Below are 54,736 nucleotides of genomic sequence, written 5' to 3' on the forward strand. Positions count from 1 at the left end.
CAGCGCAGCTCCAGGTTGTAGTTCAGGCCGCCGCGGATCAGGTGAAGGTGAGAATCGTTGAGGCCGGGCACGGCGGTGTGGCCCTTGAGGTCAATGACCTTGGTGCCTTCGCAGTGATGCTGCATAACGTCGGCCAGGCTACCAACTTCAAGAAATTTACCGTCACGAATGGCAACGGCATCTGCGATGGGATTCGCGCGATCGACCGTATGAAACCGGCCGTTAGTCAAAATGACGTCTGCTTTACCGAGAGTAACCATTGAAACTCCTAATGAGGATCCGCAACGGCAGCGATAGCTGCGGACAAAGATATCTCCTGCTACACACGCAGGATAAATGAGTAGCGAGATTATGTTCAGGCGGCACGAAGAGCGTCTAGTTATACGAAAGGATACCTATACCTTCGTATAGTTATACCTATAGATAATAGTTTGAAGAATGAAAGGTTCCTACACTGCGCTCAGACCGTTACCGAACCAGAAGGGCAGCGGCAGAGCAACATAACGCTATTCGGATACTGGGGATGTATGTCTCTTAACGCTGATTATCCTTTTACAGAATTTATCAACACTCACCTCAATGGGCATAAACATGACTATTAGCAAACTTGAAGTACTGACGCCGCAGAACAGCCAGATTATTTTTATCGATCAGCAGCCACAGATGGCCTTTGGCGTGCAGTCAATTGACCGCCAGGTGCTGAAAAACAACGTCGTGGCGCTGGCCAAAGCGGCCAAAGTCTTCAATATCCCGACCGTCCTGACCACCGTTGAGACCGAAAGCTTTTCCGGCAACACCTTCCCGGAGCTGCTGGACGTGTTCCCGGGCCAGGACATCCTTGAGCGTACCTCAATGAACTCCTGGGATGACCAGAAAGTGCGTGACGCACTGGCCGCTAACGGCAAGAAAAAGGTGGTGGTTTCCGGCCTGTGGACGGAAGTCTGTAACAACAGCTTCGCCCTGTGCGCAATGCTGGAAGGCGACTACGAAATCTACATGGTGGCGGATGCGTCAGGCGGCACCACCAAAGAGGCCCATGACTACGCGATGCAGCGCATGATCCAGGCCGGCGTGATCCCGGTGACCTGGCAGCAGGTGATGCTGGAGTGGCAGCGTGACTGGGCACACAAAGAGACGTACAACGCGGTAATGGATATCGCGAAAGAGCATTCAGGCGCTTACGGTATTGGCGTTGATTATGCCTACACCATGGTGCACAAAGCGCCTTCCCGTCAGAAGAGCGAACACCAGACTCTGGCTCCGGTACCTGCACCGGTTCGCTAATTGCTAAGCTGGCTGGTCCGTTTCGCGGCTGGCCAGCCATTATAAAAAGGAGGGCCTATGAGTCCTTTATTAATATCTCTGGGAGCGGGCGTGTTTATTGGTCTTATTTATGCGCTGCTCAATGTACGATCTCCGGCTCCGCCGGCAGTGGCGCTTGTCGGTCTGCTGGGAATGATTTTTGGTAGTACGTTAGGTATAAAGCTGCTGCATCATGATGCCACTGCCTGGGTTCCAGCTCATGATCACAGGCTGCATGTTGTTGATAAACGTCCGGCACTCGATCTATCAAATACGCAGCAGGTGAGCTAATCATGCTGAAAACCTACGTTATTTCTTTGGTGATGGGCGTGCTGGTCGGTGTTATTTACGCCTTTATGGATGTCAACTCACCGGCTCCGCCAGTCATTGCGTTGCTGGGACTGTTTGGTATGCTGGTCGGCGAACAGATTATTCCGCTGTGTAAGCGACTGATTAATCGTCAGCCGGTAACTCTGGCTTGGTTTCGTCATGAGTGTGTGCCGAAAATTAGCGGTACGCCTCCGCCCTCTGCTGACAAACCCTCCTAAGGAAGCGCCTCAGGGAGTTGTAAAAAATATTTAAGGAAAACAGCATGCAGCTGTCGCAGCGCATTGTCATTGTTGATGATGAACGTTCTGTTCGCAGTGCCCTGACAAACCTGCTTCAGTCGGAAGGTTACTCGACGCAGTCATTTGAATCGGCAGAAGATCTTTTATGTAATGAAACAGCGCTTACGGACGCTGCGCTGTTCATTATTGATGTCCAGTTGAAAGGTATGTCTGGTTTTGATTTATTCAGAGAGCTTATCAAGAGACTGCAAAATCCCCCAGGCATTATTATCTCCGGTAACGGTGATGACAAAATGCTCTGGTACGCAATCAATTTAGGCGCCATTACTTTTATGCGAAAGCCAATTGATATTGATGCTTTATTCGATCATATCCGGCTGGAGTTTTCTATCCGGTCTTCGCGCCTATGAGTTCAATTTTATTGTCTTTACATAGCGCCGATGAAACAGACTTCGCTATCAGTGACGAAATTGTTTTCACGCCTCTGGCTCAGGAAGGCAGCGTAAATTGGTTTCTCTGTCGTCATGCCAGTTCTGGTGAAACATTTGTTTTGGCAACTGCAGCGAATGAGGAAGCGCTCTTTCAGGTAACACAACGGCTGAAAAATGAGTTTTCATTACGCAATACGTTATCTGAAAGCTGGGCGCTTAAGCCTTTAAGACAGGCTTTCTACCAGGGACGTTACTCTCTCATTTATTCCTCTTTTGTTTACAGAACGCTGGCCGACTCTTTATGCGTGCCGCCTGACACCATCAGGACCTTTTTCAACAGCGCAGCGATGCTATGTAACGCCCTCGGTAAGATGCATCAGCAAGGGCTGGTTCACGGCGACATTAAGCCCTCTAACTTTTTCTTTACCGACGAGGGCACCGTTCAGCTTGGTGGCTTCGGGCTAGCATCAATGGAGAGGGATCTCCTACAGCAAGCCCTGTTGCCAGTGTCAGGCGGAACGCTTGCCTATATGTCGCCAGAGCATACTTCACGGACAGCACACCGTGTCAGCCGGGTGAGTGATTTATACAGCCTGGGCATCGTTCTTTATGAATTACTGACGGGCAAGCTTCCTTACGGCAATGCCGAGGGCGGATTGGCAGAATGGGTTCACCACCACATTGCATCAGAAGCGCTGCCGCCGCATAGGCTGCGCAAAGACGTTCCGGTCGTGCTCTCTTCCATTATTCTGCGGCTACTGGCTAAGTCACCTGAATACCGATATCAAACGGTGGAGGGGTTACTGGCCGATCTCAAGCGCTGTGAGTCAAATCTGATGCCTGATGGGATTATTGAATCCTTTGCATTGGGTTTGCAGGATATGCAGCCTTCGACGTTATCCACTGATTCACTCTATTCCGATCACACTCAGGCAAGCGACATCCTGGCGGCATTTGATGAAGTCTGCAGCAGCGGAAAACATAGCCTGGTGGCAGTCTGCGGAGCGCCGGGTTCAGGCAAATCATCTGTGATTGCTTCGTCATTAAAAATACTGCGTAGCAAAAAAACATTGCTGACGATGGTGAAAGCAGACCAGCATTCTCCGATATTACCCTACGCAATTTTCACCTCTGCCTTCAAACAGCTGACCTTACATCTGCTGGGCCTTCCCGCTGAAGAGATGGCGCGCTGGAAAGCGCATATCTCACGCGTGCTGGGAGATTATGCCGGCCTTGCGGTGAACCTGATCCCCGATCTGGGCATACTGGTAAACCAGAAAGCAGCCTTCCAGACAGACGCCGGCTCGCTTGATGCACGAAAGCGCGTAAATCTTGTCGCATGCAGCCTGGCTAAGGCATTCACAACACCGGGAAGGCCACTGGTCATACTTATTGATGACGTTCACTGGGCTGATCAAGCGACCCTGCATTTGCTGCAGAATCTTCTGAACTCAAGCGATGATATCCCGTTGTTACTGGTGGTAACCTATCGGGACGACGCTTCGTTACCCTGTCCGGCCGTAGCCGCTAACCTTACCCGTATCCGGGCAGCCGCAAACCGCATTGTTGATATTACGCCAGAGCCGCTATCGATAAAAAATATTGCACACTGGCTGGCAGGGCTTTTTCACACCCGAAGTGCAGCAACCATAGAGCTTGCGCAAATCATTCATGAAAAAACGGCGGGTAACCCGCTTGCAGCGCGTGAGTTTTTCAGGCAAGCCGTGCAGGATAATCATATAACGCACAAAGCCCCGTCTAAATGGACGTTTGATTCTCAGGTGCTTAGAAACAGTCATTACACCGCTAATGTAGCTGCGGGGGTATTACAGCATCTGGAAACGCTTCCTCCGCCGCTTCGCAGCCTGCTGGGAAAATTAGCCTGCACAGGAAGCGCGGGTGATCTGAACATAATCAGTAATATTCTTTGTATACCTGTCGCAGAAATCAAAGCCATGCTGCTGCAAGCAGCGACAGCCAGACTCATTTCACTGACCGATACGGGTTACTCTTTTATGCATGCCAGCATGCATGAAGGCGCGCTTAATCTCATGACGGTTGAAGAGAAAGATAACTTTCATTACGCAGCCGCGCTGTATTACAGCTATGAATCCAACCGGGATATCACCAGCGCCACACTCTTCAGGGCTGCGCATCATTTAATCACTATTCAAAATACCGCACTGTTAGCCGCCGAGGCCGAGACGTTTGCACAGCTGATTTTTGACGCGAGTAAGCGGGCTAAAATTACCGGCGATTACGTTTCTGCGCTGCGTTTTTTACATACATCGCGCGCGCTCAACACCCTTTCAGGCACCAAAGATAGCGGCATGTTTATGCTTGAAGAGGCCGAATGCGAATTCTTAAACGGCAATTTAACCGCTGCGCTGGTGATAAGCTCAAAAATCCTCACGACACCCGGTGATGTGACGAATAAAGCGGAGGCTGCCAGCCTGATTGCAGAGATTCATATGCGCCAGTCGGACAGTCAGTTGGCGCTGGAAACAGCACTCGCCTGGCTGGCAGTTTTTGGCATACAGCTGAACCGTTATCCCGATAAGCAAGAGTGCGATGCAGCCAGGATATTGCTGAAAGAAGATGTGGGTAAAAACCCCTATACACGGTTCCGTTCACTGCCGCGGCTGACCTGTGAAAAGACAGAAGCTGTGATGAATCTGATGGCCAGTGCCAGCACTTTCGCTGCCTTCATCAGTCCGCGTCTTCAATTCATGATCCTGTGCAAACTGCTTCATCTGACCATGGCCCGCGGCATCAGCGGCGCTTCGACCCTTGCGCTCTCCTGGTATGGCGTTGTCTGTGGCGATCAATACGATGAATACAGCCGTGGATTCGCCAGTACACTGCTTGCGCGCGAGTTGGTCTATAAACACGACTTTGTCAGTTATAAAGCCCGAACGCTGCTGCCCCTTGACCAAGTCAGCGTATGGACGATGCCCCTGACTTACGCCATTGAGTGCGCTAAAGCGACGTTTGATGTTGCTGTTGAAGGGGGGGATCGGACATCCGCGTGCCTGGCGTTGCGTCATGTCGTTATGAATTATCTCGCACGCGGGGATCATTTGGATGGTGTACACACCTCCATCACGCGCGGGATAACTTATGTGCGTAAGGCGCAATACCCTGATGTGGAAGTGATTCTGGGCATGCAGCTTGACTACGTTATGTTCTTACGTAAGCCAAGAGGCGATACGTTTTCAGGCGACCATTTTATGACACCCGTTTTAAACTTGTTGAAGCCGGAAAATGCTATCGAACCCGTGTTGCTCATGCAGTTTTGGTCACGTCTTTACAAAGGGATGGCGCACTTTTTCGCTCATGAGTATGACTCGGCCAGTCAATGTTTTGCGAACGCAGCACCGTTGACTGAATTTATCCCGGGTCATGTGCATATGTTGGATTTCCATTTATACAGTGCGCTGGCTCTCTCCGTACCGCTTAAGCCCAACACTTTTGACGAAGAGATGCGTCAGCAGTTGATGCGCCATCTGGATAAGATCGTCACTTGGTCAAATGAGAATGAAAAAACATTTTCAGACAAGGAAGCGCTGCTGCGTGCCGAGCTGCTGAGGCTTGAGGAAAAGACAGCGCAGGCGATGGAGCAGTATGAAAAGGCCATTGAACTGTCGCGTAAAGAGCAATTTCATCACATCAATGGTCTGGCCTGCGAGCTGGCGGCTCGCTTTGCTTATGACAGAAACCTGGTGTTTGCTGGAGATGCCTACATTAAGGGTGCGCTGTCAGCATGGGAACGCTGGGGGGCTGGCGCGAAGGTGCGCCAGCTTGAAAGCTTATATCCTAATCTGGCTAATCCGAACCCACAGACGGCGCTCAACACAGTGACCTTTGAGCAAAGCGCGGTTATCAGCGATTTGCAGAGCATGGTAACGGCTATGCGTGCGCTGACAGAAGAGATCAATCTGGATCGCCTGATTCATATCCTTATGGTGATGCTGGTTGAAAGAGCCGGGGCGCAGCACTGCTTGCTTATCCGCCTGACTGACGGCGATGTACCAGAAATTCAGGCCAGGGCCACCACGACTGTTGACGGGATTCGGGTGAAAATCGTCAAAGAGCTGCCGGTCTCTACGGATCTTCCGCTTTCAATATTATCTGCAGTCATTCGCACCGGGCAGGAAATCCGCACGGGCAAACCGGAAGTGTTCAGCCCGTTCAGTCAGGACAACTATCTGGTCGCATCTGGTGCTGCGGTCATGTGCGTGCCGATGTTCAGGCAAGCACAAATGGTCGGGGTGCTTTATCTGGAGAATCGTTTGATGCCGGACGTATTTACCGCCGAACATTCAAGGATAGTGTCGATGCTGGGCGCGCAGGCCGCTGTTTCACTTGAGACTGCTCGTTTGTACGCCGAGCTGGTGGATGAAAACATCCAGCGTCGGAAAATTGAAAAACAGCTTCGCGCCAGCCAGACCTCGCTGATGCTCGGTGAAAAAATAAGTAATACCGGCACGTGGCATTGGCTTCTGGATCCAGACATACAGCTGATTTCAGATGAATATAAACGCATTATGGGCCTGCCCGCCGAACAGAGCAGCACGTCAATGGTTGAATTCCAGAGTCGTGTTCACCCAGATGATATTCACTGTCTTAAAGCGCTGATAGAAACGAGTGTTCGTGATGGTGTCAGCATGAAGGCTGAATTCCGCATCATTCGGGATGATGGTGAATGCCGGTACATTAAAGGCATTGGCGAGCCCGTCGAAAACTGGCCAGAAGTGGCGGAATATTTTGGCACGCTGACGGACATCACGGCGCAACGCCACTCTGAGGATGCTGTCAGGATTGCTCAGGCTGAACTTGCCCGCGTCGCGCGCGCCACGACTGTCGGGCAGCTAACATCCTCTATCGCACATGAGATCAATCAGCCGCTGATGTCTATCGTGGCCAATGCCGGTGCCAGCCTACGCTGGCTGAAACGTGAACCTTCGCAACTCGAGAATGCCAGTCAGAGTCTGGAAGAGATTATCAAGGAAGGTCGCCGGGCGGGGGAGATCATTCGTGGGTTGCAGGCGCTCACCCGTAATAACGTCTCTGAATTTGCCCCCGCCAGGCTTCATCTGCTAGCACGTGATATTTTAACCCTATCGCGTCTTGAACTTGAGCGTCGACACGTTGCGCTGGAGCTGGCTTTTAAAGCGGAACTGGATGAGATATTTTGCGAGAGCGTACAGATACAGCAGGTTCTCCTTAACCTGGTTATCAATGCTATTGAAGCAATGACTGATAATCAGGGCGCACGTATTCTGCGACTCGCTTCCTCCCATCCCGCTGATAACCTTATTAAGATTGAAGTCGCAGATAACGGTACAGGTCTGGCAGAAGAGGTTATCGGTAAAATTTTCGACTCTTTCTATACCACCAAAGCGGAAGGGATGGGAATGGGGCTCACCATCTGCAATGAAATTATCAAACGACACGGCGGGGTACTTTGTGCTGAAAACCGGCAGGACGGAGGAAGTCTGTTCTGGTTTACGCTTCCGTTGAATATAGCGTAAGCGCGTTAACGTAACCCTCCCGGCGTGTCCCGCGGGAGGTTTTTTTAATTAATTCTATTTAAATTAAATATTATCTGACTAAATTGACCACGTTATAATCAGTTAATACGCTTGGCTTGATGATATTTATCATTATTATTTGTGTCTGGATAAATAATGATAAATATCCTGTCAGCGTCGCGCTATCTATTTTAGACGTTCCTTTCAAATTATCTCAACAGCTTATGGGCTTATGAGTGATTCGATAGCGTGTTAACCGTTCTGCCAGAAATACGGTTTTGTTCGCCCGGACGGCTGCATTTTTTTAATGTGATTAAGTAAAGTGCGACAAAGAGCAGCACAACACAATTTTTGAGCATATTCATCTTATTCTCTCCATTGAATACGGCCGCAGGCTTAACGCTTTAGCTGCGGCCCTTTTCATCACTTAACCAGCTCTGCTGAGATATAAGCACCGTTTGTAAAGCGTGCGCTGGTGATCTTATATGAAGTGCCCGCTTGCTTGGCCTGAAGCGCAATTTTAGCTTCAGCACTATCAAGCGTCGAGGCGCTTGCAGTCACGCTCTGCGCAAAACCTGAGAAAGAGAACAAAGAAAAAGCAGCTAAAGCAACAATGTTTTTGACGATATTCATGGTCGGTTCCTTATTGAGATTTTCAGTTTATGAGACGATTTGTCTCGATGGAATGAATAGTAGGTCGATAAGGTTCCGGTTAAAATAGCTGTTTTGTGGTGAAGTAAATCAAAATATTTGAACCTTCATTGTCAGTAAAAATTTTATCGATAGACGGGTTTTGCTCAGACAGTCAACCGCCAGGTTGAATATTTAGGGTATGTCATACTTCACAGCCATTTATAAAGAACAAGGCCGCATAAAAGTTAAGTTCTCCTGTCAGCGGCTTTTTCAATTATCTCTTCGTATAACTATCTGTTTGTATACCTATCCCTTTGTATAACTTCCTTTTGCTTAAAGCAGACCTGATAATTTATCCACCTTAAGTTCGCTCAGTCATTGCGCTAAGCGCACTTTATATCGAGTTAACCGAACGGGAAATCGATGTGAACATGACTCATCCTGGCGAGAAGATGATTACGGTACGCAGTAAAATTGTGGATACCGTAGTCAGGGACCTGCTTCCATGGATTGAAGATAATTTGTCTGATGAAACGATACGGGTGAAAACGGTCACGCAACGAAGTGGCTATGGGCATTGGCATTTTCAGCGGGTATTCAGAGTGCAAATGGGGTGTAACCTTGCTGAGTACATCCGGCTGCGAAGAATTTCCAAGGCAGCCTTTTCAGTCGCCTTTACCAATAGAGATATTCTCGACATAGCCATTGAAAATGGCTTTACCAGTCAACAAAACTTTAGCCGAATTTTTAAAAAGTATCTTCTGATTGCACCGACGATATTCAGAAAAGAGTGTTCAGCCCAGGAAGTCGCGTTCAGGGAGATCACGCGAAATTTGCATGAGAATCATATTTGCCAGATATCGAAGCAAATGTTTTTTAATGAATTAAGAAAATAAAATTTTTAGGTAGAAATTAAAAGATCCGCTGGGGTAGTTGAGATTCGAAGCAAATATTTAGACTTAATGTTTATGCCGCACCAAGAGGAATTAATGGATATAAAATATTTGGCGCTTATGGCGTCCTGCATCATTTTGTCGGGGAATGTCTCTGCGGCCGAAATCTATAATAAAGATGGCAACAAGCTTGACTTATATGGTCTGGTATCGGGGTTGCATTATTTTAGTGATGACGCCAGTCAGGATGGCGATCAGTCCTACATGCGTATTGGATTTAAGGGCCAAACCCAGATTTCAGACCTGATCACCGGCTACGGCCAGTGGCAGAGCCAGTTCAACGCTAACCAGCCGGAGAGCGACAGCAACTCCATGTTCACCCGTCTGGGCTTTGCCGGTATTAAGGTAGGCAGCTACGGATCATTTGATTATGGCCGCAACACCGGCGTGCTTTATGACGCGCTAAGCCTGACAGATATGCAGCCGGAATTTGATGCCCTGACTTATAACACCGATCAGTTTATGTTTCGCCGCGGAAACAGCCTCGCCACTTACCGAAATAGCGATCTTTTCGGCTTAATCGATGGCCTGGACATCACACTGCAGTATCAGGGAAAAAATGACGGCGATGGTGAGCCTGGCGCTCGCGACGTGTTGCGTCAGAACGGTGACGGATATGGTATGTCGGTTTCTTACGCTTTTGGCGACGGGTTTAAGGCCGTGGGTGCTTTCACAAATTCCGATCGTACCCGTGAGCAGAATGGCAGCAGCGGCATTATGGGGCGCGGTGACAGGGCAGAAGCCTACTCTGCAGCGCTAAAATATGATACGAACAATGTCTATCTGGGCGTGATGTACACGCAGGCGTATAACGCCTCACGCTTTGGCTCTAGCGCAAATGCTGGCGTGTATGGCTACGCCAATCAGTCAGACATCTTTGAGGCCTTTGCGCAGTATACGTTTGACTCAGGATGGGTTCCCTTCATTGCTTATAACCAGGCGCGCGCTAAAGACCTGGGAATGGCCGGTAACGGTAGAACGTATGGCAATCAGGATCTCGTGAAGTTTATCGATTTTGGCGGCTCCTATCTGTTCAACAAAAACATGCTGGCGTACGTGGATTACAAGCTGAACCTGATTGATAAAAGTGATTTTTCCGAGGCGGCAGGCGTATCAACCGATGACATCCTGGCCGTTGGCCTTGTCTATCAGTTCTGATAACCCAGCCTGCATAACATGAATATGAAAACCCTGAGGGCAAACATGAACACGCCAGACCTTAAATTTGTCACGCTGACCTGCAGCTTGCGTACCGGCTCTGTTAACGCAATCATTGCCAATACTTTGCCGGAGCTGGCTCCAGAGGGCGTCTCTTTTACGCCGCTCGGTTCTCCTGGTGAATTTCCGCATTACAGTTCCGATACAGAAGCGGCGGGTTTTCCCGAGGAAGTGCTAGCCATGGCTGAAAGTATTATCCAGGCCGATGGGCTTATCATCATTACACCCGAATACAACCATTCGATACCAGGCGTGTTGAAGAATGCACTGGATTGGTTGTCACGCGTATCCCCTCAACCGATTGCAGGTAAACCGGTTTTGATTCAGTCAGCTTCACCCGGGAAGTTAGGCGGTGTCAGAGCGCAGATACATCTGCGGCAGATTCTGGGCTATTTCGATGCCCGCATAATGAATAAACCTGAGGCCATCATTGGTGATGTCAGCGAGAAAATCAGCGGTAATAGGCTGACAGATGAGAATACGCGGGCTTTTCTGGCACGTCAGTTAACGGCTTTTACCGAGTTTGCTGCAAAGTGAGTTGTCGCTGAATAAGGCGCAGAGAGCATTACAGTATTTTCTCTGCGCTTTTATTTACACGCAATTCACGGGTGCAGGCGCTGAATTTTACTTATTCCGGCCATGTTGCATGCCGGAAATGAACACGCGTTTATGTCAGTAATTAACATATTAATGAATCCCGAACGCCTTATATGACGACAGGCTTTTGTGATCTATCAATACCAATGAAATTTAATTGAGATCCCCGCATTGAGTGGTGCGTTATATATCAGTTAATAACCTGATTTTTGGCAACCGTATATAGCGCAACATTTAACTGCAATTAATGACAGGGAATTATGATGAATATAAAAATGAAAGTAGGCGCCTTGCTGCTGGCTGCTCAGATCTCGGCTGCTTATGCTGCAACGGCAGATAACACACCTGCACCTACTGCGGGTGTAGCACGTTTTCTAACTGTGCTGAACAGCAGCGGCGGTAAGCCTATTGAGCAACTCTCACCGAAAGCGGCACGCGACGTGCTGATTGGTGCCCAGAAAGGCGTTAAACTTCCCCCGGCTGTGGTAACTGAAAAAGTCATCAATGTCTTGGGCAAACCCTTAACGCTTACCGTAGTGAAACCTGAAAACACGTCGGGGACGCTGCCTGTGTTTATGTTTTTCCATGGCGGTGGCTGGGTTCTGGGTGATTACCAGACGCACGAGCGTTTAGTGCGCGATCTGGTCAATGAGTCTGGTGCGGCGGCGGTATTTGTAAATTATACGCCTTCTCCAGAAGCGCATTATCCTGTCGCCATTACGCAGGCGTATGAAGCGACTAAATGGGTTGCTGAGCACGGCGCTGAAATTGGTGTTGATGGTTCACGCCTGGCGTTGGTCGGAAACAGTGTCGGCGGTAACATGGTTGCGGCAGTAGCGCTGCAGGCAAAGCAATATCACACGCCAGCCATCCGTTATAGCGTTATGCTTTGGCCCGTTACTGATGCAAATTTTGACGATGCTTCATACCAGCAGTTTGCTGAAGGACATTTCCTTAGCCGCAATATGATGAAATGGTTCTGGGACAGCTACACCACTTCCGAAAAAGATCGTAATAACATCTTTGCCTCTCCGTTACGGGCAACCGCTGAGCAGTTGAAAGGCTTACCGCCAACCCTGATTCAGACAGCCGAACTGGATGTATTACGTGATGAAGGCGAAGCATTTGGACGTAAGCTTGATGCGGCGGGTGTCCCTGTTACCGTGACCCGCTATAACGGGATGATCCACGACTACGGCTTACTTAACGCGTTGAGTCAGGAACCCACGGTACGAACGGCACTACAGCAGGCGTCTTCAGAAATCCGTTTGCATTTGAAGTAAATAACCCTGCCAGCCTCAGGGCTGGCATGATGTTTTCACTCATGATGCCTATGAGTGAACATCGAACCTATCCCGTTCTATCGCCGGTTATCATTCACCGACCTCTCGTTTACACCATCATTGCCGTAAGTCTTTGCAACGGAACGCCAGTTAAGAGGGTTTTGCCTGACAACGGCTTCAGTTAGCGCCAGCTTCAGCAAACTTCTGTAAAGCTGCACCATCAAGGCGATAACGAACCCATTCATTTAAGGGCAGGGCATCAATGCTGAGATAGAAATCTTTAGCGGACTGATCCCAGTTCAGGACACTCCATTCAATACGACCACACTGACGTTTTATCGCCTGCTGTGCGATGAACTGAAGCAGGGCTTTACCTGCGCCTAAACCGCGGTAATTTGGAGAGAAATAGAGATCTTCCATGTATAAACCGCTGCGTCCCAGCCAGGCTGAATAGCTGGTTGATACCACAGCATATCCGGCAGTGATCCCGTCAATCTCACAAATGAAGGCTTCAGTATTACTATTGGAACCAAACAACGTATTCCTGATCTCCTCTGCGTTTGTTAGAGGTTGCTGCAGACCCTGCTCGTAAATGGATAATTCAACGATCATGTTGTAGATAATTTCTGCATCTTCGGGATACGCCTGTCGAATAGTCACGCCCATAAGTTATCGCTTTCTCAATAAGATTGAAGCTAACCAGCATAATCGTTATTGTTCGATGAAATAAGTGCAATAAAATCAACGAAAGGTGAATCTCATGCATCATGTGCTGAGGAGACTTGATTTAAACCTTCTGCCGGTTTTCGACGCCGTTTTCAGGCATAACTCAGTGAGGCTGGCCGCGATAGAGCTTTCTATGAGCACGTCCGCGCTAAGTCATGCACTTTCCAGACTGCGGGAATTTCTAAAAGATCCGCTGTTTTATCGGGACGGTCATAAAATGTGTCCCAGCGTCTATGCTTGCCAGTTAGCGCCCTACATTGCTGAAGCACTCATGGCGCTTAATAAGCATCTTTGTCCCGCTCAGCCCTTTAACCCACGAACCAGTGACGTCAGCTTTAAAATTGCCGTTACGGATTACACGGCCTTTTGCTTATTTCCCGGCCTAATGAAGGCGCTAAAAGACGAAGCGCCACACCTGAGTTTTGAGCTCTGCCATTTACCCCACAATCCGGCTCTCAATGAATTACTCGCCGGTGAGATTGATATGGCGCTTAGCTTCAGCGAGCCGGGCGGACTTAATCATCCCGATTTGGAGGAAACGGATTTATTCAGCGACGAGTTTATCGTCATCAGCACTGAGCAGCGTTCCAGCCTGGATTTGGCCGAGTATCTGTCTGCCGGGCATTTAGTCGTTACGCCCTGGAATGAAAAGCAGGGGCTGCTTGATTCACACCTTGAACGGTTGGGGTTAAAACGCAAAGTTGTCATTAAAACCCCGTCAATGCTTGGCGCTCCCTTCATTATTGCGGAAAGCGAACTGCTGATGGCAATTCCCTCTTATGTGGCGAGCAAAATTTCACAGACCGCCAAGGTCAGGATCTTCAAACTCCCTTTTGAGGCACCCAGATTCACAGTGAAAATATACTCACACAAACGAAGCGGTAAAAGAGAGCCGACGGAATGGATTAAATCAAAAATTGTTAGATCGGTAACGGAGAAAGAATATTGTTATACCTCCGTAGAATGTCGCGAAGGTTAACTATTTCGGAAAAAATCCAGGTATTCAACGCACCTTAATCATCAAATTTCGGCACCCGCCAGATCCGCGACGGGTGCGCACGCTTTCCCTGTACATTTGCTGCCTCAGTTAATCTGCGCGGCCAGATCTTATCAAATCCGTAAGCTAAAATGAGGTAGTGAGTTGACGTAAAAAGACTAAAAACGTAGCGCTAGATTGATGGGACAGGTATGACCGAATTTAAAGGCAATAAAAAAGCGTTACCTGTGCGTTATTGCAAATGCTGCATGAAACCGATGACCTGGCGTAAGAAATGGGAAAGGTGTTGGGATGACGTGCAATATTGCTCCGAGCGATGCCGACGGCAGAGAAAGCAGCAGGTTGTCAGCAACGTTGAATGAAAAACGTCATAGCAGGCAGCTTTAGGCGGAAAAGCACTCTGTAAGTCTGAATAGGGGGAAAGAATGAACAAAATAACCTTGTTACAAGGCGATATAACCAAAGTCTCTGCTGAAGCTATTGTGAATGCAGCTAACTCGTCGTTATTGGGCGGCGGCGGTGTTGATGGGGCAATACATCGTGCGGGGGGGCCAGCGATTTTGGCAGAGTGTCAGATAATAAGGAACCGCCAAGGCGGCTGTAAGGTAGGGGATGCTGTCATCACAAAAGCCGGTAACCTACCCGCTGATTATGTCATTCATACGGTAGGGCCACGCTGGCAAGATGGGCATCACGGCGAAGATGAACTGTTGAGAAGTGCCTACTTAAATTGTTTTAAAATTATCGATGAATATGACATTAAAACCGTCTCTTTCCCAAACATCAGCACCGGAATTTATCATTTTCCCAAAGAGCGGGCCGCTAATATTGCTCTGGATGTGATTACGCGTTGTTTGCGTGAAAATGCCAAAATAGAAAGGGTTAATTTAGTCTGTTTTGATGCAGATAATTACAACCTGTACTCAGCTCTAATGGCTGAATAGAGAGGGGGTTAGATTCACCGCCTGTTTTTAAAGCTTACTATCGATATAAATTAATATTCATTGAACGTGCTCACGCAAAAACACAATGGCCTCTTCGCTATGTCGTGAAAGCGGCCATCCTGCCCGGTGAATCAGCCAGAGGGTATCAACGACCCTGTATATCCATGGGAATGCCGAACAGTGGCAACATTTAACACCGCAAGCTCAGCTAATGCTTATTGCGCTGGCCCAAGGCAAACTACTGGGTGAGACGGTGCTAACGTTCTCGTTAGAAAAATTGCCAGAGCAATTGCTCGCGCTGAAATATCGCAGCTTTAGCGGCAAAGTTGTTATTGAAATTGATACTAATAAAGAGGCTTGAATGTCAGGGTTATTCTCTCCGTTTTCATTGAAAGATGTCACATTACGCAATCGAATTGCCGTTCCGCCGATGTGCCAGTACAGCGCCGAAGACGGCGTGGCTAATGACTGGCATCGCGTGCACTACACCAGCCTTGCGCGTGGTGGTGCGGGTTTAGTTATCGTCGAAGCTACGGCTGTTTCCCCAGAAGGGCGGATTACGCCAGCTTGCCTCGGCATCTGGAATGACGCGCAGGCCGCTGAACTGGCCCACATCGCACGTGAAATCAAAGCGGCAGGCGCGGTGCCTGGCATTCAGATTGGCCATGCAGGACGTAAAGCCAGTGCCAACAAACCGTGGGAAGGCGACGATCATATCGCGGCGGAAGATGGACGTGGTTGGGATACGATCGCTCCCTCGGCCGTTGCTTTTGGCAACAACCTGCCGCAGGTGCCTGCAGAGATGACGCTGGATGATATCGCCCGAGTGCGTAATGACTTTGTGCTGGCTGCAAAGCGCGCGCGCGATGCTGGTTTTGAATGGCTGGAGCTGCATTTTGCACATGGTTATCTGGCACAGAGCTTCTTCTCTGTTCACGCTAATAAGCGTACCGATCAATATGGCGGTGATGCTGCGGGCCGCAGTCGTTTTCTGAATGAAACGTTTAATGCCGTGCGTGACATTTGGCCCGAAAATCTGCCCTTAACCGCGCGTTTTGGTGTGCTGGAATTTGATGGCCGTGACGAAGAAACGTTAGAGGAGTCTATTGCGCTGACTAAACAATTACGTTCAGCCGGCTTGGATTTGCTCAGCGTGAGTATTGGATTCTCAACACCGGATGCAAACATTCCGTGGGGACCCGCATTCCTCGCCCCGATCTCGGCGCGTGTGAGAAAAGAAGCTCAGATCCCGGTTGCTTCTGCCTGGGGTATTGATTCGCCGGTTATCGCCAATCAAACGATTGAAAAAGGTGAACTGGACTTGGTGATGGTAGGCAGAGCGCACCTTGCTAATCCAAATTGGGCCTACAATGCCGCACTCGCGTTGAAAAAAGAGAAAGCATCGTGGGTATTACCCGCGCCTTATGCACACTGGTTGGATCGCTATCGCGTGAGTGAATAAGATGTCGGGTATCGTCAGCTTTATTATGGCGATACCCGATCATTCTAATGGCTTAATAATACTTAACTCACTGTTTATAGCTTATTTTTTACAGGCTAAAACCCGCCGACTCTCCGCTCTTTAGTCCTAAACGGCACAAACAATGATCATTGATACTCATATCTAAACTACCTTTTATCTCATGCGTACAGCGACGGAGGTGATGAACACCTTTTTAGATTCGCTGCCTATCTCTTTGAACACTTGATGTTTTAGCCCCACTTCTCGCGCCCCTGTCTCATACGCAAAGCCAAGCATCCGTATAGATTTTTCTTCGTTCAACTGAGGAGTTCGCACTATGTCATTCGTAACGACCCAAGACGGTGTAAATATCTTTTTTAAAGACTGGGGCCCCAAGAATGCAAAACCCATTGTCTTTCATCATGGATGGCCGTTAAGCGCAGACGATTGGGATACACAGATGTTATTTTTTCTGGAAAAAGGCTTCCGCGTTATTGCTATTGATCGTCGCGGGCATGGCCGCTCGGATCAAGTGAGTGATGGACATGATATGGATCATTACGCCGCTGACGCTTCAGCCGTTGTTGAACATCTGGATTTAAAAGACACGGTTCACATCGGTCACTCGACCGGAGGCGGAGAAGTTGCACGCTACGTAGCGCAGTATGGCCAGCCACAAGGTCGGGTTGCGAAAGCGGTTTTAATCAGTGCGGTTCCTCCCTTAATGGTCAAGACAGAGAACAATCCCGGCGGTACGCCGATCGGCGTTTTTGATGGCTTTCGCAGTGCGCTCGCGGCTAACCGCGCTCAGTTCTTTCTCGATGTTGCGTCTGGACCTTTTTACGGGTTTAACCGAAGTGGCGCAGAACTCTCGTTGGGAACGATTCAGAACTGGTGGCGCCAGGGTATGAACGGCAGTGCTAAAGCGCATTACGAAGGGATTAAGGCCTTTTCGGAAACCGATCAAACTGATGATCTCAAGGCCATTACCGTTCCGACGCTCATTCTGCAAGGTGATGACGATCAGGTCGTTCCTTATAAGAATGCCTCTGTTCTCCAGGATGAGTTGTTAACCAATGGCACGCTTAAAATTTATCCCGGCTATCCTCACGGCATGCACACTACCCATGCAGATGTGATTAACGCTGACTTACTTGCCTTCATCCAGTCTTAAAATCTCTCTCAACTGAGAGGCGTTTTATCCCTGCCTTTCAGTTGATTTTTCAGAGTTCTTCATCTTATTTCAGTTAAGCCGAGTGAAGATATAGGTCGAGATAGCAGCGTGACAGCTTAGCTAAAGCGCCTTAATCGCGGCTTCAATTTTCGCTTCCGTTGATTTAATCACAGCCGAGGGAATCGCATCACCCAAGGCAATGGCGGTGGCCACAAACGAGGCCGCCACGTCGCAAACTTCCTCAATGATTGTGTTCAGCGTTTTTTCGCTAATATCTGCAGCTTTTGCAGCCTTAATGAGCGCCTTACGACTGATTTGACTGCCGTAGCCCGCTACTGAAGAGTGATGTTGACCGCCCGGCCCCATTTGAAAGGTAAGGTCATAGGCGGGTGAAACTTGCCACTCTTCGGCCTGATTGAGCGTAAACGCGAAGTTTTTGGCGTTGTCATCTTGGTTGTTCATGATCACATTAAACACCATGCGACGCGCCTGGACTTCTCGCTCTGCCGCTGAACGGGTGATCATTCCCGTTGCCCGCAGGATGTCAGTGTAATTAAGACAGGGTTGCAGAAAGCAGCATTAAAAATGCAGCAGCATAAAAAGCCACCTGATAGGAACAGTTTCTGGCTATGCTGAGCCCTGACATGGATGAGCCATGTGGAGAAAAATGTATAGCGTGCTCAATGGCAGAGCTGGCGAAAGAGATGTGCGGCAGCGCGCGCCTGCGAAGGATACCGTGATTCCCCCACGCAGGCGGCGCAGTACAAACGACAGCGTCAGATCAGCGCCCGGCGCGGTTGATGGCAACCCTGACAGACGGCCTATCCAGGTCTTTAACCTAGTCCGTTCTGTAACGTTTCAACCACAAACTCCAAAAATGCGGGTTAATTTTTTTGCGCTGAATGCGCGTATTTGAACCAGGGAAGAGAGTGATGTTTCATCTGATTTTCAGCATACCGAGCTGGTATGTTATCGCACGTTTTGTTTTGCCATTAGCCATGCCGCTGGTGTTAAAAGTTATCTTATCCTTGCTGGTGTTGCTGGCTTCACAATATCTTTTGATAAGCCGATTTACTGCGGGCGGTATTTTTTCACCTGAAATGCCCCGAACGGTGATCATTCTGTTCAACTGGGCCTTCAGTGCGGTTTTATTTCTCGCTATGACGCAATTACTGATTGATGCGGTTACGGTGATGTCGCTGTTGTTCCGACATCCCCTGGAGATTGCGCCCGGTGTGCGTTACCTGGCAGCGCTATTTGCTATTGCGCTTGGCGCGATAAGCGTTCATCAGGCGATACGCGTTCCCCCGGTAAAAGATGTGACCATTGAAATCGAGAACCTTCCTGCTGAATTCGAAGGTTACCAGTTGCTTCAGCTGACCGATTTGCACATCACTAAGCTCTTTAATGCCACATGGACTGCGGCGCTGGTGAAAAGAGCGATGTCGCTTAACGCGAACCTAATCGTTGTTACAGGTGATGTGATTGATGGCACCCTGCAAAACCGCAGAGCAGATGTTGAGCCGCTGCGTGGGTTGAATGCGCCAGATGGTGTGTTTGCCATCACTGGGAATCACGAATATTTCTTTGAGCAGGAACGATGGACCGATCATCTGGCTTCACTGGGGTTGCATCCGTTGCTGAACAGCCACGCGATCATCAAACGGGATGGCGCAGAGCTGGTGATTGCCGGCCTGCCTGATGCTTCAGCATCTCGAAGAAATACGATCGGCCCGGACCTGACGAAAGCGCTAAGAGGTGCACCGGAAAATGCGCCGGTGATTCTGCTCGATCACCAACCACGTAATGCCCGGCAAAATGCGCTGCAGAAAGTCGATTTACAGCTCTCTGGCCATACACATGGTGGTTTGATTGTCGGATTTGATCGGCTGTTTGCTAAACCCAACGCGGGTTTTGTTTCGGGTTTGTACAATGTAGATGGCATGCAGCTCTACGTGAACAACGGAACTGCGCTGTGGCCAGGCGTGGCGGTGCGATTAGGGCGCCCATCAGAGTTGACCCGCATTACATTGCAGCGAAGAAAATAAGTGCCGAAAGCGGGGGGTCGATCACTGATTCAGGGATAGGGTTGACCCGCTTTCGCACCGCAGACCTCCTTTTGCATGTCATATCCCATCGCGCGCAGCGCAGCCTCAGTCAGATAAGTGGTCCAGTGCTGATCCTGATTACAACCAACGTAAATAAACTCCCTAATTAATACCCCTCAAACCATCAGGATTTGGGAAAACCGCCATAATTAGTAGGAATACACATTGGTGGAGACAATCATGGAGGCTTTACTAAAGGCAGATATCGACGAATTCAAAACGCATTTCTTGGGCGAGGTGGTTCTTCCTGACGATGCAAACTACGACGAAGTGCGCCAGATCTGGAATGCCATGATCGACCGAAAACCCACGCTGATCGCCCGCTGCACATCACCTGAGGATGTCGTTCAGGCCATCCAATTTGGGCGCACGCAAAATCTTCTTATCTCGATCCGAGGAGGTGGACACAACATTGCAGGTAATGCCGTATGCGACGACGGCCTGATGATCGACCTGTCGCTGATGAAGGGAGTACACGTAGACCTGACCGCCAAAAGGGCCAGCGTCGAGCCAGGCTGTACCCTTAACGAGTTTGATGAGGTCGTGCAGGAACATGGGCTTGCCACGCCCCTGGGCATCAATTCGACTACAGGTGTGGCCGGCCTGACACTCGGCGGCGGGTTCGGCTGGCTGAGTCGGAAGTACGGTATGACCGTAGACAATCTGCTTTCCGCAGAGGTCGTCACGGCAGATGGCAGTCAACTGCACGCCAGCGATTCAGAAAACGCGGATCTCTTTTGGGGGCTTCGAGGTGGCGGCGGTAATTACGGTGTTATTACTCGCTTCGAATTCCAACTCCATCCCGTTGGGCCGAACGTACTGAGTGGGCTCATCGTCTTTGCGTTTGATCAGGCAAAGCAAGTGATCTCGCAGTTCGCCCAATTCACCGAGACGATGCCGGATGAGCTCAATGTTTGGATGGTCACGCGCAAGGCACCTCCGCTACCTTTCCTGCCTGAGGCATTTCACGGGAAAGAGATGATCGCGCTCGCTCTGTGCTATGTGGGCGACCCTAAAGAGGGAGAGAAGCTTATCGAGCCGCTGCGCGGGTTTGGCACGGTGCTCGGCGAGCACATCGGCGTGCAGCCTTATATCGCCTGGCAGCAGGCATTCGATCCGCTTTTGTCAAAAGGAGCACGCAACTACTGGAAGTCTCACAACTTCTCGCAAATCAGTGACGGTGTTATCGATGCCATTATCGAATACGCGGCCAGATTACCGTCACCTCAGTGTGAGATATTTATCGCAACAATAGGAGGCCAGACAGCCAGCGTAGCGCCCGAGGCAATGGCCTACTCAAGCCGGGATGCCAATTACGTGATGAATGTGCACGGTCGCTGGGAGACCGCCGCCGAGGATGCACACTGCATCGCCTGGGCGCGCGAATTCTTCGCTAAATCACAACCGTTTGCCAGCAGTGGTGCTTACATCAACTTCCTCACCGAAGAGGAGACCGACCGTATTTCTTTCGCTTACGGAGCCACCTACAATCGACTGGTGGAGCTCAAGAATAAGTACGACCCGACGAATCTCTTTCGGATGAATCAGAACATCAAGCCGGTATGAGGCCAGCTATTGCGCCTAACAACAGTATGTAGCCCGCACGCTACGCATACTGAAGATGCTAAACGTTAGGCGCAGTAACGATGCACTTTTGTTGGCCAGATTTTGCCAGGCGGCAGCTTTTTAGGGGTTAAGATGGTTTCAACGTCATTCTCATTTGAAACAGCCGCTTGTCCGTAAAAGCCACTTCTAACGCTAAATGTCATCATCCTCAAAAGCGGATCTCACGGCATCCACAACGCGTTGCGCGCGCGTTATATCCTCAAGCTGTGGATAATCCTTTTTCAGTTTGCCGGATAGCCGCCAGCCGTTTTCTTTCAGTGAACGGATGATGCGATTGGCATCCTGATCCGGCATTTCAAGCACGTCTTTGAGTCGCTCTTGTGCCTTCTGGAAAATCACCAGAACTCTTGCTTCATCAGCCATTTCAGTGCGCACCGTATGCTCAATCACACGGGCGGTATACAGCACATGTTCTGTTAAATCGGGATAGCGCCAGGCGAAACGTGCATCCTCATAATCAGTGAAATAGAAGTTACTCGGCGTGCCGTCTTCATAGTGAATAATCTCACCAAAACGATACGAGGTTGCGTATCTGCGCATCAATCGCTTCGAAAAAACTTCAAGCGTACGATCATACCCAACGCGAAAATTCAGTGAGCTGGTGATGGTGGCAGAGACCGGCAGAATGACGCCATCCGGCACTGCGCGATCGCGTATTAAGGTATCGTTAATTAAAAAACGATGAATACGGCCATTCCCATCGCGCATCGGATGAATGTAAACGAAGCCAAAGGCGATAACACCAGCGCGGGCCAGAGGCTCAGCACCTCGTGTAGCCAGCTCAAATTCTTTAAGTCCATTCATGAATTCCGGGACATCTTCAAACTGCGGGGCAACGTAATGGACGATGTCTTCACGCATCGTTGCTTGCCCAACAAAAACGGGCGAACGCCGCAAACCCAATCCCAGTGCATCATGCCCGAGTATTCCTTTTTGCAGGGCATGCAGGCTGGTATCGCTTAGAGGATCGTCAATCTGACCACAATATTGAGCAATAACATGGGCAAACCGCTGTATACGATCTGCCTGATCGGCTTCTTTCTCTATCAGAAAACTGGCTCGGGACTCTTTGAAGGTGAGCCAACTGGCTGTACGCATCAGGATATCCGCGCCGAAAATGTTATCTAAATCGGCCAGTGCGGCTGTCACATCAAACGATAACGCCGTCTTTACTGCGGGTGTACGACGAACGAGTGGGCAGAAACCGGCTGACCCCGGCAAATTGTCATTGATGCGCCAGCGTTTCGCTCTTTTTACTGCGGTTCGCGTGAGATATTTTTTAGGTGAAATAGCATCGACATAGCCTCCATTTGTCACATCCGGCACATTCAATGTCACGCCCGTCAGCCATTCATACAGAAACCCCGTTCGGCGAGCATATTGCCCAAAAGGCTCGCGCCGACACCACATCTCGATGGGTTCAGGGCCGGTTGCGGTAAAAAGTCTGGCAAAGAACTCCAGATGAATCTCTTCGTATTTGAGTCCAAACTCAAAGTGACCGGAGAAATCGTCATTAGGGCGATAACTTGGCGGATATTTGTTTTCTACGCGGTCATTACTGTCATGGCTGCTTCGTACTGTGCCAATAGATGACTCAACACGTAGAGGCTGAGCCAGCTCAATCCCATAATGTTTTGAAAGCGCTTTGAAACCCACCAGCATCGACCAAACTCCCTAACACTTGAATAAAAATGATAATGAAATAGAAATCTACCGCGAAAACGATAACAGGGCGAGCGGGTAAGCGATAAATAAAGTGTAGATTTGTTAATAAAATCGGTTTTATGAATGAAAACGATAACACATTGATGGATGAGCTTAACGAGTGATGGATTTATTCGCAGAGAAAAGGGGGGCTTAAGGCACAGAATGCATTCAGACCGAGGCGTTTATAAGTGAGCGGGTTCATGAAATAGCGAACGAGTGATCAATCGGTTTTTGCCAGGCGAGTGAGCGTCCCTGCTCTTGCTTCACCCTCAAAAGCGGCTATGGATAGGTGAATAAGACTGACCGTAAAGGCGAGAGTGCAATGCGGAGCCGTAGCAACACCGGTCTTCAGGAATTCAGATGTCGGAGGCAACGAGTCGTCCTTGTGGAATAATGCTTGATAAGCTCCGCCATATTCAGCACGGGTTTAACATGTTCTAAACCCTGTTTTGCTTTGATCAACCGCAGCGCATGACTGAGCAGACAGGTAACACAACGGGCGCGCAATTCCTCCCTGTTACCGCTACAAAGCCATCGAACCAATGGCGTAAGCATGAAGGCTAAAACATCGCCCGGGCTGTAGCGGGTATAGAGTTTCCACAGGTAACGTGACCGCGTTTCATCTGTTCCATACTGAAGGTGAATAATAAATTCCTGTCTGCGCAATTCCCAGCCGCTGGGGCGGTAATGCCATGACTCGTTAAGCAATGTAGAGATTTCACTGAGCGTGTCACCGGATGACGTGAGCGCGCGGACGACCCTGATTTGCGCAACCTGTGACTCACTGTAGCCTTCTGAGCAAGGAGGTTTAATGAGTGAAGCTGTCTGCCAACTGGTGAGCGTTGCAGGAAGGATGCCAGTCATACGACAGACAGTTGAAGTAGGAATAAACAAACCGGTTATCTCCGTCAGGCTAAACAAGGTTACTCAGCCTGCCTCAGTGCCTGACGAGGAAAATTGATTTTGCTCAAAGTAAATTACCTTCCGTTATTTATTAGCTTGCAATTAAGAATAATCCGACCACAGGTTTTGACGTAAATCACGTGACTAGAATTCGTCAGCCGGGCTGATGCTGAGAGAAGAGAGTATTCAGGCGATTTATAAGAAAATCTCTTTATGACACTTCGTCTGGCCGCTTTATATGTCTAAAAAACCGATTTTTATCGACATATAAGTAAAACGTATCGATGTCATTATCATGTCTAAAACATGCGTTAGAGAAGAACTAAAATTTACATAATTAACTGAATGTAAAGGTTTCTTATAAAATAAAGGATGAGTGTGGTCAAGTGGAAGCGACGAACAGAGGCCGAGAGAGATGGGGTGTAATTAGATAGTGCGCTATTTAATAGTTTACAACTTAGAGGCGGCGTGTCACCATCCAAAAACTAAATAGCGCACTACTTAATAGCAAGAAATGAGAAGGAAGGATAATGAAAATGAAAATGACCGCCGGCGCTTTACTTTTAGCAAGTCAGATCGTGAATGCATGGGCCGCACCTGTTGAGAATATTCCCCAACCCACCGCTGGCGTAGCGGCCTTTCTGAAGGTGCTGAACAGCGGTAACGGTAAGCCGATTGAGCAACTGTCACCCAAAGACGCACGTGCCGTATTAACCGGTGCCCAGGAAGGGGTAGTTTTACCGCCCGCAGAGATTTCCGAGAAAACAATTAATGTGCTGGGTAAACCGCTGAAACTGACCATTGTAAAACCTGCCAACATCAAAGGTACCTTACCCGTATTTATGTTCTTCCACGGCGGCGGTTGGGTGCTGGGTGATTTCCCAACCCATGAACGACTGGTGCGCGATTTAGTGAATGAATCCGGTGCAGCAGCGGTGTTTGTGAATTACGATCCATCACCCGAAGCCCATTACCCCGTAGCGATTACGCAGGCATATGAAGCAACAAAATGGGTAGCTGAGCATGGCGCTGAAATCGGAGTTGATGGCAAGCGACTGGCTCTGGTCGGTAACAGCGTTGGTGGAAACATGGTCGCTGCTGTCGCGTTGCAGGCGAAGCAGTTCAAAACCCCGGCTATTCGCTACGATGTTATGTTTTGGCCGGTAACTGATGCGCGCTTCGATGATGCTTCCTATGAACAGTTTGCAGAGGGCCATTTTCTAACGAAAAACATGATGAAATGGTTTTGGGACAGCTACACAATGTCAGAAACTGATCGAAATAATATTTTGGCATCGCCGTTGCGTGCCACTACCGATCAGCTGAAAGGATTGCCGCCTACGTTGATTCAAACAGCGGAGTTGGATGTATTACGTGACGAAGGTGAAGCTTTTGGCCGTAAGCTTGATGCCGCTGGCGTACCCGTCACTGTGACGCGTTATAACGGCATGATTCACGATTATGGATTATTAAATGCATTGAGTAAGGAACCAACCGTGCGCACCGCGATCAGCCAAGCCTCTTCTGAATTAAAGCAACACCTGGAATAAATCAGTAGTGAAGTAAACATGACGTCTTAAACACGTTAGGCTTTTGTCAAAACAGCCTGAGTTTGATCCTTAACCGGAGTCAGGTTATTTTTTACAATGATAAATGTAATAACTCGTAACTTTATTTTCGATGAATCGGACGAAATGAATCATAGAGAAACGCGTAAAAATAATACGAACGACATATTTCCTGGTCTTTGTCAGTAAAAATAGGCGCTATTAAAACAAAATCAACCTTGAATACTGATAAAGCAAATCAGAGAGTAAAGCAGCAGGATGATAATGCTTTATTAAATGAAGGTAAAAGGACTAAAGCAACAGTCTGGCGGCGACTGGCATTATCTTATTTGAAATGATTATGATGACCCGTCAATGAGGTTAAAAAATCACCACCAACTAAGTGTTACTAAGGTCTAAAAGTTGAAGAGGATAAGCAGCCAGCACCTCTGCGGACGGTGCACCGTTTAATGCCCTTGATTATCAATTGTCAGGCTCACACGATTCGCGCGGCAAAACAATTCTGAGTAATGGACCGGCCTGTTGTGTTGGTCATAGGCAATTTTGCTGATGCGGAACAACGGCTCGCCGCGCTCGCACTTCAGTCTGGACGCTTCTGTTTTAGTAGCAGTGAAGATATCAATGGTCTTTTTGTCGCTTACGACACGTGTGTCAAACTGTTCCTGAAACAGCTTATAAGTTGAGGCTCCGGCAGAGTAAATCTCATCAAAGTGAGGGAAGCGTGAGAGCGGGATCCAGGAACTATCGATAAACAACGGTTCGTTATCGAGATACATGACGCGTAATAAGCGGAATATTTCGCCTTTACCGGGAATATTCAGTCTGTCGCAAAACGGGTCGCTGCTGACGCGCTCCTGTTCAATCACTTTTTCACGGGTGGGCTTGCCCTGCGAGACACCGAAATCGGTAAAGCCGCTCACGGTTAACAATGCATTCTCGACCTTTGTACTCTGAACAAAGGTGCCTTTTCCCTGCCAGCGAATCAGCACGCCATCCTTCACTAAATCCGTAATTGCCTTGCGAATGGTGATGCGGCTGACGTTATACAGCGTGCATAGATCGCTTTCGACCGGTATCTGCTGGCCTGGTTTATAAAGACCTTGCGCAATATCATCAAGCAGACGCTGGCGCACCGTGGCATAAAGAAGTTGATGCGAATAGCGTTCCGTAGCTGGCATGAATCTACCCTGAAATTTATGAAAAGTGGTGATGAGTATAGAAGTATTCATTGTTTAGTAATAGAGAGTTGGCGCGGGCAGCTTCGCGCCAACTCTTGTACTACCAAGCCCCCTGATAACTAATCGTGTGTGCTGCACTCTGTGTTCCTTGCTGCATGGCATCCAGTACGGAAGCCCCAGTAGCGATAGCACAGAGGAAACCGGCGATATAAGCATCTCCCGCGCCGATGGTGTCAACGACATCGACCCGTTGAGACGGGACTCTCAGGAACTGTTCGCCATCCCAGGCGAGACTTCCGTTTTCGCCAAGAGTTGCAACAGCGATGCCCGCCCCACGAGCTACCAGCGTTTGCAACCGGTCCTGTAACCATGGGCTTTCCCTATGTGCCGAGGCGAACAGATAATCAACATGCTCCGGTAAGGTGTGCCACAGCGGGCTTTCCCATTTGTCGGCAAAATCAAAAGAGGTGATTTTTCCGGCCCTTCTAAGCGCCGGAAACAGGGATTCAGCGTGGCCCCATATGGCGGAGTGGATAATGTCGTAAGTACAAAGCCACGCCAAGTCATCGTCGCTTACCTTAAATTCCGCCATCACGCCTTCTGTATAGTCTCCGAGAAGGCGTTCATTGTCGCGAAGTTCAACCAGAGTTTGGGCAGTTACGCCGGATTTAGTGTGCAGATGTGAAATATCAACACACTGCTGCCCCAAATCACGCTTCAACATCGCGCCATATTCGTCGTCACCCACCCAGCTGACGCAAGTTGGATGCATACCATAACGTGTGCTATACACCGCTACATTTATGGCATTGCCACCGGAAAAAGCTTTATTGAGTTGGGGATAAATATCGACACAGTTGTCGCCTACTGTTGCCAGTCGCTTCATAACGTCTCCCGAAACAGATGCCTACGAAACGCAGGTGCTATCAGCAGTTGCTGATGCATGCAGGTAATTTTCATTTCGCTGCCCCAGATTAATGCCCGGCCTTTGGAAAAGCCGGGCAGGGAAATCAATACTCAACAAGGCCGCCGTAGTAGCGACGGTCATCTGGGTTATGGTCTTTGTAAATAGAGAGGTAGTAACAGAGCCACTCCATCGGTACGAACATCAGGAACGGTGCTAACCAGGGATGAAGATCTTGAGAGACCTCGGCATAATCAATAACAATGACATTGTCGGTGCGCTCACGCACAAAGCGGATCGCTCGCTCGGTGGTATGACGGCTTTCGTCGTTGCCCAGCAGGAACAAGAACGGTACGCCAGGTTCGACAATTTCAAGTGGCCCATGACGGAATTCGCCGCTCTCTATCACCGAACCGTGAGTCCAAGTGAACTCCATTAACGTGACAATACCCTCCTTATAGGCCAATGGACGAAGTGGGCCGGCGGCCACGGTGTAAATCATTGGCCACTGGCTTGCCTGTTCGCCAAGGTGACGCCCTTCATCCTCCCAGGAACGCACAAGGTGCCCAAGCGCCTGAGGTAGCTTGCGCAGGTCGTTTTTAATTTTGCCCACTTCCGGATGAGGTGCGAGGCGAGTGATCATTTCCAGCACTACGCTGTAGCAGAGCAGCAAATGAATTTCCCAAATGCAGTCCGCTTCATAGGCCACCACATGCTCAGCTGCGGTGATAATGGGGCTGTCGGGATGTTTGGTGAAGGCAGCGGTTAATGCGCCACAGGTGGCGCCCAGCTCCAATGCTTTAATAACTTCTTCAGTTTTACCGTAATCAGAAACACCGATAACCGCGCAACGTGAATCCAGACGATGTGGCGTGTTATCGCAAAACTCCCAACCCGAAAGGGCATAAACCTGAAGGCTGGAAAAACGGTCCGCCAGAAGTTTAGCAGTCTGGGCGGCGTTCAGCGGTGAGCCACAGGCGACAAAATAGATGCGGTCGATGCCACGTTTAATCATTTCATCAACAATGGCGTGAACGCGCGGAACATCGTGCTCCAGAATCTTTTCTACTTCCTGTACCATATTTTCAGTGACCAGGAAATCTACGGTGCTTTTATCAATATTCAACATGCAATACTTCTCCAGACAGGGTTAAGAAACATGGGCCAGACGGCGGTTACGCTTTTCCCAGAAGGCATAAGCGGGCAGGCCGGTAGCGATAATGATCAAGGCGCAGATCAGCCCGGGAACCGGTGCCCACACAAAAGTGGAGGCAACGAGGATCAGGCTGGAGGCGATAGCTGCGAAAGTCATCAGACCGAATGCGGGCGTACGCCACAGCGGTTTGTAGTCTTCACGTTTACGGCACCAGATGATGGAGCCGAAGGTGAGGGTGTTTTTGAAGCACATGACCAGTGTGAAGTAACCCAGCAGGCTGGTGAGATCGGAAACGAAGATAAAGAAGATACCGAGTGCGCATTGCAGAATGATCGAGATATCTGGGGTGTTATATTTAGGATGAACATGGCCAAAGCATTTGAAAAAAAGCTGATCTTTTGCCATTGCATACTCAAGGCGCGGTTGATACATCACACAGCTTGAAAGCGAGCCGAGAATGACAATGATGGCAGTGACTGCAACAAACACACCCGCCACGCCGCCTAGCGCAGGTATATAGGTCAGAGCATCAGAAATTGGCGTTTCAGAGGCGGCCAGTTTATCAAATGGCATTAGCCCGGAGATCACTAGCGCCAGTGAGGAGTAAAGCACTAAAACCAGTAGACAAGAGCCAATCAGCGCGCGTGGCATTGTTTTGCCTGGATTTTTAATTTCACCGGTCATATAACAGATGGACGCCATACCGGTGTAAGACCAGCTGGTTGCCGATATGCCAGCCAATAACGCCATAATACCTGCCGCTGCGCTGGTGGATGCAGCGGTGTCTGGGGCGGTAAAATTGTCACCTTTGAGCCAGAAAATGCCGATGCCGATAACAATCGCGAAAGGGATAACTTTGGCGATAGTAATAAGCGTCTGGAAGGTAGCACCGCCCTCCACCGACCGTAAATGCAGCAGCATAAAAGCCAGAATCAGGCCGGTTGCCACAAATTTACCGGTAAGCGGGTCGAGCGGTATCAGGAACCCCAAATTACTGGCAATCGCCAGCGCCATGATCGACAGAGAGGGTGCATCATTTGCCCAAAAGCTTGCCCACCCCGACAAAAAAGCCAGCGGCCGACTGCCAGCGTTTTTCAGGTAGATATAATCTGCACCGTTTTCAGGGTAGGCGGTGGAGAGTTCCGCATAAACACACATCTGTGGAATGACAATCAGTCCGCCAATGACAAAAGCCAACACTGTAAGCCATGGCGTTCCTGCCGCTTTCGCCACTTCACCTACTGAAACAAAAATACCGGAACCGACAGTCGTTCCGACAGATATTGCCATTACGGCCCAAAAGCCAAGCTTGCGTTGTAATTCCTGGCCATCCATATCGTTACCTTTTTTAATTTTCAAATGGAGTTGTAGGGTTCAAATCGCATCGTCTAATCGAAGGCAGTAAGCGGCCGCATGATCTGGTGATTGAGGTCATGAAATATTTAGCAGGCACTTACACAATAAGATGACTCATAACAAATATAACAATACATGATGAATGCAATGGTGGAGGTAGATCACAAATTCATCATGAGCCTTGTTTTGGTTAGGAAAAACAGATCAAGCGATTGAATTTTATAGATATAAATTAATGATTGGGTTTTATAGGTTTGTCATCGTGGTTTCATCACAAGTGTTTCCATTGAACCGTAAAGGCCGCAATGGATAACAATGAAAAGACTGTTGCAGAGCTTATATGAATAAATTGCTGCAGCTCCGACAGAGCGACTAACAGATCAATAAGCTACGGTAAGAAACCTAACCAGTGCGAAATAATAAGGGGCGCTAAAATTGATGAGGCACGTATGACAAAATTTAAAAAGCAATAAAAAGCGTAAATCTTGGGTTATTGGAAATGCTGTAACAATCCGATGACCAAATGAAGGAAATGGGAAAAGAGTTGGGGTGACAGGCAATAATGGTCTGAGCACTGCCGCCTAAAGGTTAAGCAGCCTAATGCAGCGGGAGCTGAATTAATTATTTATTTGTAGGTAGTTCAGCGGCCTTGCCAGAACTATTAAAAAAGTACGATTGAGAAAATAAGTGGGGAATAATTCCCCTTGCCTGTTCCGTGAATAACACAGTTATTGACATTACCCTAGGTAACTCCGTGGAAGCAGATTTCAGCAGCATGGGCTCGGTTGCAAAACCCCAAAATCTTTACTGTCGGGCTGAACTGCGACACGGGCACGCATGTAAAAATGACCCAGGACGGAAGCTCCGCGGGTCCGGCAGGCGTTCTGGCATTCAACGCCGGAGCGGACCAGGCCGGCAGGCATCAGGATCCAGCTGCTTAAAGGCGGCGCGCCGGTGGCCTTGGGTAGCGCGCTGGGCTTGGGTATCGCGATAGCGGCAGGGGGTTTACATTTGCTATTAACCGCTCGTTATTATCAGAAGGCTGAGCCCATTGTCGGCGGAAAAACAAACACCAAGGCCACGTTTACCATGCCTTATAATTAACAGCTCGCATCACCGCCTGACGTATCAAAACCGGTTGCTGGCGACACTACATGCAGCGCCAAAATTTTTGTGATGTGCAAAAAAATGACGATCTAAACCAGTGCCGGTTTGGCACAAAGCCAGCATTCCCCATAGCAAGACAAAGGTAACCAGAACTTCCATCGTTTCTGTAGTGACATTTTGGCGTTAGTAAACACCGTGTTCACCCGCGCAACGCGCAAGATTTTTTTAATGACTGGTATCAGCTCGGTAGCACATGCACGATGCACGGAAGAGCTATTTCAGGGGCATTCCCTTGCCCAGACAATCGCATTCGTCTTCATCGCCATGTTATTGTTTACCGCCGTTCTGGCCTGTATTGACAGAAACATTATGATTATTGGTGAAATTACCTCCGCTTTTTTTACCCCTTTTCTTCACCTCATCTTTGGCTTTTGCCGGATGCTCTGCAAAATCATCTTTACCACCACGATGTTTAGACATGATTGACCTCTTTATGATTATCAAATTGATAAATGCTCATGAATAGACGAGCTACATAGATAGCGTAGCCCCTATCGAAGAGGTCTGCACAGAGACACGTTGCACTGACGACAGCACGTAATTTTGGCATCTGGCTTACGGCTTGTGGGTATGGTTTTCTGCTGGCGGCAAGCCAAAATCAGGCATACCGTCTGCGCGCCAGTTAAAATATTTCAGACGGGTATGTCGGCTCGGATCAATCAGTGCATCTCCCTTCATCCCCGTATGGTTACGGGTGTGATAAATCAAAACATCCCGACCTCGCTCATCCACTGTAAAGCAGCAATGTCCTGGGCCAAACTGCTTGTTTTCCCCGCTCGAGCTGAATACCGGATTAGCCAGTTTTATCCAGTTATTACGCTGCAACGGGTCTGCATCAATATCAATCCACAGTAGACCCATGCAGTAACGCTCATCGGTTGCGCCTGCGGAGTAGGCGACAAAAAGACGATTATTATGAATCAGCGTTGATGGCGCTTCATTCACACTCGCGCCCGCCTTTTCCCACGCATATTCAGGGCAGGACAGCAGTAGCGGCTGACCTTTTATCGTCCAGGGATTACTCAATTCCGCCAGATAAAGACAGGAGTTGCCGGGAACTGCGGGATTCTTTTGCGCCCATAGGAGCCAGTCTCTTCCTTGATGCTGACAGTAAGTAGCATCAAGCGAAAAAGTATCAAGCGGGGTAATAATCTGGTGACAGGAATGCCAGCGCCCCTTTAGCGGATCGGCGTCTTCGCAAAGCAGGGCATACATGCGATGCTGGAACAGACCATCAACATAGTCACGTGACGGGGCAGCGGCAAAATAGAATACCCAACGGTCGTCTACCCGATGCATTTCTGGCGCCCAGATAAGCTGACTTAAAGGACCGCTATCGGGTTTATGCCAGACTGTAACCGGTTTGGCTTCCCGCAGTCCTTCCAGTGTGTTCGCGTGGCGGATCTCGAGTCCGTCATATTCTGGGACGGATGCAGTGAAATAATAGTCCTGCCCGCAGTGCAGAATAAAAGGATCGGCGCGTTGCGTAATAAAAGGATTGGGCCATGTTTTCATTATTGTCCCCTCGGAAAAGGTCCCGAAGCACTTAAAGGGTGTAGAAAAAAGGTTTGTTTTTTATCAATGTATTCAGTCAATTGAAAATGCAGTTAAAGGGATAGAAGTAAAGTATCAGGCAGAAAATGCATTCTCACAATCTGCCCAACGCTTTAGTTTCAAATGGTTTGGATAAAGCGTGAGGGGCATGCCATACAGAACGGGCTTAACCCGTGAGGAAACAGCGATGATTGATGTGAAATCGTTCCCGGTTTTTTTGGGTAGAGTAGTAATCGGTCCTGACTTTGTCACCCTGCGCTTCAGCCGCCGCTAACACGTTTACGCTTATTAACGGCGTAACTGCTTATCTCAGAGCAGTTACGCGAACATTTTTAGCTGAAATTCGGAATGAACACCGCTCGGCTAGTCAGCATAAGCTGTTTTCTCACCGGCGCGGCGGGCTGTAGCAGGCAATAAACTGGCCTTGGCCACGTATCCATCTGGATCCAGACAGCAATCCATCTCCAGCGCTTGCTTGATTATCTCTTGATCCCAGATGACTCTTTTGCGCTGATCGCCTTGAGTCGTTAGCGTCGCTTCCATTACGCCATCAAGGGCGCGATATTGGCGCCAACTGCCGGCAGGCACTGAAATCACTGATCCTTCTTCTGCCATGATCGTGACCTCCTCACCTCGGCGATTAAAGGTCACTTCCAGCGTACCTTTGAACACCATCAGCACCTGAATATCCTGGCAGCAATGCAAACCAACACGATGCTGATCCTGAATGCGCAACCACTCAACGGTGAATCCATGTGGATTGTGGATGGGGGGTGCACTGTTGCGGTCTTGCGACATCCCATAACCGATAACCGGTGCCAATTCGCCACCGTGCCCCGGTAAGATGGAATCCAGCAAGGCATTTTCGGACCATTTACGCTGCTCGCCAGTGACTGCCCGTTGGCTCATCTCTTCTATAGAATAGTCACGCAGCGCAGCGATATGTTCTGCGCCCAAAGGTTGCAGCAGATCGGCTTTATCGGGGAGGACATCGCCCACCTCAAGATCAATAAGCATATTGTCGCGACTAAGGTACAAGCCATATTCGCGCGCGGCCTCTAAAATCGACGGATGCCAAATAATGCCGCCGGTGTTATTACCGCCCAGCACGGTAAATACCATGCCGCTGGTATCTTGCGGACTCACGTTAGTAAAACCACGGAAAATCCATGTAGGGATCGACAAAATGGCTGGCGCACTAAATTCCGCTTCATGCTCGCCATTCGCACCCCAGCGAAAGCGCCAACTGCCCTCATGGATGAGGAATACCTCAGCAGTAAAATGCAGATGCAGGTTGTTAGTCACACCTTTCGGCATCGCAGCGGCACCAATGTTAAAACCATGCGGTTCTGGAATGTTGACGACCTGAGACGCTGACTGCGTGACGCCAGGCCCAATAAAAGAGTAGTTCTGCTTAAGATGTGAGCCCGGCAGCTTGCAGTCAATAAACGCTACGCTGCAAGACACGCGATCTTCAGGTCGGACTAAACGGCGATGTGCTTCTTGTTGAGTCAGAGTTACGTTTTGCATTTTTCTCTCCCATTAATATCCAGATGATCCGCTGACAGGCGGTGTTTCCCCTCGCGTTAATGCGATGGCGGTGCGGGCAGCAGCGCCGAGCTGCATCACATCATTAGCGGGAGTGACAAAGTGAAAGCCTTGCGTCAGGCGATGAGCCGCAGCCTGACCCGATGTGCAAAAGATTCCAGCAAGTTTTTTATGCGCACGGCAGCGGTTCAATACGTGCTCTATGGCAGCCAGCATCACGGGATGCTGAGACTCGGCACTCGCACTGCCGGTCAGCGTTAGAGAAAGGTCATTGGGGCCGATAAAAATCCCGTCCAGCCCATTGGTATCGAGAATGCTATCTAAATTATCCAGTGCTTCGCGCGTCTCAATCATTGCCAGCGTCAGGATCTCTTCATTGGCATGCTGCGGATAATCTTTGCCGCCATAGAGCAGTGCGCGTGCCGGGCCAAAAGATCGATTGCCCAGCGGCGGATAGCGACATGCCGAGACAAATTGTTCCGCCTGCTGTGCGGTGGATATCATCGGGCAGATAATTCCCCAGGCACCGGCGTCAAGCATGCGCATGATGTGTGCCGGATCATTGTTACTGACACGCGCCAGCGGCGTTGCAGGCGTGGCGGAAATTGCCTGTAGCATTGACAGTGCGCTGGCAAAATCGATCATGCCATGCTGCATATCGACGGTGACAGAATCGTAGCCCTGATGTCCGGCGATTTCGGCGCTGTAACCTGAAGGAATAGCCAGCCAACCGTTGATAATGGGTTGTTGCTGACAAAAGGCTGCTTTCAGCGGATTTCTTCTCAAGATTGTGACTCCTGTATCCAGTTGCGCATGAAGTTAGCCACCTGTTGAGGCGCTTCGAGGGGTAAGAAATGGCCGCATTCAGGTAAGGTTATCCAACGTGCATGCGGTACGGCCTTGGCGATAGCCAGGTGATGTTGTGGCGTGCATATAACGTCATGCGCGCCGTTAAGAATTAAGGTGGGTGCAGCAAATGAGGCGAGTAATTGGCGGTGATCTTCACGAGAAATAGCCACTTCTGTTTGGCGCGCTAAAGTTTCGAGCCCGCTCTCCTCGGCCATCTGGACAACGGTACGATAAAGCAATGTGTCATTTAGACGATGAGGAGCAACATAGCGCGGCCACAATGTGTCAGTGAGCCAGCGCGTCATACCTTGATTAGCCGCTTCGTGTACGGCAGCACGGCGCCTCTCTGCATTATCGGGTGCGTCGCGAAATGGATTAACGGATAAAAGCGCCAGCTTCGCAATGCGCTCTGGTGCCAGAGCCAGCATGTGCAATGCCACAATGCCACCCAGAGAGAATCCCGTTAAGCAGAAGCGCAAAGGCAGAACGCCAAGCAGCTCACTTGCAAGCGCATGAGCGGAGTCAGCATTATTGAGGCTATAGCAGCGAACGTGACGGACATTGAGCTGTTCTGTCACCGGCTGCCACAACCGATCATTGCACAGGGTTCCGCTAAGCAGCACCAGCGGCGCGTTATGATTTTCCAGTAAGGGTGCCGTCTTCATGTTGCCGTCCATCCGCCGTCAACCATCAGCGACGTTCCGGTAATGAGCGCTGAAGCAGGCGACGCCAAAAAAACGACGGGTCCCATAATATCTTCCAGCGTGCCCACTCTGTTCAGCTTGATGTTGTCCAGCACATAGCGATTAAACGCGGCATCAGCGAGATTGGCGCGAGACATCTCGGTAACAATAAATGTCGGGCATAACGTGTTAACGCGAATACCCAACTCGCCAAGCTCCAGCGCCATGGTTTTCGTTAACCCTTCTAGCGCGAATTTGGATGCACAATAAACGCTGCGTTCTGGGCCACCGACATGCCCCATTTGTGAGGAGATATGGATGATTGAACCCGCGATTTGGCGCATTTTCATGCGCTGAGCAACCTGCTGGCTGATAAAAAAAGTTGCCCGTAAGTTCAACGCCATCACTGCGTCAAAATTCGCTTCGCTGACCTCAAGAAACGGCTGATGACGCGCAAGCCCCGCGCTGTTGACCAGAATGTCGAAATCGGGGAGTGTTTCCAGCACCTCGCTGACGCGCGCTGTATCGGTAATATCCAGCGTCACGCTGTTGAGTCGCAAACCTTCTGCTGCGGCACTTTTTACGGCGTCGTGAAGTTGATCTGCCTGGCGCGCCATGATCCATACTTCTGCACCCGCATTCGCCAGCGCTATCGCCGCAGCAAAGCCAATACCTCGAGAGCCGCCGGTAACTAATGCCCGACAGTGATCGAGACGGAACGTCGGAGTGCGAGGAAATGCCATCCTCATAAGGCTTTCTCGCTCTCTGCCGCCGGAACCGAGCCTGCATAAGGCACTTCTTTTTTGCCGTAGCGGCGTACGCGAATATTGGCCTGTTCAGCATGACCTGAAAATCCTTCTAACTGGCACAAGCGCGAACAGTAACTGCCAATTTCTGTCGTTGCTTCATCACTCAGGACTTTTTGCCAGGTGCAGGTTTTCATAAATTTTCCAACCCATAGTCCGCCGGTGTAACGCGCCGCTTTTTGGGTTGGAAGGGTATGATTAGTGCCGATGACTTTGTCGCCATACGCTACATTGGTGCGAGGGCCAAGAAACAATGCGCCGTAGTTGGTCATGTTGGTAAGAAACCAGTCGTCGCGGGAGGTCATTACCTGTACATGTTCCGATGCAATACGGTCAGCTTCCTGCAGCATCTCTTCATAGCTACTGCAAACAATCACTTCGCCATAATCGCGCCAGGCCTGACGGGCTATTTCAGCCGTAGGCAATTTTTCCAGTAAACGTTCAACTTCACGTAAGGTTTCCTGCGCCAGTTGTAGTGAATTCGTCAGTAAAATGGCAGGCGTAGTAACGCCGTGTTCGGCTTGTCCTAGCAGGTCGGTGGCACAGATTTCAGCATCCACGCTTTCATCGGCGATGATTAATGTTTCCGTTGGCCCAGCAAACAGATCGATCCCGACGCGGCCAAATAACTGGCGTTTAGCTTCGGCTACAAACGCATTGCCTGGGCCGACCAGCATATCTACAGGCGCAATGGTGTCAGTGCCCAGCGCCATCGCACCAATTGCTTGAATGCCACCTAACGCGTAGATCTCAGTTGCACCCGCCATCGCCTGTGCCGCCACAATTGCCGGAGCGGGTTGACCTTTAAACGGAGGTGCACAACTAATAATGCGCGAACAGCCAGCAACGTTAGCAGTGATAATCGACATATGCGCAGAAGCCAGCAGTGGATATTTTCCACCGGGCACGTAACAGCCCACCGCATTAATAGGGATATTTTTATGACCGAGAATAACGCCGGGACGCGTTTCAATTTCGAGATCGGTCAGGCAATTTCTTTGCGCACTGGCAAAATTAAAAACCTGCTGCTGAGCAAACTCAATATCTTTAATATCCTGACGGCTTAATTGCTTGATGCAGGCATTAATTTCCTGCTGCGACAAACGGTAATCGCGACGATCATAATTATCAAACTTAATGGATAATTCGCGTATCGCTTCATTACCGCGTTGCTCTATATCTGCAAGCGTATTTTCAACAATAATACTGATCTGTTTATTGGCCTGTTGGCGTTCAGATAATGATTTACTGGTTTTTAAATAGTGCGCCATGACGTTGTCCTCTCCTAATGAGTACGTGACTGTCCCGCCCAGTGAAATGGGTGAAGGGAAAAGCGTTAATTAAAGAGAAAGTTAAATATGAACAGTGCAGTTAAATCTTATTCGCATAATCCTGTGCGCCTGAGATTATGGGTGCTTTATCGCCTTGAACATTTACCTGCCGCTGATTAACACTTCGTACGGCTAGCGGCGTCAATAGGGCAGCCACCACGCAAAGCGCGCCTATCATGAGATAGCCGGAGGCTAAATTAATGTGCTGCAACATAAAACCCATCGCAACGGGTCCGAGAAACATACCGCAGGAGTAAATCGTCTGAAATAACCCCATTCGTGTGGATTGTTCCGACTCAACGGTATTGACCACGCTCAATGACATGAACACAGCGAAAGCCATGCCAAACGAGAAACCCGCCATCGCCTGCCACAAATAGATGATGTACATATTCGTAGTGAAGGGGATACCAATAGTGGAAATAACCTGCAGGGAAATACCAATCACTGCGGTATTCACTAAACCCAGGCGTTTGTAGAAAACGGAACTGCACAATCCAATAGCCAGTGCGTAGAAAATAAGATGCAGATTACTGAGCAGGGTGAGGACAACGGCCTGCGCGCCAAGTTGCTGGGCATAAATCGGGGTTAAAGTATCTCGGGTAGCAAAGGGCACCAATATCACAATGGTGGCCAGCAGGCCGATAAACCATACTGAGGAATCTGATAGCTGGCGCTTTGCGCTGCTTAAACACGCTTTTAACGTAGGCGCACGGGTTGCATCGTGAAACTCCTTAATACGAAATGTCAGAATCAGCGCCAGAAGTGCCGAGACACTGGAGATGAAGTAGCTGATGTTTTTGTCGAAGTAGTGAATCAACACCCCGCCAATACAGTTACCGATGAACACACCCAAGGGGCCAGCCAGCGCCAGCAAAGCGACGGCCGCAGGCGCCTCTTTTTTATCAAAATAACGAATGAACAGAATGTTATAGAGAACCCAGGTTGCCGCAGTAAAACCATCTGCGGCCTTTGCCAGATACAGCGTCACGGCGCTGGGTTCGAAGTAAGCAATCGGCCAGGTCACCAGGGGCAACAGCAGGCTAAACTGAATAAAAATTTTCCGGCTTCTTACGACATCCGACAATATTCCAATGGGGAAACGAACAAGCAGCGTCGCTAATCCGCTGGCACCCATAATCATTCCCACCACTTCAGGTTGCATTCCTTCGGTAATCAACATCGGTGCAAGGAACGCATCAATACTGTGGATGCAGATAAAGAAAAGTACGCTAATAGTAAAAAACAAACTGACTTCAGGTCGTCTAAATAGTGCACGAAACATGGCGGTGAACCTCTTGAAGATTAATGGGTTATAACCAATCAAGTACGGCATTAACCGGTGAAATCGTTGATTGCGATTTCGCGTAACCGGTAAAACTGACGGCGTTTTTTTATCATATGCATACGTATTCAAAACCCGACGTTACGGAAAGGTTTCAGTTTTGTAAACCCTGATAATGTAAATGTGAAAAAAATAATTTGGCCGCTTGCATACGCATGCAAGAATGGTGTAAGTATAAAAAACAGGCACGTCAACGGAAGAGCAATATGCTGGGTAGGGGATTGTCCTGAACCTCATTGCACTCATTTAAATCTTTGTTTAAACAGGATGATTATCGTTGCGGAATGTAGATAAGGAAGAGTAGCAATGAAACGTAAGACTTTTGGGCCGGTGACATCGCAGCAGGTGGCGCAGATCGCGGGCGTATCACAATCGGCGGTATCTCGAACATTTACGCCAGGCGCCAGCATTTCGCCAGCCACGCGTGAAAAAGTACTGCAGGCTGCACGCGAACTGGGTTATCGACCAAATGCAATTGCCCGTTCACTGAATACCGCACGTTCGCGCATTGTCGGTGTGGTGATGTCCTATTTCGATAATCAGTTTTATCCGCAGGTACTGGAAGCACTGGCACAAAAACTAGATGAACTGAACTACCACTTGCTGCTGTTTGTTGGTGATCGCGATGGAAATGCTGACCGAATTTTTGACCAAATTATGCAATATCGAGTAGACGGCATTGTGCTGGCCTCAGTTTCGTTGTCGATCGAGCTTTCTGATGAGTGCCTCGCCGCCGGTATTCCTGTCGTGATGTTTAATCGCAGTGAAGAAAATACCACTGCATCAAGCGTGAATACGGACAACGAGGCGGCCGCCCAGCAGATTGCCGAGTTTTTGATCGCAGGTCAGCATCAACGTTTCGCTTACGTTGCTGGGCTGGCGGATTCTTCGGTCAACATGGCCCGGCAGAATGCATTTGTTAATACCTTACACAGCCACGGTATAAAGGATATTCGCATCGTGCAAGGTGATTATGATGCGCAGAAGACCGCACAAGCGGCTTGTGCATTATTCTCTTCGCCGCAGCCGCCGGATGCCATTTTCGCTGCAAACGATCATATGGCGTTGACGGTAATGGATGTCGCCCGTTTCAAATTTAGCCTGCGTATTCCTGAAGATCTGTCCGTGATCGGCTATGACGATACCGGTCCTTCGGGTTGGCCTTCTTATGCATTGACATCTGCTTCACAGCCCGTCAATGCCATGGTCAATGCCACCATAGCGCTGTTGATGAAACAAATTGAGAGTGAAAATATTGAGCCGGAACAGGTTGTTGTTCCTGGTGTACTGGTGGTGCGCCATTCTGCAAGGCGTCCACAGTTTGGCATTATTGAAAAAGACGGGCTGTCTCTCTTCAAACCGCAGGAGGTTGAATGACCAGGTTGCCGGGCTTTAGCCCTCAGTTTGATTCTATACAGCAGTTTATTCTGACGCTGACCCATCAGGTTTGGGAGCAAAAAGACATTGGCCAATTGGCGGATTTTTATGCAACGCCAGTGGTTTTTCATACGCCAGAAAAGCAGCTAAACGACCTCTCACAGTTTATGCGTCTGACACTGGAAGCCATGCACAGCTTTCCGCAACGCACGGTATTAACCGAAGATATTTTGTGTACGCACACACCACAATATGAATATTACGCCGCCCAACGTACGCTGGCCTGTATTCAGCATCAGGGGGAGGGATTCTTTGGTAAACCAAGCGGAAAATCGGTTTGGTTGCGTACCTGGGCCGATCGCGTTTGCGCTGAAGGCGCAGTGCGACAGGAATGGCTGCTACAAGACAGAGCCGCCATCGTCTCGCAAATTGGCTTGGATGTGCGGGAATTTGCCCAACATCTCGCCAACGGCCGCCGTGAGGCTGGACTGGAAAATGTCACTGCAGAAGAGATGGATGCCCGCTGGGCAGGTGGACCAGAAGGAGATGATGTTGAAGGTCCGCTGGCTGGTCTGATAGAACGTTATTTATCGATGTGGGCAGGTGGCAATAGCGGTGTCGTGCCGGGTCTTTATCATCCCGCAGCGACCCTCTTTGGACCCGGCCATGTTTTGCGTACCGGCGAGCAGGATATTGGCGGTTTTCTTTCCGGTTATCGCGCTTCATTCGCCGATAACGAAACGCAACTGCATCATCTTGTGGTCCGTCGTGATGCCAATGAGCCGGTACGTCTGTCGCTGCGTTGGTCAATGCTTACCTGGCACGACGGGTATGGCAAATTTGGCGTACCCACACGGCGACCAATTTCTATTATCGGAATCACCCAACTTGAGTTACGCGATGGTTTAATTATTCGTGAATACCTTGGTATTGATGAATTAGCTATTTGGTCACAAATCCTGAATTAATCTTGCAAACTTAATGTCGGGGATATTATTCCCCGAAAAAAATAGAATATCTGATTTTGGTAATTAATTTATCAGGTATTCCTGCTGTCTGAATATTTAAATTAAACATTATCGCCATTGGTAGGTGAGGGCTTTCTTTACCGCTAAACAATGGTCACTGTAAATAACCACCATGCACTTATATAAAGCAGGAGTTCATATGTCTTCAACTGAAACCACGAATAAAGCCCCGATAACTTCAGATAAAAGCACTATAAAATCGAACCGAGATGAACCTGTATTACAAGTAGAGCGACGTGACTTTATTGATCTCGTCCCAGAAAAGCGCCCCCGCGTTCAGTCATTAAGAGGTTTCGATGATTGCTATACCGATATTGTCGATTACATTGTGCGCTGCACGCATAAAATATGGGATGAACGTGATGTCGGATTAATTTATACACATTATACGCACAACTGCGTTTTATATAACGCGCTCGGCACCATGTATACCCGCGAGCAAGTGGTTCAGGATACGTTGCAACGCCTCATTGCTTTTCCAGAACGTCGCGGGATGGCGACGCAGGTTATCTGGAACGGCAACGACGTTGAAGGATTTTATACTTCGCATCTGGTGACCGGCAGTGGTCGCCATACGCAGTATAGCCATCTTGGTAAACCGACTAATCGTACATATGTAACCCGCACGGTGGCGGACTGCATGATTTACGAGAACAAGATCTATCGCGAGTGGGTAGTGAGCGACAACATGTCGATGATGCGACAACTCGGTCTGGATACTGACGCGGTAGCTTATGGCATGGCCAAAGAGCAATTTGATAAGGGCTTTCGTGTCACAGATATCGGCGAGAATCGTCGTATGTTGGGGCAGTATCCACCGGAAATGGAATGCGATATTTCCATTGCTCACACGGACACAGAGGAACAGTGCTTACGCTGGCTGCACGAAATCTATAACCGCCGCATGCTCGGTAAAATTAAAGAGGTTTACGCACCGACTGTGCAGTGGCATGGCCCATTAATGAAAGAGCTATACGGTCAGGCAGCGGTGATCCACCAGACGCTGGCACTGATTGGCATGATCCCTGATGGTTCGTGGATGCCGCAACACATTTGCTCCAATCCCTGCGATGAAGGCGGTACGAAAGTGGCAATTCGCTGGATTATGGAAGGCCATCACTTGGGTTACGGCGAGTTAGGCAAACCCACCGGTGAACGTCTGTTCGTGATGGGCATGTCTCACTATCACATTATCAACGGCAAAATCGTTGATGAATGGGTGGTATATGACCATCTGGCCATGCTGGCGCAAATCAAACTGGGACAAATGGAGGAGTAATAAATGGGCATGATTTCTGAAGCAGATATTGAATATATCAAACGCCCGCAGGGGCAAGACGTGCAGGCAGACCAAACGCTCAGCAAGACAGTACAAACGATTATTGAGCAAGTACGTGAACGTGGCGACGCCGCATTGCGCGACTACTCGGCGAAATTCGATAAAACAACCCCAGATAATTTCGAAGTATCACCAAACGAGATTGCGAGCGCGCTCGCAGATCTTGATCCGCAAACCCGCAAGGACAGCGAGTTTGCTATTGCCCAGGTCAAGCGTTTTGCTCAAGCGCAATTGGCAACCCTGCAACCGCTTGAGATTGAAACGCTGCCGGGCGTGCATTTGGGACATCGTATTATCCCTATCCAAACCGTGGGCTGCTATATACCCGGCGGACGCTATCCCATTTTATCTGCACCCGTGATGTCGATTGTCCCGGCAGTAGTGGCGGGATGCGATGAGATAATTGCCTGCCTGCCACCGGGTGCGCATCCGGCTATGATTGCTATTTGCCATCTTGCGGGTGCGCATCGCATTTTTAAGGTCGGTGGCGCGCAGGCAATTGCAGCGATGGCCTGGGGCACAGAATCTGTCCCGGAAGTAAATAAAGTTGTTGGACCCGGAAACGCCTTCGTTAACGAAGCTAAGCGTCAGGTATTCGGCAAAGTAGGCATTGATGCTTTGGCTGGCCCAAGCGAAATTTACGTGGTCGCCGATGAAAGTGCCGATCCGCGCATCTTAGCCGCTGATCTTTTGGCGCAGGCTGAACATGATGTGCACACCCGTGTGGGCATGGCGACAACCAGCCCACACATTGCCCACGAAACGCTGGCAGAAATTGAGCGTCAGCTCAGGAATTTGCCAACAGCGGCTACTGCAGGCGAAGCCTGGAAACGGCAGGGGGAAATTGTTATCTGCCGTGATGAAGCGCAGCTCATTGCCTGGGCCGATTATATTGCTACCGAACATCTCCAGGTGCACACGCGTGATCCACACGCAACCGCCAGTAAAATCCGCAATTATGGTTCGTTATTTATTGGGCAAAATGCCAGCGTGGTGTTTTCTGACAAATGCTGCGGAACAAACCATACGCTTCCAACAATGGCAGCAGCCCGATATACCGGAGGATTATGGGTCGGTGCTTATGTCAAGATTTGCACTCACCAGTGGATTGATGATCATGGAATTGCCGCCGTTGCCGAACCGGCCGTTCGCCAAAGTCGTACTGAAGGGATGCAAGCGCATCGCCGAGCGGCAGAGATCCGGTTATTCCCTCATAACGTTGATGCCATAACGAACGGAGAACGCGATTAATCGATTTTATCATCTGCTTAACACCACGCTCTGTGGGCGTGGTTATCCAAGTAAATTACCTTAGCCGATATATTAGCTTCGGCAGGTAGCAGGGTGCATATAAGAAAATATCAGGTTTTCGGATGCGCCAAAAAGCGCTCCAATAATCATGGTTTGAGAAATTAATAAGATTCCCGACAGTCGGCAACAAGCATCATGTTTTTATTAAACAGAATTTATCTTCCCTGGACGTAATATTTCAATTGTGTGAGCTCACGCACTGAATGCGGCGAGTCATTGAGTCGGGATTTAATTTTTTGTTTGATTTTTACGCTCTACTTTATTGCCTATTCTTTCTTCCGTTTCTCCTGCAGAAAACTCTAATGAAAATATTCCTTGGCACCCTGATTTTTATTGCAACTCTGTTTCCGCTCTCATCTGCCAGCGCCGTCCTTTTGCAACAGGGGGAGGTGCTATTCAATGTTGACCCGGCCACATTAAAAATCAGCATTGATGAGGTCGTGGTGAATAATCCTCAGCAGGCACAAAAGGTCAGTGAACTCCGAAATTCTCCCACACAGGCGAACTGGCGATGGCCGGATCGCCGCATTCAGATCACGGCAACAGCTAATGGTAACGATCTCCGGCTTACCATCAGCAGTGCACGCCCTCAAACTCTTAACTGGTTCAGTATGCCCTCCCATTTTAGCATGCTGCAATTGCCTATCGGGGAAGGTAGCCGGATACCCCTTGATAATGCAGAGTGGATGGCCTATCTAACCAGCGAACTTTCCGGTTTGGATACCAACTTCGATTTGAAACTGCCATTTTGGGGGCTGGAGAAATATGGAAAGACCTACAGTTGGCTGCTTCTATCCCCCTTCAGTAACCAGGTTTCGTTTACGAAGGCGAGTAATCAATTAATGATGAAAAGCTCGCATGAGTTCAATCAATTTAATCAGCAACACTCCTTCGATGTTTTATTGCATGCAGGAATCACGCCCCTGTCGGGTGCCATTCGTTACCGTGAATATCTACAACAGAGCGGTCAGTTCAGTTCGCTTAACGATAAAATTGCAACGGCTCCGGAAGGCAAAAAACTGATTGGCGCGACACATATCTATTTGTGGGGTAATACGCTATTGGCTCAGGAAGATGTAAAAAACTGGCCAGGTCTTATCGGTTTTTTGCAGTCAGAGGCAGGCGCGGGTCTCTGGCAGAATATTGTCCCGGAAGACCAGAAAACTATGCAGCAATTGCAGAGGCGTGAACCTGAAGGCTGGCAGAAGCATTCCCTGACAGAAGCGATCAACCGCGCACTGGTTGCGCTTGTGCCATTGGGTTCTACCCCCGACAAACCGTCATTTTTGGTGGCACAGCAGCAGCAGGCAGTAAAAGTACAACAGCTGGCTCAGCAATTACTGGGGAATTTTCTTGTGCCAGCTGAAGAGTGGGGGCCAGGCTTGTCTGAAACGGTCATTAATTCATTACATCAGGCTGGGTTATCACGCTTGTGGCTGGGAACAGATAACTGGACCGCTGCTTTCATGCACCCGCAAGCAGTAAAGCTGGCAAAAAGGGCAGGGTATCTGGTTGCCAGTTACGACTCCTATGATACTGGCATTCCTCAGGGCCTTAATGACAGCTGGCTCACGGCTCAGTTACCCGGCGAGATAACGGAAAAATGTGCGATTGTACGGGCTGACGGCACTAAAAAACCGGGGTTCGGGGGGCAGGGTTACTATCTTAACCCCGGCTGTGTTCTGCCTTTTTCTCAAATCAGGATGCGTGAGTTGACGCGGTTGGCCGGGCTAAACAGCCTTTTTCTTGACGTCGACGGAACGGGCATGGTTTCTGATGATTATCAGCCGGCACATCCAACCAGTGCAGCACAAATGGCCGCAGACCGTAACGCGCGTATGGCATGGTTCAGCAATACCCTCAAATTACCGTTGGGATCTGAAGACGGGAACGCCGTAACCGCGCGTCACATCATGTTTGCACACGGAATGGAAACCTGGGGATTTGGCTGGAGTGACAAGGATATGCGGCATAACAAAAAGTCGCCCTATTATCTGGGCGCCTGGTGGCCCAGCGCGCAACCTGCTGCTTTTTTTACCCCGGCGACAGTTAAACCACGCTATCGTTCTGTCGTGTTCGATCCGCGCTATCGTCTGCCGCTGTATCAGGCCGTTTTTCATGATTCAGTGATAACCACCCACCACTGGACTTTTGATAATCTCAAATTCAGTGATGTTAAAACGACCCGTGCACTCCTTAGCCAGCTGTACAATACTCCACCACTTTTCAATCTCAGCAGAAGCACCCTAAAAGCAAGGTTGCCTGACATTATTAAAGCAGATGACAGCTTTCGGGTTTTGCATCAGGTTTTGTGGGATAAGGCACTGACGGGGTTTCGCTGGTTGGACAGGGACGGCTGGGTGCAACAAACGACCTTCAGTGATGGCTCAATGCTTACCGCAAATTTTGGCGATCGTGCATTCAACGGTATCGCTGCGCAAACGCTGAGGGCCAATCTGGCCGATGGTCGTAATCTGGATTTTAGACAAGAGTAATGAGGTTGGAGCCGCAGGCAGTGAGGCTGGCTGGATTTGATGACGTTTTGAGGATTCAAATCGGCTTAATAGATAAGCCGTACTCAGTATCTTGATATTTAAGGCGTTAAGCAGCGCCAGCAATTTGGGTGTCGCACCCAGCAGCACGGAAGCACTGTAGGATCCAGTACCGGAATGCCGGGCAGTTACGCCCGGCATTGTGCTGCAAGTTATCGGAATGAATAACCAAGATTGACCAGGCCGTAGTAACCGCCAGACTCGCCACCGTGAAGCGCTTCCGACCAACCGCCCTGTATGCCAAGTTTGACGTTTTCCCTTATCTGCGCATTAACTCCGCCATTCAGCCCAACGCTGGTACCGGACAGGTCTGAACGGAATGATGCTGTCGAGTCTGCAACGCCCTGAACTGAAGCTGACATGCCGCTGTGCGCGCCGAACGAGTGCGTGACTGATGGCGTGACCCACCAGAGCATTTTTGTCTTATCATTCATTGGTGTACCTATCTTCAGCCCTGCCTGCACTGACTGACGGCGACTATCAGACCAGTCCAGCGATGCTGCCTCGTCTTGTGCACCATCCAGGCTGACCCCCTGCACGGTATATTGCAACTGTGGCTCAAGAGACAAGGCAGGGCTTACGTTCAGAGCCTGTCCGACTTGCGCCGAAGCCAGCCAGCCCGTACCGGAGGTAGACAACCGCGTATCGTCGTTCGACGCTGTCGACAGACTATGATGACTGACCTGTAGCAGGCCATCTACGCGCAGACCAGCATGGCTAAGGCCAGAGAGATAAGCACCGCCTGTGTACACTGTATCGCGATCCGTGCCTGCTTCACTGCGTCCGCCGTCACGCCAGACATCATTGCGCATCAGGCCGGTGGCGCCGTAAACCCCGGCTTGCCAGTCAGCATTCGCGCCCGCAAACTGCCAAAGATCGCCACCTATTTGCAGGAAGCTGTATGCACCGCTGCTTTCCGGTACGCCACCACTTGTCAGGCTGCCATGATCAGAGTGACTAAGATGACCGGCAACTAAGCGTCCCCATATCCGGCTGTCCGGTGCGTAGTGGAAGCGCGTGTCTGCTGTGCCCGCGACCAGGCGATCGTAGTCCAATGACAGCGAAGGCAATGCGGCGTAGCTCCACATGCCGTCACGATAATTCACCGTGCCGCTGACCGGTGCCGAAGCGCCGTCGTTCTGCTCAGCGGGTTGTGGTGTCGGCTCAGCAGGTTGTGGCGTTTCCTCTGTGGGTTGTGGCGTGGGTTCAGTGACTTGCTGGGTCTGCTCAGAGGTGAGATACCAGCTCTGATCAGCGTTGCGATACAGACTATATTCATAGGCACCTGCCACCATCGGCCTATTCAGGCTGAATGCATTTGCATCTGTCGTGGCGCCATTAATAGCGCTAACCAAGGTTATACCATTGCCGGTCGTCCGCGCACCTAGTCCGCCTCGGTTCAGCACCGTAAGGCCGGTATTGCCCGTCGCCTGGCCACCGTCTATGACCAGTTTGTCTGTTGGCGAACTGCTGTCATCGACTACGGTGTTAAGCGTAATGGTTCCGCCGCTACCAATAAGGTTAGTTACGGTCAGCGTATGTGGCGTGAAAGCCCCCTGTGAAGGAACAAAAACAATGCTGCCCGCGTTGGTCAGATTATCGACCAAAGAGTCGCCAGTAATATTCCAGGTACTGCTGCTGTCGATGTTCACATCCGTCGGATCGATGATACCGGTCAGGCTGGCGCTATTGACCAGCGAAAGCGATGTGCCGGACAACGCCACAATATTCGTGTCGGCCTGAAGGCCGTCCATGACCAGGGAGCCTGCATTCAGATTAAGCTGTGACTGACTGAAAGTTCCGCCAAGCGTAAGCGTACCGCTGCCATTCTTGGTAAGCTCCCCGCTTCCGGACAGGTTGGTGTTCAATGTCACGCCACTGCTGGTATCGTAAGTCGTGACCCCGTTGTTAACAAAACTGTTGCCGGCCAGGGTCAGAATTCCGCCGTCGGCAATATTAAGCAGTCCACCGGCCTGAACGGTAGTATCTGTAGCTGTACCGCCGCTGCTGACCGACAACGAACCGCCGTTGTTAATCGTGGCCTGAGAGGCAACGCCACCGTTGAAGACAGACAACGCGCCGCCGGAGTTAACGGTGGTAGCAATAGCCGTACCGTAAACATTCTGTTGACCACCGGCATTGACGAGCGTGCCGGTAGCGGTGCCACTCTGGTAGACCTGTTGCAGACCATCAGTATTAACTACGGTACCGGATGCGTTACCTTGTACATACTCTACACCGCCCTGATTAACGATCGTGCCAGTTGCAGAGCCATCAGCGCCTACATAGAGAGAACCATTATTCTCAAGCAGCAGGTTTTTAGCCTGGCCAGCGCTGATGTAAAAATCGTCAAGCGCATTAGATCCGTTAAGCGTTGCGCCGGTACTGGTAATAAGAGTCGCACCAGAATTCATGACTAATCCAGTGGCGGTAGCGCCATCCATCGCATAAAGGGTGCCACCAGACTCAATGGTTGCTTCAGAGGCAAAGCCACCACTATAGACGGACATATAGCCTGCATCGTTTACGGTGCTGCGATCGGCAGTACCTCCTTCGTAAACATATTGCGCTCCCCCGGAATGTACCTGGGTGGAAGTGACTTTGCCGTAAATACCCTGTGCAGCATTCGATTCGATCTGAGTGCCAGTAGCCGAGCCACCGTTATAGACATACTGGACACCGCCAGACTTCACTGTAGTATCGGTTGCAGTACCATAAATCTGCTGTGTGCCGCCTTCCACCACCGCTGAAACAGCACTGGCCCCGCTAGTCACTGTCTGATAGCCCCAGGCTCCGATCAAGGCTGATGTTGATGATCCGCTTAAGACGTATTCCCTGCCGCCGGAAGTGACCTGCGTGGACTGTGTTGAACCGCCAAGAACCAGGAGACTTCCGCCTGAATTAACCAGAGTGGACGTGACGTCGCCGTAGACTTCCTGTTGTCCTGTATTCACTGTGGTTCCTGAAACAAGACTTCCCACGTAAACAATCTGTGCTCCGCCATTGAGGGTGGTAGAAGTGGCGCTGCCGCCACTGTTGACATATTCCCTGCCAGAGGCGTTCACGACAGTGGAAACCGTACGACCACCACTGTTGACGATGATGTTGGAGAGGTTCCCACCACCAACACTGCTGCTACTGGCCAGCCCACCATTATTGACGTTCAGGTTGCCACCGTTGGTGACCGAAACTTCGTCGGCGATGTCCCCGCTGTTAAGCGTAAGTGGACTGCCGGTTGTCACTGTCGTGCCACTGTATGTCGTCGCTGCAGCGGCACCCGCTACGCCCAGCAGTAAGAGCGTAGCGGTTATCCGTTTCACAGCCATTTGTGGACAACCGCCACATCCGGCGCGCTCCGATGCCACTACCCACGCCTGCCGCGCCGCGCTCCAAACAATCCTGTATGCCTTATTCATGCCCATGCCCCTTAAAATTTTTGTTGCCATACGTGAAAGCTCTGTTCACGCACGGGTTTTATTTAGTGAATGTTTCCGTTTTCACGCAGCTGCGCATTGAGACGATCAATCACGCCGTTTACTTGTTTCCCGGTTATCAGCCGAGTGCACTCGAACTGTCGTTCTGTCCCCTTGTGCCGGGGGCACCAAAAGTAGTCTTGGTGATCGAATTTTTCGTTAAGGCTGTCCCAGCAGCCGCTGCATCCGTGGCTGCTGAACACCCTCCATGGGGTATAGAATTCAGCGCCTGGCAGGCTGAAACCACTGATGAGCACCACCGGGATTTGTGCTGCCCATGCCAACCAGGAAAGCCCGCTGGCAAGCCCAATGAAAAAGCTGGCATGTCTGAGCAGGTCTACTCGAGCCTGCAACGGGAGGTTTCCGGTAAAGTCTTCAGCACCGTAGGGGATATGGTTCCAGACAAATCCGTGACCGGTAGTAGGGTCGCGGTCAATGCAAAGGACCCGATAGCCCAGCGTTTTTAAATGCGTGACAACCTCAGCCCAGCCTCTGCCGTTATTCCAGAACTTCGCCTGGCAGGTGGATTGCACACCAATGCAGACGTAAGGCTCAGCAATGGTTCGCGTGGCGCTAAGATTCAGGCGTGGCGCTTCTCCCCGATGATCGACCCCGAGGATATGTCCGGCGATGCGGTGGAAACCTGTTTGACGGAAGTCCACAGGTTGGTGCGTATCGTTGCCGCCAAAGAACAGGCCGATTCGATAGGTAGCGTAGGGTGAGCGCATAGCGGCGGACGGCACGGAGAATCGAATGTCAGGATATTGTTCTTCCAGCAGCGTAATGATGTTCTGTGCCATGCTGCACTCAAGCCGACATCCGTGCTGAAGGCGGAAGCGTTCAGCGTAGTGAAACCAGCCCAATAGGTCACCCAGCGTGCCGACGGGAAAGGAAATCAGGACATCGCGATCTTTCAGCGAAAGAACTTCATCCAGCAGTGGGGACATTTCATCGCCGCGCCAGACTTGAATGCGAAAGCGGATAAAATATTTTTTTGCTGACGTTACCCAGCCGGCACCTGATTCACAGTGAAACAGGATATTGCCCGAATCGTCGTCCAATAGGGCAACGCGCCAGCGTCCCTCTGGCAGCAGCACGCGCGCGCCGTCGTTAAAATCATAAAGAATGCCAGCCGGCCCCTGAATACTCGGAAGTGCTGGCGGAGAAACGAAAGGATATTGTGCGCCGTTCTGGTCCTGAGGTAGGGTGGCGTGGGCAGCTGCTGATCCTGATTGATATCCAGTCACGGCTTACCCCCTGAATAGAATCAGGTAAACGCGGTTGGCCGGATGTGGCATAACGGGAAAGCGTGGGAATAGCTGTTTCATCGAGAACCTTTGATGTAAAAACAAAACGGTTTTTGTTTCTATCTCTGTTGGGCATGGTTATCGGAAACGAAGAGAAATTATTTAGAGTGTGAAAACGCTAGTTTTGATTGTTATTACGTTAAGATTCATATGTCGTTGAATGACCAAGACTCTTCGCCTTGGATGATCAAAATTGTTTTATCAAACGGCAGATGTATTGCCTGTATAGATGATGGGAGCTGCGATTAATTAATTTAAACGCGACCATAATAGTCTGGCCGATTTCACCTTCAGCTTTGCCCACTTAAGTTGCGATTCCCAATTCGTCTGAATCATATTTGAGCGGTAGCGCCGTCCATCGCTAAATAAAACTTTTGCACAGTTACGCCCTAAAGCTTCATTAGCCGCAACGCTAATATCATGCCTCATAATTAAAAAAGAAAAGGGTGTGTTGAGTTAACATGCTGAAAGGCTGTCGATGAGATTCGCTGGATTCGTGTTAAACTGCAAATCCATTATTTAACATAATCTTGATTATGCGCACTTTAATTATCGATGCTATTTAATGTTGTAAACGTCATTGATTATATCGACAGTTTTTATAATCTAAAAAAATGGCATTCTCGGCTGAGTAGCAGATCGCCGGATGAATATGAGCGCCGACCACATCAATGTGTCTATATCAGTGGCCGGTTTTAATTGATCGTTATAGTCAGATAAGCGAAAAATTATTGTCTCTTTTGGGCAGGCGCACCGCGGACGATGCGCCTGCAGGGTTAAAGTTAGTTATTATCCAGCGTGATGTTGAGGCCCAGTTGCACTAATATTTCTGTCGCCTGGTTGCTGTGTCCATACACGGCATACTCTACACCGGCCACTTTCACATTCCCGACACTGCTCCATTCGCCGCTGTCGCTGCCATCTGGAAGCAAATCATTCAGTTTCAGTTCACGCCCAGGCTCACCTGTAACCATTAATTGTGTTTTGCCGTCCTCAATAAACAGATCATTGCCGCCGGCCAAGAGTACGTCCTCCAGGTTCAAACTGATCGTGTTGATATTTTGCTGTTCAAGATTGATAAGCGCACCCGTATTGAGCGGAATTTCAGTCTCATTGCCATAGTCATAGTCAAAGCTAAATGAACTCACCGCTGCTTGAGCTATATCTGCCGGTTTATGCAAGGCATTCGCCATGTCGTCGCTCAAGAAATCGATGCTGCGACCACTATTGACTGAGTCATGGATCGCCAGATTGCCTGTGTTTGCTGTGGCCGAGAGCCCTGTGCTTTCGACTTGTAGCGGCATATCCTGCACAGCAGGTTCAGGGGAACTTGCCAGACGTAAGTCGAGCGCCATGTGAGACTCATCGTTTACGTCAGAAGCATTGTTGCTTAGCGGGCTGAGGTCGGAACCCGTTATTGCTGCCAGTTTGTAGTCTGTTTTCCCCATAACGATATCATCAATCCAAACGCCAGACGTATTCAGTTCAAGGCTGACCTTGGAAAACGTCTTACCGTAGGGAACTGTCGCCCTTACTTCCTGGATTAATCCACCTTTAGGCGTCAAGACCTGACGATCAACTTCACGGCCGAGGTGGTCATAAAACACCACATTAAACTGTTCATCATTGTTAAAATCACCCGCCATAAACGAGATATAATCGCTATCAGCGGTTGGCAGGGCCAGTTCAATTTTCATCCCTCCAAAAAAGGTCAAAGCCATTGTTGGAGCAGGAGTTTCCCAGTTGGGGATACCCATGAAAAATCCTCCAGAAGCAGCATTGATGACATTAACATCGAAGCCCGGAAAATTAAAAACTTGGCCGTCGCTGAATGTGATTGACGGCTGCGTCTCAAAATCCTCTTGATGCAAAATTGCGCTGTTTTTTTCCAGTGTTCTGCTGGGAGAAATATTTCCGGCCAAGTCTCTCACCGTAATGACCAACTGATCAAAGTTACCCGAGGTTTCTGACGACCAGGGTAAGCTTAAGCTGCCAGCGGCCAGAACATCAGGGCTTAGCACGAACTGCAGTTCAACACCGTCAATCAACAATATCATCGTATCACCCACTTGATATTGGGTGCTTTCAAACTTTATCGTCAACGTTTCGCCGTCCCATAGCACATCACCCACTGGGTCAGAAAGTAGGGTGTCGACGGTGATGATAAAACTCTCAGACGGCGCAGAGACGTTCCCTGCCATGTCGGTCACCCGCACGGTCAGCACGTGCTTTCCTTCATCAAACTTATCACTGCCCGTGAACTGCCAGCTCCAGGCCCCCGTTACGGCGTCGGCACGGACGCTGCCGACAGCAACGTCACCACTATAAATCGTCACCAGGTTACCCGCCTCCGCCATCCCCTGTAGCATCGGCTGTGCATCGTTAGTCAGCCCAGTGCCGTCGTTAGCAATCGCGCCGGTCACACCGCCCGCCACCGCGTCGGTGATGCTGCTCAGCACCGTCGTTGCGGCCTGGGTGTCGACGTTAAGGGTGATGCTTTCGGCGATCGCGGAAACGTTGCCGGCCGGATCGACCGCCCTCACCGTCAGCAGGTGCGTACCGTCGCTGAAGCGCGCGCCCGCCGGATGCTGCCACGTCCAGTCCGCCGTGGTGGTGACAAAGCTGCCGATCGCGTTTGCGCCGTCGTAAATCGTTACCAGGCTGCCCGGCTCCGCGCTGCCGCTGATAACCGGGCGGCTGTCGTTGGTCAGCCCGGTGCCGTCGAGGGCAATCGCGC

At 49.8% G+C, this 54,736-nt stretch carries 44 protein-coding genes; 23 read left to right on the forward strand and 21 right to left on the reverse strand.

The features are described 5' to 3' along the window. On the reverse strand, nucleotides 1–260 hold a 260-nt coding region (locus SC127_RS07065; protein ID WP_332625851.1), incomplete at its 3' end, for an amidohydrolase family protein. Between the two features lie 331 nt (nucleotides 261–591). On the opposite strand from SC127_RS07065, the gene SC127_RS07070 reads away from it, so the two are divergent. Genes SC127_RS07070 through SC127_RS07090 form a run of 5 tightly spaced genes read left to right on the forward strand, consistent with a single transcriptional unit; the run spans nucleotide 592 to nucleotide 7,836 of the window. Then, nucleotides 592–1,284, forward strand: a complete 693-nt coding sequence (locus tag SC127_RS07070; RefSeq protein WP_215844843.1) for a hydrolase — start codon at nucleotides 592–594, stop codon at nucleotides 1,282–1,284. Between the two features lie 57 nt (nucleotides 1,285–1,341). Further along, nucleotides 1,342–1,593, forward strand: coding sequence for a DUF1427 family protein (locus SC127_RS07075; protein WP_215844842.1), 252 nt, complete (start codon nucleotides 1,342–1,344; stop codon nucleotides 1,591–1,593). A 2-nt stretch (nucleotides 1,594–1,595) separates the two neighbouring features. Further along, a complete protein-coding gene (locus SC127_RS07080) occupies nucleotides 1,596–1,850 on the forward strand; it encodes a XapX domain-containing protein (protein ID WP_243079443.1) in 255 nt (84 codons plus the stop codon). A 44-nt stretch (nucleotides 1,851–1,894) separates the two neighbouring features. Beyond that, a complete protein-coding gene (locus tag SC127_RS07085) occupies nucleotides 1,895–2,281 on the forward strand; it encodes a response regulator (protein WP_215844841.1) in 387 nt (128 codons plus the stop codon). After that, entirely contained in the window at nucleotides 2,278–7,836 is a 5,559-nt protein-coding gene (locus SC127_RS07090; RefSeq protein ID WP_332625852.1) for an AAA family ATPase, read from the forward strand. Before SC127_RS07085 ends, SC127_RS07090 begins: the two co-directional genes overlap by 4 nt. Before the next feature lie 423 nt (nucleotides 7,837–8,259). Here SC127_RS07090 and SC127_RS07095 read toward each other — a convergent pair whose 3' ends face one another. Beyond that, nucleotides 8,260–8,469: a YdgH/BhsA/McbA-like domain containing protein gene (locus tag SC127_RS07095; protein WP_332625853.1), complete on the reverse strand. Its 210-nt coding sequence runs from the start codon at nucleotides 8,467–8,469 to the stop codon at nucleotides 8,260–8,262. A 431-nt stretch (nucleotides 8,470–8,900) separates the two neighbouring features. Here SC127_RS07095 and SC127_RS07100 point away from each other — a divergent pair, with 431 nt between their 5' ends. The 4 genes from SC127_RS07100 (at nucleotide 8,901) to SC127_RS07115 (ending at nucleotide 12,520) form a co-directional block, all read left to right on the forward strand. Continuing rightward, a complete protein-coding gene (locus tag SC127_RS07100) occupies nucleotides 8,901–9,365 on the forward strand; it encodes a helix-turn-helix domain-containing protein (protein WP_332625881.1) in 465 nt (154 codons plus the stop codon). Nucleotides 9,366–9,458: 93 nt separating this feature from the next. Beyond that, a complete protein-coding gene (gene ompC / locus SC127_RS07105; RefSeq protein ID WP_332625854.1) occupies nucleotides 9,459–10,580 on the forward strand; it encodes a porin OmpC in 1,122 nt (373 codons plus the stop codon). A gap of 45 nt (nucleotides 10,581–10,625) precedes the next feature. Beyond that, nucleotides 10,626–11,177: an NADPH-dependent FMN reductase gene (locus SC127_RS07110; protein WP_243079445.1), complete on the forward strand. Its 552-nt coding sequence runs from the start codon at nucleotides 10,626–10,628 to the stop codon at nucleotides 11,175–11,177. 323 nt (nucleotides 11,178–11,500) lie between these two features. Then, nucleotides 11,501–12,520 carry an alpha/beta hydrolase gene (locus SC127_RS07115; protein ID WP_332625882.1) on the forward strand — a complete coding sequence of 340 codons (1,020 nt, stop codon included), beginning with the start codon at nucleotides 11,501–11,503 and terminating at the stop codon, nucleotides 12,518–12,520. 177 nt (nucleotides 12,521–12,697) lie between these two features. Here the strand turns inward: SC127_RS07115 and SC127_RS07120 are convergent, their stop codons facing one another. Further along, complete coding sequence (locus SC127_RS07120) at nucleotides 12,698–13,186, reverse strand: GNAT family N-acetyltransferase (protein ID WP_332625855.1); 489 nt, start codon at nucleotides 13,184–13,186, stop codon at nucleotides 12,698–12,700. Between the two features lie 94 nt (nucleotides 13,187–13,280). Here SC127_RS07120 and SC127_RS07125 point away from each other — a divergent pair, with 94 nt between their 5' ends. The 6 genes from SC127_RS07125 (at nucleotide 13,281) to SC127_RS07150 (ending at nucleotide 17,823) form a co-directional block, all read left to right on the forward strand. Further along, nucleotides 13,281–14,225: a LysR family transcriptional regulator gene (locus SC127_RS07125; RefSeq protein ID WP_332625856.1), complete on the forward strand. Its 945-nt coding sequence runs from the start codon at nucleotides 13,281–13,283 to the stop codon at nucleotides 14,223–14,225. 209 nt (nucleotides 14,226–14,434) lie between these two features. Then, nucleotides 14,435–14,605: a DUF2256 domain-containing protein gene (locus SC127_RS07130; RefSeq protein WP_332625857.1), complete on the forward strand. Its 171-nt coding sequence runs from the start codon at nucleotides 14,435–14,437 to the stop codon at nucleotides 14,603–14,605. Between the two features lie 63 nt (nucleotides 14,606–14,668). Next, nucleotides 14,669–15,187, forward strand: a complete 519-nt coding sequence (locus SC127_RS07135; protein ID WP_332625858.1) for an O-acetyl-ADP-ribose deacetylase — start codon at nucleotides 14,669–14,671, stop codon at nucleotides 15,185–15,187. Nucleotides 15,188–15,398: 211 nt separating this feature from the next. Further along, the gene (locus tag SC127_RS07140) at nucleotides 15,399–15,548 is read left to right on the forward strand and encodes a hypothetical protein (RefSeq protein WP_332625859.1); all 150 of its coding nucleotides are present in this window, start codon (nucleotides 15,399–15,401) and stop codon (nucleotides 15,546–15,548) included. After that, nucleotides 15,549–16,649: an NADH:flavin oxidoreductase/NADH oxidase gene (locus tag SC127_RS07145; protein ID WP_243079451.1), complete on the forward strand. Its 1,101-nt coding sequence runs from the start codon at nucleotides 15,549–15,551 to the stop codon at nucleotides 16,647–16,649. Nucleotides 16,650–16,986: 337 nt separating this feature from the next. Next, on the forward strand, nucleotides 16,987–17,823 hold the full coding sequence (locus tag SC127_RS07150; RefSeq protein ID WP_243079452.1) for an alpha/beta fold hydrolase: 837 nt from the start codon (nucleotides 16,987–16,989) through the stop codon (nucleotides 17,821–17,823). Between the two features lie 120 nt (nucleotides 17,824–17,943). Here SC127_RS07150 and SC127_RS07155 read toward each other — a convergent pair whose 3' ends face one another. After that, the gene (locus tag SC127_RS07155; RefSeq protein ID WP_332625884.1) at nucleotides 17,944–18,393 is read right to left on the reverse strand and encodes a HipA domain-containing protein; all 450 of its coding nucleotides are present in this window, start codon (nucleotides 18,391–18,393) and stop codon (nucleotides 17,944–17,946) included. 362 nt (nucleotides 18,394–18,755) lie between these two features. Between SC127_RS07155 and SC127_RS07160 the strand changes: the two genes are divergently transcribed. Next, nucleotides 18,756–19,871, forward strand: coding sequence for a metallophosphoesterase (locus SC127_RS07160; RefSeq protein WP_243079454.1), 1,116 nt, complete (start codon nucleotides 18,756–18,758; stop codon nucleotides 19,869–19,871). A gap of 240 nt (nucleotides 19,872–20,111) precedes the next feature. Continuing rightward, nucleotides 20,112–21,497 (forward strand): FAD-binding oxidoreductase, encoded by a 1,386-nt coding sequence (locus tag SC127_RS07165; protein WP_332625860.1) that lies wholly within the window; start codon nucleotides 20,112–20,114, stop codon nucleotides 21,495–21,497. A 192-nt stretch (nucleotides 21,498–21,689) separates the two neighbouring features. On the opposite strand, the gene SC127_RS07170 is transcribed toward SC127_RS07165, so the two are convergent. Both SC127_RS07170 and SC127_RS22565 read right to left on the reverse strand, forming a co-directional pair. Further along, entirely contained in the window at nucleotides 21,690–23,219 is a 1,530-nt protein-coding gene (locus SC127_RS07170; protein ID WP_332625861.1) for a Fic family protein, read from the reverse strand. A 393-nt stretch (nucleotides 23,220–23,612) separates the two neighbouring features. Continuing rightward, on the reverse strand, nucleotides 23,613–24,185 hold the full coding sequence (locus SC127_RS22565) for a MerR family transcriptional regulator (protein ID WP_442955740.1): 573 nt from the start codon (nucleotides 24,183–24,185) through the stop codon (nucleotides 23,613–23,615). 512 nt (nucleotides 24,186–24,697) lie between these two features. Between SC127_RS22565 and SC127_RS07175 the strand changes: the two genes are divergently transcribed. After that, nucleotides 24,698–25,717, forward strand: a complete 1,020-nt coding sequence (locus SC127_RS07175; protein WP_332625862.1) for an alpha/beta hydrolase — start codon at nucleotides 24,698–24,700, stop codon at nucleotides 25,715–25,717. Between the two features lie 464 nt (nucleotides 25,718–26,181). Here the strand turns inward: SC127_RS07175 and SC127_RS07180 are convergent, their stop codons facing one another. The 12 genes from SC127_RS07180 to SC127_RS07235 form a co-directional block, all read right to left on the reverse strand. Beyond that, on the reverse strand, nucleotides 26,182–26,913 hold the full coding sequence (locus SC127_RS07180; RefSeq protein ID WP_332625863.1) for a GntR family transcriptional regulator: 732 nt from the start codon (nucleotides 26,911–26,913) through the stop codon (nucleotides 26,182–26,184). A 100-nt stretch (nucleotides 26,914–27,013) separates the two neighbouring features. Continuing rightward, complete coding sequence (gene frlD / locus SC127_RS07185) at nucleotides 27,014–27,799, reverse strand: fructoselysine 6-kinase (RefSeq protein ID WP_332625864.1); 786 nt, start codon at nucleotides 27,797–27,799, stop codon at nucleotides 27,014–27,016. A gap of 124 nt (nucleotides 27,800–27,923) precedes the next feature. Further along, a complete protein-coding gene (gene frlB / locus SC127_RS07190) occupies nucleotides 27,924–28,946 on the reverse strand; it encodes a fructoselysine 6-phosphate deglycase (RefSeq protein ID WP_332625865.1) in 1,023 nt (340 codons plus the stop codon). Nucleotides 28,947–28,967: 21 nt separating this feature from the next. Beyond that, nucleotides 28,968–30,308: a fructoselysine/psicoselysine transporter FrlA gene (gene frlA, locus SC127_RS07195; protein ID WP_332625885.1), complete on the reverse strand. Its 1,341-nt coding sequence runs from the start codon at nucleotides 30,306–30,308 to the stop codon at nucleotides 28,968–28,970. A 1,455-nt stretch (nucleotides 30,309–31,763) separates the two neighbouring features. Next, nucleotides 31,764–31,916 (reverse strand): stress-induced protein, encoded by a 153-nt coding sequence (locus SC127_RS07200; RefSeq protein WP_243079460.1) that lies wholly within the window; start codon nucleotides 31,914–31,916, stop codon nucleotides 31,764–31,766. Between the two features lie 135 nt (nucleotides 31,917–32,051). Then, nucleotides 32,052–33,011: a glycoside hydrolase family 43 protein gene (locus SC127_RS07205; RefSeq protein ID WP_332625866.1), complete on the reverse strand. Its 960-nt coding sequence runs from the start codon at nucleotides 33,009–33,011 to the stop codon at nucleotides 32,052–32,054. Between the two features lie 402 nt (nucleotides 33,012–33,413). Then, the gene (locus SC127_RS07210; protein WP_332625867.1) at nucleotides 33,414–34,580 is read right to left on the reverse strand and encodes a cupin; all 1,167 of its coding nucleotides are present in this window, start codon (nucleotides 34,578–34,580) and stop codon (nucleotides 33,414–33,416) included. Nucleotides 34,581–34,592: 12 nt separating this feature from the next. Then, nucleotides 34,593–35,384 carry an HpcH/HpaI aldolase family protein gene (locus tag SC127_RS07215; RefSeq protein WP_332625868.1) on the reverse strand — a complete coding sequence of 264 codons (792 nt, stop codon included), beginning with the start codon at nucleotides 35,382–35,384 and terminating at the stop codon, nucleotides 34,593–34,595. Beyond that, nucleotides 35,381–36,112, reverse strand: coding sequence for an alpha/beta fold hydrolase (locus SC127_RS07220; RefSeq protein ID WP_332625869.1), 732 nt, complete (start codon nucleotides 36,110–36,112; stop codon nucleotides 35,381–35,383). Before SC127_RS07220 ends, SC127_RS07215 begins: the two co-directional genes overlap by 4 nt. Further along, nucleotides 36,109–36,873 (reverse strand): SDR family NAD(P)-dependent oxidoreductase, encoded by a 765-nt coding sequence (locus SC127_RS07225; RefSeq protein ID WP_332625870.1) that lies wholly within the window; start codon nucleotides 36,871–36,873, stop codon nucleotides 36,109–36,111. The genes SC127_RS07220 and SC127_RS07225 overlap by 4 nt, the downstream gene beginning before the upstream one ends. A gap of 2 nt (nucleotides 36,874–36,875) precedes the next feature. Continuing rightward, complete coding sequence (gene hisD, locus SC127_RS07230) at nucleotides 36,876–38,207, reverse strand: histidinol dehydrogenase (RefSeq protein ID WP_332625871.1); 1,332 nt, start codon at nucleotides 38,205–38,207, stop codon at nucleotides 36,876–36,878. 100 nt (nucleotides 38,208–38,307) lie between these two features. Continuing rightward, nucleotides 38,308–39,552 carry an MFS transporter gene (locus SC127_RS07235; RefSeq protein WP_332625872.1) on the reverse strand — a complete coding sequence of 415 codons (1,245 nt, stop codon included), beginning with the start codon at nucleotides 39,550–39,552 and terminating at the stop codon, nucleotides 38,308–38,310. A gap of 366 nt (nucleotides 39,553–39,918) precedes the next feature. Between SC127_RS07235 and SC127_RS07240 the strand changes: the two genes are divergently transcribed. The 5 genes from SC127_RS07240 to SC127_RS07260 all read left to right on the forward strand — a co-directional run bounded on the left by SC127_RS07240 (nucleotide 39,919) and on the right by SC127_RS07260 (nucleotide 47,162). Beyond that, entirely contained in the window at nucleotides 39,919–40,989 is a 1,071-nt protein-coding gene (locus SC127_RS07240) for a LacI family DNA-binding transcriptional regulator (protein WP_332625873.1), read from the forward strand. Further along, nucleotides 40,986–41,957 (forward strand): nuclear transport factor 2 family protein, encoded by a 972-nt coding sequence (locus tag SC127_RS07245; RefSeq protein WP_332625875.1) that lies wholly within the window; start codon nucleotides 40,986–40,988, stop codon nucleotides 41,955–41,957. Before SC127_RS07240 ends, SC127_RS07245 begins: the two co-directional genes overlap by 4 nt. A gap of 199 nt (nucleotides 41,958–42,156) precedes the next feature. Then, nucleotides 42,157–43,296 (forward strand): nuclear transport factor 2 family protein, encoded by a 1,140-nt coding sequence (locus tag SC127_RS07250; RefSeq protein ID WP_332625876.1) that lies wholly within the window; start codon nucleotides 42,157–42,159, stop codon nucleotides 43,294–43,296. Nucleotides 43,297–43,299: 3 nt separating this feature from the next. Further along, nucleotides 43,300–44,607 carry a histidinol dehydrogenase gene (hisD, locus tag SC127_RS07255; protein ID WP_332625877.1) on the forward strand — a complete coding sequence of 436 codons (1,308 nt, stop codon included), beginning with the start codon at nucleotides 43,300–43,302 and terminating at the stop codon, nucleotides 44,605–44,607. A 362-nt stretch (nucleotides 44,608–44,969) separates the two neighbouring features. After that, complete coding sequence (locus tag SC127_RS07260) at nucleotides 44,970–47,162, forward strand: glycoside hydrolase (protein WP_442955741.1); 2,193 nt, start codon at nucleotides 44,970–44,972, stop codon at nucleotides 47,160–47,162. A gap of 209 nt (nucleotides 47,163–47,371) precedes the next feature. Here SC127_RS07260 and SC127_RS07265 read toward each other — a convergent pair whose 3' ends face one another. The 3 genes from SC127_RS07265 to SC127_RS07275 all read right to left on the reverse strand — a co-directional run. After that, nucleotides 47,372–50,635: an AIDA repeat-containing protein gene (locus tag SC127_RS07265; RefSeq protein ID WP_332625879.1), complete on the reverse strand. Its 3,264-nt coding sequence runs from the start codon at nucleotides 50,633–50,635 to the stop codon at nucleotides 47,372–47,374. Nucleotides 50,636–50,697: 62 nt separating this feature from the next. Further along, nucleotides 50,698–51,837: an autotransporter strand-loop-strand O-heptosyltransferase gene (locus tag SC127_RS07270; RefSeq protein WP_332625886.1), complete on the reverse strand. Its 1,140-nt coding sequence runs from the start codon at nucleotides 51,835–51,837 to the stop codon at nucleotides 50,698–50,700. A gap of 944 nt (nucleotides 51,838–52,781) precedes the next feature. Further along, a partial coding sequence (locus SC127_RS07275; RefSeq protein ID WP_332625880.1) for an Ig-like domain-containing protein occupies nucleotides 52,782–54,736 on the reverse strand: 1,955 nt, incomplete at its 5' end.

The organism is Pantoea sp. T14, from assembly GCF_036663535.1.
GTDB classification, from domain to species: domain Bacteria; phylum Pseudomonadota; class Gammaproteobacteria; order Enterobacterales; family Enterobacteriaceae; genus Pantoea; species Pantoea phytostimulans.

Bases quoted from the DNA above. Each gene is read 5' to 3' on its own strand.
- SC127_RS07070 (WP_215844843.1), top strand. From the start codon at position 592: ATGACTATTAGCAAACTTGAAGTACTGACGCCGCAGAACAGCCAGATT.
- SC127_RS07075 (WP_215844842.1), top strand. From the start codon at position 1,342: ATGAGTCCTTTATTAATATCTCTGGGAGCGGGCGTGTTTATTGGTCTT.
- SC127_RS07080 (WP_243079443.1), top strand. From the start codon at position 1,596: ATGCTGAAAACCTACGTTATTTCTTTGGTGATGGGCGTGCTGGTCGGT.
- SC127_RS07085 (WP_215844841.1), top strand. From the start codon at position 1,895: ATGCAGCTGTCGCAGCGCATTGTCATTGTTGATGATGAACGTTCTGTT.
- SC127_RS07090 (WP_332625852.1), top strand. From the start codon at position 2,278: ATGAGTTCAATTTTATTGTCTTTACATAGCGCCGATGAAACAGACTTC.
- SC127_RS07095 (WP_332625853.1), bottom strand. From the start codon at position 8,469: ATGAATATCGTCAAAAACATTGTTGCTTTAGCTGCTTTTTCTTTGTTC.
- SC127_RS07100 (WP_332625881.1), top strand. From the start codon at position 8,901: ATGACTCATCCTGGCGAGAAGATGATTACGGTACGCAGTAAAATTGTG.
- ompC (WP_332625854.1), top strand. From the start codon at position 9,459: ATGGATATAAAATATTTGGCGCTTATGGCGTCCTGCATCATTTTGTCG.
- SC127_RS07110 (WP_243079445.1), top strand. From the start codon at position 10,626: ATGAACACGCCAGACCTTAAATTTGTCACGCTGACCTGCAGCTTGCGT.
- SC127_RS07115 (WP_332625882.1), top strand. From the start codon at position 11,501: ATGAATATAAAAATGAAAGTAGGCGCCTTGCTGCTGGCTGCTCAGATC.
- SC127_RS07120 (WP_332625855.1), bottom strand. From the start codon at position 13,186: ATGGGCGTGACTATTCGACAGGCGTATCCCGAAGATGCAGAAATTATC.
- SC127_RS07125 (WP_332625856.1), top strand. From the start codon at position 13,281: ATGCATCATGTGCTGAGGAGACTTGATTTAAACCTTCTGCCGGTTTTC.
- SC127_RS07130 (WP_332625857.1), top strand. From the start codon at position 14,435: ATGACCGAATTTAAAGGCAATAAAAAAGCGTTACCTGTGCGTTATTGC.
- SC127_RS07135 (WP_332625858.1), top strand. From the start codon at position 14,669: ATGAACAAAATAACCTTGTTACAAGGCGATATAACCAAAGTCTCTGCT.
- SC127_RS07140 (WP_332625859.1), top strand. From the start codon at position 15,399: ATGCTTATTGCGCTGGCCCAAGGCAAACTACTGGGTGAGACGGTGCTA.
- SC127_RS07145 (WP_243079451.1), top strand. From the start codon at position 15,549: ATGTCAGGGTTATTCTCTCCGTTTTCATTGAAAGATGTCACATTACGC.
- SC127_RS07150 (WP_243079452.1), top strand. From the start codon at position 16,987: ATGTCATTCGTAACGACCCAAGACGGTGTAAATATCTTTTTTAAAGAC.
- SC127_RS07160 (WP_243079454.1), top strand. From the start codon at position 18,756: ATGTTTCATCTGATTTTCAGCATACCGAGCTGGTATGTTATCGCACGT.
- SC127_RS07165 (WP_332625860.1), top strand. From the start codon at position 20,112: ATGGAGGCTTTACTAAAGGCAGATATCGACGAATTCAAAACGCATTTC.
- SC127_RS07170 (WP_332625861.1), bottom strand. From the start codon at position 23,219: ATGCTGGTGGGTTTCAAAGCGCTTTCAAAACATTATGGGATTGAGCTG.
- SC127_RS07175 (WP_332625862.1), top strand. From the start codon at position 24,698: ATGAAAATGAAAATGACCGCCGGCGCTTTACTTTTAGCAAGTCAGATC.
- SC127_RS07180 (WP_332625863.1), bottom strand. From the start codon at position 26,913: ATGCCAGCTACGGAACGCTATTCGCATCAACTTCTTTATGCCACGGTG.
- frlD (WP_332625864.1), bottom strand. From the start codon at position 27,799: ATGAAGCGACTGGCAACAGTAGGCGACAACTGTGTCGATATTTATCCC.
- frlB (WP_332625865.1), bottom strand. From the start codon at position 28,946: ATGTTGAATATTGATAAAAGCACCGTAGATTTCCTGGTCACTGAAAAT.
- frlA (WP_332625885.1), bottom strand. From the start codon at position 30,308: ATGGATGGCCAGGAATTACAACGCAAGCTTGGCTTTTGGGCCGTAATG.
- SC127_RS07200 (WP_243079460.1), bottom strand. From the start codon at position 31,916: ATGTCTAAACATCGTGGTGGTAAAGATGATTTTGCAGAGCATCCGGCA.
- SC127_RS07205 (WP_332625866.1), bottom strand. From the start codon at position 33,011: ATGAAAACATGGCCCAATCCTTTTATTACGCAACGCGCCGATCCTTTT.
- SC127_RS07210 (WP_332625867.1), bottom strand. From the start codon at position 34,580: ATGCAAAACGTAACTCTGACTCAACAAGAAGCACATCGCCGTTTAGTC.
- SC127_RS07220 (WP_332625869.1), bottom strand. From the start codon at position 36,112: ATGAAGACGGCACCCTTACTGGAAAATCATAACGCGCCGCTGGTGCTG.
- SC127_RS07225 (WP_332625870.1), bottom strand. From the start codon at position 36,873: ATGGCATTTCCTCGCACTCCGACGTTCCGTCTCGATCACTGTCGGGCA.
- hisD (WP_332625871.1), bottom strand. From the start codon at position 38,207: ATGGCGCACTATTTAAAAACCAGTAAATCATTATCTGAACGCCAACAG.
- SC127_RS07235 (WP_332625872.1), bottom strand. From the start codon at position 39,552: ATGTTTCGTGCACTATTTAGACGACCTGAAGTCAGTTTGTTTTTTACT.
- SC127_RS07240 (WP_332625873.1), top strand. From the start codon at position 39,919: ATGAAACGTAAGACTTTTGGGCCGGTGACATCGCAGCAGGTGGCGCAG.
- SC127_RS07245 (WP_332625875.1), top strand. From the start codon at position 40,986: ATGACCAGGTTGCCGGGCTTTAGCCCTCAGTTTGATTCTATACAGCAG.
- SC127_RS07250 (WP_332625876.1), top strand. From the start codon at position 42,157: ATGTCTTCAACTGAAACCACGAATAAAGCCCCGATAACTTCAGATAAA.
- hisD (WP_332625877.1), top strand. From the start codon at position 43,300: ATGGGCATGATTTCTGAAGCAGATATTGAATATATCAAACGCCCGCAG.
- SC127_RS07260 (WP_442955741.1), top strand. From the start codon at position 44,970: ATGAAAATATTCCTTGGCACCCTGATTTTTATTGCAACTCTGTTTCCG.
- SC127_RS07265 (WP_332625879.1), bottom strand. From the start codon at position 50,635: ATGAATAAGGCATACAGGATTGTTTGGAGCGCGGCGCGGCAGGCGTGG.